Annotated in this window: 37 protein-coding genes and 1 pseudogene (1 of these 38 only partly in view); 11 read left to right on the top strand and 27 right to left on the bottom strand. The window is 69.8% G+C overall.

The genetic code is table 11. The features are described from left to right. The first annotated feature begins 191 nt into the window (after positions 1-191). Positions 192-1,622, top strand: a pseudogene (locus ACIOHC_RS36925) (PKD domain-containing protein). Between the two features lie 101 nt (positions 1,623-1,723). Further along, positions 1,724-2,452, top strand: coding sequence for a TIM barrel protein (locus ACIOHC_RS36920; protein ID WP_351082606.1), 729 nt, complete (start codon positions 1,724-1,726; stop codon positions 2,450-2,452). Between the two features lie 69 nt (positions 2,453-2,521). Here ACIOHC_RS36920 and ACIOHC_RS36915 read toward each other — a convergent pair whose 3' ends face one another. Genes ACIOHC_RS36915 through ACIOHC_RS36900 form a run of 4 tightly spaced genes read right to left on the bottom strand, consistent with a single transcriptional unit; the run spans position 2,522 to position 5,506 of the window. Continuing rightward, positions 2,522-2,716: a hypothetical protein gene (locus ACIOHC_RS36915; protein WP_351082608.1), complete on the bottom strand. Its 195-nt coding sequence runs from the start codon at positions 2,714-2,716 to the stop codon at positions 2,522-2,524. Between the two features lie 50 nt (positions 2,717-2,766). Then, positions 2,767-3,588, bottom strand: a complete 822-nt coding sequence (locus tag ACIOHC_RS36910; RefSeq protein ID WP_365690681.1) for an ABC transporter ATP-binding protein — start codon at positions 3,586-3,588, stop codon at positions 2,767-2,769. Continuing rightward, entirely contained in the window at positions 3,585-4,604 is a 1,020-nt protein-coding gene (locus tag ACIOHC_RS36905; protein ID WP_401845950.1) for an ABC transporter substrate-binding protein, read from the bottom strand. The genes ACIOHC_RS36910 and ACIOHC_RS36905 overlap by 4 nt, the downstream gene beginning before the upstream one ends. 38 nt (positions 4,605-4,642) lie before the next feature. Continuing rightward, entirely contained in the window at positions 4,643-5,506 is an 864-nt protein-coding gene (locus ACIOHC_RS36900) for an ABC transporter permease (RefSeq protein WP_351082613.1), read from the bottom strand. A gap of 246 nt (positions 5,507-5,752) precedes the next feature. Here ACIOHC_RS36900 and ACIOHC_RS36895 point away from each other — a divergent pair, with 246 nt between their 5' ends. Continuing rightward, positions 5,753-6,775 carry a LacI family DNA-binding transcriptional regulator gene (locus ACIOHC_RS36895; protein ID WP_351082615.1) on the top strand — a complete coding sequence of 341 codons (1,023 nt, stop codon included), beginning with the start codon at positions 5,753-5,755 and terminating at the stop codon, positions 6,773-6,775. 222 nt (positions 6,776-6,997) lie between these two features. On the opposite strand, the gene ACIOHC_RS36890 is transcribed toward ACIOHC_RS36895, so the two are convergent. From ACIOHC_RS36890 to ACIOHC_RS36870, 5 genes are all read right to left on the bottom strand, one after another. Next, entirely contained in the window at positions 6,998-9,214 is a 2,217-nt protein-coding gene (locus ACIOHC_RS36890) for a right-handed parallel beta-helix repeat-containing protein (protein ID WP_401845947.1), read from the bottom strand. After that, complete coding sequence (locus ACIOHC_RS36885; protein WP_401845945.1) at positions 9,211-10,677, bottom strand: M1 family metallopeptidase; 1,467 nt, start codon at positions 10,675-10,677, stop codon at positions 9,211-9,213. Before ACIOHC_RS36885 ends, ACIOHC_RS36890 begins: the two co-directional genes overlap by 4 nt. Continuing rightward, positions 10,674-12,347: an extracellular solute-binding protein gene (locus ACIOHC_RS36880; RefSeq protein ID WP_401845942.1), complete on the bottom strand. Its 1,674-nt coding sequence runs from the start codon at positions 12,345-12,347 to the stop codon at positions 10,674-10,676. The genes ACIOHC_RS36885 and ACIOHC_RS36880 overlap by 4 nt, the downstream gene beginning before the upstream one ends. A 51-nt stretch (positions 12,348-12,398) precedes the next feature. After that, positions 12,399-13,259, bottom strand: coding sequence for a carbohydrate ABC transporter permease (locus ACIOHC_RS36875; protein WP_351079888.1), 861 nt, complete (start codon positions 13,257-13,259; stop codon positions 12,399-12,401). A gap of 82 nt (positions 13,260-13,341) precedes the next feature. Then, positions 13,342-14,355, bottom strand: coding sequence for an ABC transporter permease subunit (locus ACIOHC_RS36870; RefSeq protein WP_365690686.1), 1,014 nt, complete (start codon positions 14,353-14,355; stop codon positions 13,342-13,344). Between the two features lie 339 nt (positions 14,356-14,694). Here ACIOHC_RS36870 and ACIOHC_RS36865 point away from each other — a divergent pair, with 339 nt between their 5' ends. From ACIOHC_RS36865 to ACIOHC_RS36845, 5 genes are all read left to right on the top strand, one after another. Continuing rightward, on the top strand, positions 14,695-15,681 hold the full coding sequence (locus tag ACIOHC_RS36865; protein ID WP_351079758.1) for a hydroxyacid dehydrogenase: 987 nt from the start codon (positions 14,695-14,697) through the stop codon (positions 15,679-15,681). A gap of 62 nt (positions 15,682-15,743) precedes the next feature. Then, the gene (locus ACIOHC_RS36860; RefSeq protein WP_351079761.1) at positions 15,744-16,838 is read left to right on the top strand and encodes a LacI family DNA-binding transcriptional regulator; all 1,095 of its coding nucleotides are present in this window, start codon (positions 15,744-15,746) and stop codon (positions 16,836-16,838) included. 157 nt (positions 16,839-16,995) lie between these two features. Continuing rightward, positions 16,996-18,390, top strand: coding sequence for a M60 family metallopeptidase (locus ACIOHC_RS36855; RefSeq protein ID WP_351079763.1), 1,395 nt, complete (start codon positions 16,996-16,998; stop codon positions 18,388-18,390). A 22-nt stretch (positions 18,391-18,412) separates the two neighbouring features. Further along, positions 18,413-20,845, top strand: a complete 2,433-nt coding sequence (locus tag ACIOHC_RS36850; RefSeq protein WP_351079765.1) for a polysaccharide lyase 8 family protein — start codon at positions 18,413-18,415, stop codon at positions 20,843-20,845. A 39-nt stretch (positions 20,846-20,884) separates the two neighbouring features. Beyond that, positions 20,885-22,795 (top strand): DUF2264 domain-containing protein, encoded by a 1,911-nt coding sequence (locus tag ACIOHC_RS36845; protein ID WP_351079767.1) that lies wholly within the window; start codon positions 20,885-20,887, stop codon positions 22,793-22,795. A gap of 355 nt (positions 22,796-23,150) precedes the next feature. On the opposite strand, the gene ACIOHC_RS36840 is transcribed toward ACIOHC_RS36845, so the two are convergent. The 17 genes from ACIOHC_RS36840 to ACIOHC_RS36760 form a co-directional block, all read right to left on the bottom strand. Further along, entirely contained in the window at positions 23,151-23,738 is a 588-nt protein-coding gene (locus ACIOHC_RS36840) for a GAF domain-containing protein (protein WP_351079769.1), read from the bottom strand. Then, complete coding sequence (locus ACIOHC_RS36835; protein ID WP_351079771.1) at positions 23,735-24,391, bottom strand: ATP/GTP-binding protein; 657 nt, start codon at positions 24,389-24,391, stop codon at positions 23,735-23,737. The genes ACIOHC_RS36840 and ACIOHC_RS36835 overlap by 4 nt, the downstream gene beginning before the upstream one ends. Continuing rightward, a complete protein-coding gene (locus ACIOHC_RS36830) occupies positions 24,369-24,740 on the bottom strand; it encodes a DUF742 domain-containing protein (RefSeq protein ID WP_389638349.1) in 372 nt (123 codons plus the stop codon). The genes ACIOHC_RS36835 and ACIOHC_RS36830 overlap by 23 nt, the downstream gene beginning before the upstream one ends. A 2-nt stretch (positions 24,741-24,742) precedes the next feature. Beyond that, the gene (locus ACIOHC_RS36825) at positions 24,743-25,177 is read right to left on the bottom strand and encodes a roadblock/LC7 domain-containing protein (RefSeq protein WP_351079775.1); all 435 of its coding nucleotides are present in this window, start codon (positions 25,175-25,177) and stop codon (positions 24,743-24,745) included. Positions 25,178-25,184: 7 nt separating this feature from the next. Next, the gene (locus ACIOHC_RS36820; protein WP_351079777.1) at positions 25,185-27,122 is read right to left on the bottom strand and encodes an ATP-binding protein; all 1,938 of its coding nucleotides are present in this window, start codon (positions 27,120-27,122) and stop codon (positions 25,185-25,187) included. A gap of 481 nt (positions 27,123-27,603) precedes the next feature. Next, complete coding sequence (locus ACIOHC_RS36815; RefSeq protein WP_389638352.1) at positions 27,604-28,170, bottom strand: DUF6529 family protein; 567 nt, start codon at positions 28,168-28,170, stop codon at positions 27,604-27,606. Positions 28,171-28,843: 673 nt separating this feature from the next. Next, positions 28,844-30,064 (bottom strand): acyl-CoA dehydrogenase family protein, encoded by a 1,221-nt coding sequence (locus tag ACIOHC_RS36810; RefSeq protein WP_351079779.1) that lies wholly within the window; start codon positions 30,062-30,064, stop codon positions 28,844-28,846. Next, positions 30,061-30,474, bottom strand: a complete 414-nt coding sequence (locus tag ACIOHC_RS36805) for a hypothetical protein (RefSeq protein WP_351079781.1) — start codon at positions 30,472-30,474, stop codon at positions 30,061-30,063. Before ACIOHC_RS36805 ends, ACIOHC_RS36810 begins: the two co-directional genes overlap by 4 nt. Further along, on the bottom strand, positions 30,471-30,890 hold the full coding sequence (locus ACIOHC_RS36800; RefSeq protein ID WP_351079783.1) for a hypothetical protein: 420 nt from the start codon (positions 30,888-30,890) through the stop codon (positions 30,471-30,473). Before ACIOHC_RS36800 ends, ACIOHC_RS36805 begins: the two co-directional genes overlap by 4 nt. Beyond that, positions 30,887-32,509 carry a hypothetical protein gene (locus tag ACIOHC_RS36795; RefSeq protein ID WP_351079785.1) on the bottom strand — a complete coding sequence of 541 codons (1,623 nt, stop codon included), beginning with the start codon at positions 32,507-32,509 and terminating at the stop codon, positions 30,887-30,889. Before ACIOHC_RS36795 ends, ACIOHC_RS36800 begins: the two co-directional genes overlap by 4 nt. After that, positions 32,497-32,862 carry a hypothetical protein gene (locus tag ACIOHC_RS36790; RefSeq protein ID WP_365690703.1) on the bottom strand — a complete coding sequence of 122 codons (366 nt, stop codon included), beginning with the start codon at positions 32,860-32,862 and terminating at the stop codon, positions 32,497-32,499. Before ACIOHC_RS36790 ends, ACIOHC_RS36795 begins: the two co-directional genes overlap by 13 nt. Further along, positions 32,859-34,319 (bottom strand): hypothetical protein, encoded by a 1,461-nt coding sequence (locus tag ACIOHC_RS36785; RefSeq protein ID WP_365690704.1) that lies wholly within the window; start codon positions 34,317-34,319, stop codon positions 32,859-32,861. Before ACIOHC_RS36785 ends, ACIOHC_RS36790 begins: the two co-directional genes overlap by 4 nt. 549 nt (positions 34,320-34,868) lie before the next feature. After that, the gene (locus ACIOHC_RS36780) at positions 34,869-35,327 is read right to left on the bottom strand and encodes a hypothetical protein (RefSeq protein ID WP_351079791.1); all 459 of its coding nucleotides are present in this window, start codon (positions 35,325-35,327) and stop codon (positions 34,869-34,871) included. Next, the gene (locus ACIOHC_RS36775; RefSeq protein ID WP_351079793.1) at positions 35,324-36,274 is read right to left on the bottom strand and encodes a metallophosphoesterase; all 951 of its coding nucleotides are present in this window, start codon (positions 36,272-36,274) and stop codon (positions 35,324-35,326) included. The genes ACIOHC_RS36780 and ACIOHC_RS36775 overlap by 4 nt, the downstream gene beginning before the upstream one ends. After that, positions 36,271-36,789, bottom strand: a complete 519-nt coding sequence (locus tag ACIOHC_RS36770; RefSeq protein ID WP_365690706.1) for a cupredoxin family copper-binding protein — start codon at positions 36,787-36,789, stop codon at positions 36,271-36,273. The genes ACIOHC_RS36775 and ACIOHC_RS36770 overlap by 4 nt, the downstream gene beginning before the upstream one ends. A gap of 441 nt (positions 36,790-37,230) precedes the next feature. Beyond that, positions 37,231-37,713: a hypothetical protein gene (locus ACIOHC_RS36765; RefSeq protein ID WP_351079797.1), complete on the bottom strand. Its 483-nt coding sequence runs from the start codon at positions 37,711-37,713 to the stop codon at positions 37,231-37,233. Then, positions 37,710-37,859, bottom strand: coding sequence for a hypothetical protein (locus tag ACIOHC_RS36760; protein ID WP_401845931.1), 150 nt, complete (start codon positions 37,857-37,859; stop codon positions 37,710-37,712). The genes ACIOHC_RS36765 and ACIOHC_RS36760 overlap by 4 nt, the downstream gene beginning before the upstream one ends. Positions 37,860-38,003: 144 nt before the next feature. On the opposite strand from ACIOHC_RS36760, the gene ACIOHC_RS36755 reads away from it, so the two are divergent. Together ACIOHC_RS36755 and ACIOHC_RS36750 are read left to right on the top strand one after the other, a co-directional pair. Next, positions 38,004-38,606, top strand: coding sequence for a sigma-70 family RNA polymerase sigma factor (locus ACIOHC_RS36755; protein WP_351079799.1), 603 nt, complete (start codon positions 38,004-38,006; stop codon positions 38,604-38,606). A 25-nt stretch (positions 38,607-38,631) separates the two neighbouring features. Beyond that, positions 38,632-39,396: a zf-HC2 domain-containing protein gene (locus ACIOHC_RS36750; RefSeq protein WP_351079801.1), complete on the top strand. Its 765-nt coding sequence runs from the start codon at positions 38,632-38,634 to the stop codon at positions 39,394-39,396. A 1,289-nt stretch (positions 39,397-40,685) separates the two neighbouring features. On the opposite strand, the gene ACIOHC_RS36745 is transcribed toward ACIOHC_RS36750, so the two are convergent. Further along, positions 40,686-41,114, bottom strand: coding sequence for an ATP-binding protein (locus ACIOHC_RS36745; protein WP_351079803.1), 429 nt, complete (start codon positions 41,112-41,114; stop codon positions 40,686-40,688). Positions 41,115-41,724: 610 nt separating this feature from the next. Between ACIOHC_RS36745 and ACIOHC_RS36740 the strand changes: the two genes are divergently transcribed. Then, positions 41,725-41,872, top strand: partial view of a hypothetical protein gene (locus ACIOHC_RS36740; protein WP_351079805.1) — the 5' portion only. Its footprint extends 17 nt past the window's final position; the window shows 148 of its 165 coding nt (coding positions 1-148); it begins with the start codon at positions 41,725-41,727; the stop codon falls past the right edge of the window.

Raw genomic sequence — 41,872 nt, 5'->3', positions numbered from 1 at the left:
CCACCCCCCAGGCCATCCGTTCGACAGGGGGACACAGTCATACCGGGCCCGGAGGCCGGCGGTCCCGTTGCAGGACCGCGAAAAAGATAACGGGGCGGCTGGGTCGGTCTGCACGCCGCGTCAGCCAGCGAGCGCGCGACTGGGGCTGGTACGAGGGCCTGGTCGGCGCCGTCTTCGACCGGCACCCGGCCGTGCAGACCGGCCGGATCAAGGTCCTCGACCACGCGCACCCCTCCACGAAGGGCCTTCCGGACCTCTGGGAGCGTACGAAGGAGTGGTACGACTGGCGCACCGATCCGACCTCCAAGGTCCACACCCTCGCGCAGATCAAGCCCGCGCCACTTACGGTCGACTTCTCCAGCGCCGGTTCCGGACTGCCCGACGGCCGGCCGGTCCCGTACGCCTGGGACTTCGACGGGAACGGCACCACCGACTCGACGGACGCGCACCCCTCGTACACCTATCGCACGAAGGGACTGGTCACCGCGCGGCTCACGGTCACCGGACCCGGCGGTCTCACGGCGCAGACCGTGCAGGACATCACCGTCGGCAACACCCGCCCGGAGGTGGCCATCAAACAGCCCCCGAACGGCGGGGGGTTCAGCTTCGGCGACACCATCCCCTTCACCGTCGGGGTCAAGGACAAGGAGGACGGGAAGGATGGGCCGATCGACTGTTCACGGGTGGTCGTGCAGTCGCAGCTCGGCCATGACACCCATCTGCATCCGCTCGACAACTACACCGGCTGCACAGGGGAAATCGTCACGGATGCCGGGGACAGCCACGGTCCGGGGCAGAACCTGTACTACGGAATCACCGCTCAGTACGAGGACAAGGGCGCCCCCGGCGCACCCGCGCTGACCGGTTCCACCTCGCTCGCCCTGCGTACCGCATTCCGCGAGGCCGAGCACTTCACGGCGACCGGCGGTACGCACGGCGGTGCGGTGATCGGGAGCAGGGCCGACGCCTCCGGCGGGAAACGGCTGACCGAGATCGAGGACGGCGACTGGATCAGCTTCGATCCGGTGAACCTGAAGAACATCGACTCGGTGACCGTCGGTGCGGCCTCCGGCGGGATCGGCGGGAGTGTCGAATTCCGGTCCGGTTCGCCGACAGGTCCCCTGCTCGGACGGGTGACCGTCCCCCACACCGGTGACTGGGGCAAGGTCGTCTCACCGACGACGGCACTGACGGATCCCGGCGACAGCGCGACGCTGTACGCGGTGTTCAGCAACCCGGAGTGGAGCAGCGACAAGGCCGACCTGTTCGCTGTCGACTGGCTGCACTTCAACGGCCCCGGTGTCGAGAAGCGACCGGGGACGAACGTCACGGTGAAGGCGGCTCCGACGACGGGTGCCGCCCCGCTCCCCGTGACGCTGAGCAGCGCGGTCCAACCGGTGGCCGGGCGCACGGTCTCCTCGTACCACTGGGACTTCGGCGACAACACCTAGGCGACGGGCACGGAGGGTGCGACGGCCACGCACATCTACGACCGCAAGGGTGCGTACACCGCGCATCTGACGGTCACCGACGACAAGGGCGACACCACCACCGGTTCCGTACGCACCGACGTGAGTCGAGAGGGGAGAACCGCATGGACCGCACATGACGCACCTTTCTGAGCACGGCTGTGGGTGTTGCCGCAGCCACAGCGCTCGGCACCACCCCCGCGTCCGCCGTCGAGGCCGGGCGACGCAGGCGCATCCCGCCGTCGGGAATCGGCATGCACCTGTACACCATGCGTACACCATTGGCGACGGACTTCCGGGGCCCCCTGGAGCGGCTGGCGGAGATCGGCTACGCCACGGTCGGGGTGAGCGGCCGGCACGGCCACGGCGCGGCCGACATCCGGCGGATGCTCGACGAGGCCCGGCTGCGGGCCGTCCTCGAACATGTCGCCTACGACATCGTGAAGGGGGCCGGACTCCCCCAGGCCCTGGAGGACATCCACACCCTGGGCGGCAAATGGATCGTCGTCCCCAGCCTGCCGGGTTCGCTGCACAGTCCGGCCGGATACCGTGAAGTGGCCAGGGAGTTCAACCGGGCGGGGCTCGCCGCGCGCGAATCCGGGCTGAAGCTGCTCTACCACAATCACGGGACGGACCATCAGGTGGTCGACGGCGTCAGCCTGTACGACGTCCTGCTCACCGAGACCGACCCGGACCTGGTCGGTTTCGAGCTGGATCTGTACTGGGCAGCCGACGGGGGCGCCTCGGCGCCCGGGGAACTCTTCGTACGCCACCCTCGGCGCTTCCCGGCGCTCCATGTGAAGGACATGGCACCCAACGGGGACTTCGCCGACGTCGGTTCGGGGGTGCTGGACTTTCCGGCGATGTTCGACACGGCGCGGCAAAGCGGTGTGAAGCAGTGGCTGGTGGAGCACGACGCGCCGACTGATCCGTTCGCCTCGGCGCTCGCGAGCTACACCTGCCTGTCCCGGTTGCGGTACTGAGCGGACCGGACCGACACATGGAGCGGCGGCGCCGGACCGCGCGCGACGTGGTCCGGGGCCGCTCCGGTCTCAGCGGGAGGCCGGCAGTCCCCGGTACCGGTCGGGCGTCGAATCCAGCGTGTGGGCAAGGAGGTCGGGGACATGACGGTACGCCTTCGCGATGGCCGGGGAGTCGACGGTCTGCGCCTTCGTGTGCTGGCAGCACATCTCGGCGTACTCCGCCATGAAGACCTCGTCGAGCAGAGCGGCCGTTCCGTCCGCCACCGCCCCGGACGGGCCCGGTCCTTGGGCCCGTCCGGCTGCCGATGACACCGTCAGTCGTGCGCGGAAGCCGCACCCAGCAGGTCGCGGATGTGGGCAGCCGCGTCCCGGAACTCCGGGCGGCCCAGCGTCTCGCCGTACTCCCGTTCCGCGTCCAGCCCCACCTCGATGATCTCGGAGATCGTGCCGGGGCGCGGGCTCATCACCACCACGCGGTCGGCCAGATAGACGGCCTCCGAGATGGAGTGGGTGACCAGCAGGACGGTGGTGCGGGTCTGACGCCAGATGCGGTTCAGCTCCATGTTCATCTGCTCGCGGGTGAGCGCGTCCAGCGCGCCGAACGGCTCGTCCATCAAGAGCACCGGGGGTTCGTGCAGCAGCGCGCGGCACAACGCCACACGCTGCTGCATTCCACCCGACAGCTCATGCGGATACGCGTCCTCGAAACCGGCCAGGCCCGTCATCCGGATCAGCTCGTCGGTCCGGCCGCGCGCCTGCGCCGGAGGCATCTTCCGGATCTCGGCCTGGAGCAGGATGTTGCGGCGCGCCGAGCGCCACTCCAGGAGGGCGGCGCGCTGGAACACGTAACCGATGTCGTGCCGCACCCCGTCGACCTGCTCGCCGCCGAGCCGGACCTCCCCCGAGGACGGCTTCAGCAGTCCGGCGACCAGCTTGAGCAGGGTCGACTTGCCGCATCCGGACGGTCCGACGATCGCGACGAACTCACCGGGCGCCACATCGAGCGAGACCTCGCGCAACGCGGTGACATCGCGCTTCCTGCTGCGGAACCGGACCGCCACATCGGACAGTCCGACCGCCACCGCGGCAGGAACCGATGCCTTGGTCCGCGTCGTGTACTGCTTCGGCATCGTCATCCCTTCAGCGCCGTCTTCTCGTCCCAGTACTCCGCGACGGCCTTCGGCTTGCTGACCATGCCGGCCTCGGCGAAGACGTCGATGGTCTGCTGCCAGTCGGCCTCGTTGTTCACTCCGGGCGCCTTCCCCTCGGTGGACGGGGTGTGCAGCAGTGTGAGCGTCGTCTTGAACTGCTCGGCCAGGACCGTGGCCGGCGGCAGTTGCTCCGAGGCCCCGTCCATCGCCGAGACCGCGGGCCCGGGGGCCTTCTCGGCGGCCGCCCACGACTCGCTGACCGCCTGCACCATGCGTTCGGCGAGATCGGACTTCGTGGTGAGGATCTTCTGTCCGGCGAGCAGACCGTTGGAGTAGAAGTTCAGGCCGTTCTCGGAGAAGCGCAGATACGAGACCTTCTTCTTGGCCTTCTCCTGCATGGTGGGGCCCTGGTCGCTGGCATAGCCGAGGAGCCCGTCGGTCTTCCCGGAGATCACCGCGGCGATCTTGCCCGCCGGATCGGTGTTCTGGACCTTGACGTCCGACGCGTCGAGGTCGTTCTTCTTCAGGAAGATCGGGAAGGTCTTGGAGAGCGCGTCACCGGCGGTCCCCGCAATGGTCTTTCCCTTGAGGTCCGCAGGCGACCCGATGCCCTCGGCGTCGAAGGACTGCACCGACGCCGGGGTGGTCTGGAGGAAGACCCCGAGGCTCTTGACCTGGACGCCCTGGTCGACACCCGCGAGCAGTGCCGGGGTGTCGGCCCAGCCGAAGTCGGTCTGACCGGCGGCGGTCGCCTGCACCGTCTTCTGCGAGCCCTGGCCCGCCTGGATGCTCAGATCGATGCCGTGCTTCTCGAAGATCTTCTGCTGCTTGCCGTAGTAGAACGGCGCGTGTTCGCCGTACGGATACCAGTTGAGCGTCAGCGTGACCTTGTCCAGCTTCTTGCCCGAGTCGCTCGTGGTGGTCGACGCGTCGTTGCCGCCGCAGGCCGTGGCCACCAGGACGAGGGGTACGACACCGATCAGGAGTCTGCGCGCATGCATGAGCTGGCCCTTCTCGCGACGAAGTCGGTAGGACGGAGTCAGTACGTGGTGGTGGCGGAGGTGTCCCGGCGGCTGGCGTGCCACGGGAGCAGCAGCACTTCGGCGATCTCCACGGCGACGAAGAGCACGACGCCGATGAGTGACATCACGAGCAGTCCGGCGAAGAGCATCGGGGTGTCGAGGTTGCCGTTGGCCTGGAGGATCACATAGCCCAGGCCCTCGTTGGCGCCGACGAACTCGCCGACGACCGCACCGGTGACCGCCAGGGTGACCGCGACCTTGAGCCCGGAGAAGAGATGCGGGAGCGAGGCCGGGAAGCGGATCTTGAGGAAGGTCTGCCAGGGCCTGGCGCCCATCGTCGCCGACAGCTGGAGCATCTCCGGGTCGACCGCCTTGAGGCCGGTCACCATGGAGATCACGACGGGGAAGAAGGCGATGAGCACGGCGATGAGGATCTTCGGTTCGATGCCGAAGCCGAGCCAGACGACGAACAGCGGCGCGATCGCGATCTTCGGTACGACCTGGGCGAACAGCAGAATGGGATAGAGCGTGCGCTCGACGGTCGAGGAGTACACCATGACGACCGCCGCCAGTACACCGACGGCCACGGCGATCAGGAAGCCGAGCAGCGTTTCGTATGTGGTCACCCAGGTGTGCTGCCAGAGATAACCGGCCTTGCCGGTGAGGACATCGAGGGTCGCCCCGGGTGACGGTACGAGATACGGCTTCACCAGCTCCGCCGCCGAGATCACCCACCAGATGGCGAAACAGGCCAGCAGCAGGGCGACGGGCCGCCAGCTCTGCTCGGCCGCCCGCGCGAACCGCGCCCCCGCCGAGGGACCGGCCCGTCGGACAACTCCTTCCGCTTCAGGGGGACTTTTGGTCAACGCGCTCTGGCTCACTATGAACTCCCGCCGCTTCGGGTGCAGTTGTGGAGAGCTGTGCGATCCTGCGATGACGAGAAGGCGCTTTCAGAAAGCGCTTTCTGATAAGGTTTTCGCCACGCTAATGACTGCCTGCACGCACGGTCAATAGGTCGTCGACAAGTTTCGTGGCCTTCCACCACCGCGCCCTTGGGGGTCGAGTTGAGTGAACGGGGAACAGCGCATCGCCCGGAGCCGCGCGGCGGCCTTCCCGCAGCGACGCACGTGACGCTCGATGCCGTGGCCCGGGAGGCAGGTGTCTCCTCCGCCACCGCTTCGCGCGCTCTCAACGGCACGACCCGGGTCCGGGACGACCTGCGCGAACGGGTACGGGCGGCTGCGGACAGGCTCGGCTACATACCCAACGCGCACGCGCAGGCCCTCGCCGGTTCGGCCAACAACCGTACGGTGGGCCTCATCTGCCATGACGTCAGTGATCCGTACTTCGCCGCCGTGTCGAGTGGTGTGATGCGGGCCGCGGCCGAGCAGGACCTGCTGGTGATGCTGGCCTCCACCTTCCGGGAACCCGCCCGGGAGATCGCCTATGTCTCGATGCTGCGGGCCCAGCGCGCCCGCGCGATCCTGCTCATCGGCTCCGGGTTCCAGGACCGGGCGTGGGAGCGCGCCCTGGATGCCGAACTGGAGCCGTACGTACGGGGCGGCGGCCGGGTGGCCGTCGTCAGCCGGCACCGCAGCCTGCGCGTGGACACCGTGCAGCCGGAGAACCGGGCGGGGGCGGCCGCGCTCGCCCGGAGACTGGTCTCGCTCGGGCACCGGAGATTCGCGGTGCTCACCGGTCCGCCTGCGCTGACCACGGTCTCGGACCGGTTGACCGGCTTCCGGGAAGGCCTCGCGGAGGCGGGGATCGGGCTCGACCGGGTCGTGGAGGGCGCGTTCACCCGTGATGGCGGGTACGCGGCGGCCCGCGCACTGCTGGTCGGCGACGGGCCGCGGCCGACCTGTGTGTTCGCGGTCACCGATGTGATGGCGGTCGGTGCGCTCGCCGCGCTGCGGGAAGTGGGGCTGCGGGTACCGGAGGATGTCTCGCTCGCCGGCTTCGACGACATTCCGCTGGTGCGGGAGCTGTCACCGGCACTCACCACGGTGGCGCTGCCACTGACCGCGATGGGCGAGGACGTGATCGCGCTGGCGCTGCGGGAGCAGTCCGCGCGACGGCGGGCCCGGGTGGTACGGGTCGCGGGAGAGGTGGTGGTGCGGGAGAGCACGGGAACGCCGCCGGTCGGGTGACCGGCGGCGCCCGGGTGCCTGAGGGCTGTCCCGCAATCCGTGGTGGATCAGCGCGCGGCGTCGGATGCGGTGCATCGCAAGGCGAAGGAACATCCGCATTCTGGATGTATGCGGATGTTCCGGCAACGCGACGAGGTGCCGTGGCTGTCGTCGCGCGCCCGCCAGGAATTACGGGCGGCCCTTGGGTGTCCGTCGTGGTGTCCGGCGACGGAGAGCCGACCGTTACGGGTGGACGAGCACCTGGGAGAGTGCCACGCGGCCCGTGCCGGAGGTCACGATCCGAACCGTGCGGGTCCGGCTGTCCAGATTCAGCACGGTCGGGCGCAGTGCCTTCCCGCTGACCTGGACGTTCCCGTCGTCCGTGACGACATCGAAGTCCGCTGTCGTGGATGAGGAGTTGTTCCAGATCTCGATCTGCCGGATGTGTCGTTCACGGCCCAGGTCGACCTGCCACCAGGCGCCCGCCTCCGACAGCGTGCGGGTGTCCGTGTTGGTGTCGGCGTCCAGGGCGAGCGCCGCCCCGGCGGTGCCCTCGGTGGAGGACTGGGTCGCGGTGCCGGTTCGGGCCAGGTCGGTCCTCAGCTGCTCGACCGTGCCGCCGTCGACACCCGCTCGCGCGGCGACGGCGAGGGCTTCGGCCGGGAGTCGGTCCAGACCGGTCAGGTTGTCCGTCATGACCGATCCCTCGCCGCCGAGAGCCGGCGCGGCCGTGTCGGTCCAGTTGCCCCGCGCGGTGTTCTGGATGCCGTAGTCCGCCCAGTTGGAGACCCACTTGTAGCCGATGCGGGTGATGACGTTCCGCTCGACGACGATGTGCGAGGACTGTTCGTCGAGGTAGATGCCGTTGCCGTCGCGCTCGGTGTTGCCGAAGGCGGAACGGTTGATGTAATTACCGGAGACGACCGTGCCCGGCTGGGCACCCTGGGTGTAGATCGCGCCGCCGTCGTGCTGTGCCTGTGCGACCTCCATGACGTCGGTGATCCGGTTGTCGGTCACCTTGTTGTCGCGCAGTACGGACTTCTGGGCCTCGGGCTGGTTCCAGCCCCAGCCGACCGAGATCCCGGAGTACGGGAGGTGGTCCAGGCTGTTGTGGTCGACGGTCAGCTGGGCCTCGTAACCGGCCCAGATCCCCACCGAGTCGGTGTACTCGACGCCGGTGCGGCTGATGGTGTTGTACGCGACGGTGTTCCGCTCCCCCGCGAGCGCCGCCCCGGGCATCGGCTCGGTGTCGCCCACGTACACCGCGCCGGAGGACAGGTCGGTGAAGGACGAGTGGGTCAGTGAGCTGTCCTTGGTGCCCGCTTCGAGGATCGCGCCCGCGCCGCCGAGACGGCTGAACCGGGCGTCGTCGATGCTGACGCGCCGGCCGCCGCGGACGGTGAGCGCGGCGGCCGGCTTGGTGTAGAAACGGCCCGCGTGGTCGACGGGGCCGGTGGCTCCGGTCAGGGTGAGACCGGCCTGCATGCCCGCGTAGCCCTCGTCGGTGTCCGGCTGGCGGTACGCCGCGTAGGCGAATCCGATTCCGCTGACGGTGAGGTCGTGGGCACCGTCGACGACGAGCAGCTGCTCGGTGTGCGGGGTGACGGCCTGCGCGCTGCGCATGTTCTCGCCCTTGCGCGGCAGGTATGTCACGGTGCGGTCCTGCGAGTTCCACACGAACTCGCCCGGTTCGTCGAGGAGTTCCGGGGCGTTCTCGAAGTAGGCGACGCCGCTGTAGCGGGTGGAGTCGACCGCGGTGGAGTCCCAGGCCGGTCCGGTGCGGTTGGTGCCGCTCGCCGAATTCGTCCAGCACGGCTGGGCGAAGGTCATGACATCGCCGCTGACGTCCGTGATCCGGCAGTGGTAGTTGCGCCAGCGGACCCGGATGACGGCCTCGGCGTCGGTGGGGTGCCGCCACCCCGCGATGCCGGTGGCGGTCGCGCCGGTCATGCCGGTCCCGGTGGCGTCACAGGTGCTCGCCGCGCAGGCCGCGCCCCGGGCGCGGGTCGCGCGCCGGCCGTCGATGAAGAGCTGGCGGGGAGTGACGCCCGCCGGGACGTCGGCGGTCCAGGTGCCGTCGGCGTTCTGCCGCCAGCCGGTGATGTCCTGTCCGCCGGAGAGGACAGGGCGGGCACCCGGCGCCGCGGTCCAGGTGACGGTGTGTCCGTCCTTCCCGGAGTCGGCGACGCCGAGCTTCAGGGGGGCGTCGCGCTTGTACGTACCGTTCTTCAGGAGCACGCGGACATCGCGCCCGGTCTCGGTCCGGGCCTCGTCCCGGGCGCCTTCGGGGGTGCAGGGGCGGGCGGCCGTACAGGAGCTGCCGTGTCCGTCCGGGGCCGCGTAGAGAGTGCGGACCCCGGGTGCGGCCAGGGCGGCCGGGGCGGAGAGGAGTGCGGCCAGGACGGCAGCGGTGGCGGCAGCGGCGGTTGTCCGTACGACGTTCAGAGGGCGGCGGTTCACGCGGAGGCCTTCCAGTCGGGGTGGCCGGGCATGGGCGGGTTCACGGCTCCGAAGAGCCAGTCGCGCAGGAACGGGTCGAGGGAGGATTCGCCGGTGACGTCGACGGTGTGCCGGATGAAGGCTTCGCTGGTGCAGGTGGAGTCCTTGAAGCGCTTCACCCACTCCCGCATGACCTTGTCGAACTTCCGCTGCCCGATCCTGAGGGCGAGGGCGTACAGGACGAGAGCGCCGCCGTCGTAGATGTTGGTGCCGCCGAGCGCCTTGGGCAGTCCGGGCGGGCCGTCGGCGGCGCGGACCGCGTCGAGCTTCTCGTACGTCGCCTTCATCTTGTCCTCGAAGACCGACCAGCCGTGCTCCTCGCCGTACAGACCGGCGTAGTACACGGCGGGGCCCTCGTTGAGCCAGGCCTGCTGCCAGTCGTTCGGGGTGACGGAGTCGCCGAACCACTGGTGGACCAGTTCGTGGACCATGGTGGTCTCGTAGCCCGGCTGACCGTTGGCGTTGAACTTGAACCAGTTGGTGGAGAACAGGGAAAGGGTCTGGTTCTCCAGGGCGTCGGTGTAGCCGTCGTAGATGTGGACGCCGTAGACGGAGAACGGGTAGCGGCCGAACCTCGCCTCCAGCCAGGCCAGATGGTCCGCGGTACGGGCCACGGCCGGACCGTACTTCTCCTCCTGCCCCTGCGGGACGATGTGCCGCAGCGGCAGGCCTCGGTGGCTGGTGCCGTACAGATAGGTGCCCTTGACGACGGCGATGCCGATGAGTTCGGTCGCCATGCGCTCGCGCAGGGCGAAGTGCCAGACGGTGGAGCCGTCGGCCCGCGGGGTCTTGTGGAGCAACTCGCCGTTGGCGGTGGCGACATAACCCTGCGGTGCGCTGATGTGGAAGGTCCACGTCGCCTTGTCGGACGGGGTGTCGTTGCAGGGCAGGAAGGTGTCGGCCCGGGAGGACTGGGCGGCGGAGGCGAAGCCGCCGTCAGAGCCGAACTTCCAGCCGGACAGACCGAGTCGGGGTGCTTTGCCGTTGCCCCGGTAGTGCACCTCGACGGCGAAGGCCTGCCCGTCGTGGAGCGGGCGGGCGGGGGTGACGGTGAGCTCCTGACCGCTCTGGCCGGGCGACAGCACCCAGGTCGCGGGGCGGCCGGCGACGGTGACGGAGTCGATGGTGTGACCGTCGGTGTCCAGGTTGAACGCGGAGAGATCCTGGGTGGCCTTGGCGTTGATCTTCACGGTCGCGGTGAAGTCGTAGGTCACCGGAGTGAAGTCGAAGGTCAGGTCGTAGTGCACGACCTGGTAGCCACCGTTGCCCAGGGTCGGGAAGAGCGGGTCTCCGACGCCGTCGGAGCCCGGCTTCGGGTCGAAACCGTGCGATCGCGCGGAGGCGGGCGAGCCGAGGGCCGGTACGGCGACGGCTGCGGCCACCGCCGCGCCGCCGAGTCCGAGGGCCGAGCGTCGCGTCGTCACTTCTTCCCCTTCTGGAAGGCGTCCTCGAACTCACCGCGGGCCTGCTCGCCGCCCTTGGCCAGGTAGTCCTTGACGAGCTGGTCGTAGGCGGACATGGGCTTGCGGCCGGCGATGATGTCCTTCAGCGCGTCCTGCTTCAGCGTGTAGAGGCTGCCGGAGCCCTTGGAGTCCCAGGTGGGCGAGGAGTACCGGAGCGTCGGGTCCTGCTCCATGATCGGGATCATCCTGGTGAAGGCGTCGTGGACGTGGCGGACGCCTTGCTCCGAGTCCGCGCTGAAGATGGCGGGGACGGCCGAGGCCATGAACTTCCAGGGCACGGTGACATCCTGGGTGCCCTGCTTGGTGAGGGCCGGGTTGCCCTTGGCGTCACGGGTGAAGTCCTTGCCCTCGACGCCGTAGTTGATGAGTGTGTACTCCTCGCTCCCGAACGGCGAAGCGGCGAAGTCGGCCAGCGCGAGGACCTGCTTCACCCGGTCTCCGGACGCCTTCTTGATGTGCGTGTTCTGGAGCTCGATGTTGTCCATCCACGCGATGGCGTCCTTGCCGAACGGGACGAACGGGCGGGGGTCGTACTTCTTGTCGATCGCCTCCATGGCGGCGATGTACCCGACACCAGGCGCCAGGTAGGTGGGCATGCCGTCGTAGACGTAGGCGCCCTTGCCGTTCTTGAACATGTCCGTGTACTGGGCCTTCTGCGCCCCGGACATCTGGAGGGTGCCCGGGTAGAAACAGCCGGCCTTGTACAGCTCACGCGCGGTCTCCACGGCCTGGCGGTACTCCGGGGTCTCCAGGTCGGTGGTGAACTTGCCGGTCTTCTCGTCCAGTCGCCAGAAGTAGGGCGCGCCCGCCGACATGGCCAGTACGTTGGTGACACCCGCGATGATCGCGTACTGGTCCTTCTTGGGCCGGGTCAGTTCCTTGCAGAGCTCGACGAACCTGTCGAGGCCGGTGATCTGGTCCAGGCTCGTGACGCCGGCCTCTTCGAACAGGTCGTGGCGGTAGAAGCCGGCGCCGCCGGTGCCGGTACGGGCGATCGGGATGCCGTACAGCTTTCCGCCGAAGATGGCGGCCTGCCAGGCGCCCTTCGGGATCGCGGCCAGGTTCGGGTAGTCCTTGACCTTGTCCCCGGCGAGATACGGGGTCAGATCCGCGCACTTCGCCTGGAGGAAGGCGGCCTTGTTGTCGACGCCTCCGATCTCGGGGTACATGAAGAGGTCGGGCAGGCTGTCGCTGGCGAGCATGGTGGAGAACTTGGTGCCGTAGTCGTCGGCGGGGACGGCGGTGATGTTCACCTGGGCGCCGAGGAGCTTCTCGATCTCCTGCCAGGCGACGTTCTTGCCGCGCGCGGGCGGCGGCGGGGAGAAGGTCTCCATCGTCGCGCTGATCGGCTCGGCGCCCTTGAGCGGCGTGCCCTTCGTGGCCCGCAACGGCTTGGCCGGGTAGCTGAAGAAACCTTGCGGAACGCCGGCGGCGGTGCCCGCGAGGTCGGGCTTCAGACCGATGTTGCGGACCGCGGTGTTGGGCAGCAGCGAGGCGCTCTTGGCCTCCGCCTTCGCGGTCGTGCCGCCGTCGCCGCAGGCGGCGAGCAGCGGGGCGGCGGCCAGTGAGAGGCCGACGCCCGCACCCATGCGGAACAGTGCTCTGCGGTTGATGGGGGTGGAGCTCGACACCTGAATCTCCTTGGGAGAGGGGACAGAAGGAGTGGGGGGCGGTGGCTGCGCTCAGCCCTTGACGGCGCCGGTGAGGACGCCCTTGGTGAAGTAGCGCTGGAGGAACGGGTAGACGCAGAGGATCGGTACGACGGCGATCACCAGGACAGCCATCTGTACGGCCTGCTGCGGGGCGAGGACCTCGCCGGCCGAGGCGGCGTTCAGGCTCTGGCCCTGCAGGACGTAGGTGCGCAGCACCATCGGCAGCGGCCATTTGTCGGAGTCGTTGAGGTACAGGAGCGCGTTGAAGAAGGCGTTCCAGTACGTCACCGCGTAGAAGAGGCTGATGACGGCGAGGACGGCCTTGGACAGCGGCAGGACGATCCGCACCAGGATGCGGAAGTCCCCGGCGCCGTCGACCTTCGCGGCGTCGTACAGCTCCTCCGGCAGGTTCATGAAGAAGGACCGCAGGACGACCAGGTTGAAGGCGCTCACCAGGGTGGGCATGACGAGGGCCGCGTAGGTGTCGTACAGGCCGAGGCCCTTGACCAGCAGGAAGTTCGGGATGATGCCCGCGTTGAAGAGCATCGTGAACAGGGCCGTCATCAGGATGAAGCGGGAGCCCGTGACGTCGCGGCGGGACAGTCCGTACGCCATGCCCACGGTGACGAGCAGGCTCGCGAGGGTGCCGAGGACGGTGATGCCGACGGAGACGATCAGCGCGCGGGTGACGACTCCGCCGGTGAAGATGGTGCGGTAGGCGTCCAGGGTGGGGTGGTCCGGCCACAGGACGAGACCGGAGCTCTTGATGATGTCGGTCTGCGAGGCGAAGCTCGTGCCGATGACGCCGACCAGCGGGTAGGCGACGGCGAGGACGACCACGACGACGGCGACCGCCTTGGCGATCTGCCCGATGCGGGTGGGCCGTTCCATCCACGGCGGTCGGCCGTCGGACGCGCGAACGGTGGCGGGCCGGGGCGTCGGTGCGGTGGATTTCGTCGTGGCGCGCGTCTTCTCAGCGGTCAGCACCGCGGTACACCCCTTCGTGGCCGAGTCGGTGGGCGAATTTGTTGGCGCCCAGGACGAGTGCGGTGCCGATGACCGCCTTGACGAGTCCGACGGCGGCGGCGACGCCCCAGTCGTTGTCCTTGATTCCGTGGTAGTAGACGTAGGTGTCCAGGACCTCACCGGCGTCCGGGCCGACCGCGTCGCGCTGGAGCAGGATCTGCTCGAAGCCGACGGACAGGATCTGTCCCAGGTTGAGGATCAGCAGCAGGATGAGTACGGGGGCGATGCCGGGCAGGGTCACGTGCCACAGGCGGCGCCGCGGCCCCGCGCCGTCGATCGCGGCCGCCTCGTACTGCTGTTTGTCGATGTTCAGCAGCGCGGCGAGGACGATGATCGTGCCCCAGCCGGCGTCCTTCCAGGCCACCTGGAGGGTCAGCAGCCACGGGAAGGCGTCGGGGTCGCTCATCATGTCGTAGCGCGGCAGCCCCAGTCCGCCGAGTACGTCGGGCAGGAGTCCGGCGCCACCCAGGATCTGCTGGAAGATCGAGACGATGATGACCCAGCCGATGAAGTGCGGCAGGTAGACGACGCTCTGCACGAAGCGCCTGACACGGTCGCTGGCGATGCTGTTGAGCAGCAGGGCCAGGGCGATCGGGATCGGGAAGAAGAACACCAGCTGGACGAGGGCGATCTCCAGGGTGTTGAACGTCGCGGACCAGAAGGCCGGCTCACCGAACGCCGCGGAGAAGTTGGCGAACCCCACCCAGACGCTGTGCATGTACCCGAGGTACGGCTGATAGTCCTGGAACGCGACCACGTAGCCGAGCAGCGGCACGTAGTGGAAGACGACGAAGTACAGCAGGCCGGGCAGGGTGAGCAGCAGCATCACCCGATCCCGCTTGATCCGCTGCCAGAGCGTCAGCCGGTGCTGTGCGACGACGGCCTGGGCAGCGGGCGGGGAGGAAGTTTCGGCCTTCTGTCGCCGTTTCTCCCGCGGCAACGGGGGTGCTGTTTCAGCCATGGTGCGTCCTGTTCGGCTGGGTGGCGCATGGTGAGCCTTCTGGGGCCGCAAGTTAGTAAGCGGTTAACCCAAGCGTCAAGAGATCCGGCCGAAAGTCGTCGAGACGCGATGACCCAGTCGGTGATTCCCACCCAGCGGATCAGCAAAAATACTTCTGAACTGGACAGTTGGGATGGCCGCGAGCTTGACGGTCGACCATCGCGCTCCTTAGCGTGCCGGTCATCCCATAGAACGCGATTACTATCCGGAGGCAGGGTGCGAACCACCGAAGAGGCACCGGCTCATTCCGGTGGCGATGCCGCGGCACCGCGCCCACGACGGCCGCGCACCGTCCTGGTCATGAGCCCCGGACTGCTCGACGACGTCTTTCCGCCACCGGTACGGGCACGTCTGGAAGAGACCGCCGACCTGCTCCATCCGTCTGCCGTCAGCGAGTTCGACTCCCCGGAGGCCTCGGCGGCGCTGGGCGGCGCCGAGGTCCTGCTCACCGGCTGGGGCTGCCCGCCCGTCGACGCCGCCCTGCTGGACCGGGCGCCCGCGCTGCGTGCCGTGATCCATGCCGCCGGCACGGTGAAAACGTTTCTGTCCCCGGCCGCGTTCGACCGCGGGATCGTCGTCTCCTCGGCCGCCGCCGCGAATGCCGTACCCGTCGCCGAGTTCACCCTGGCGGCGATCATCATGGGCGCCAAGCGCGTCTTTCCGCTGGCCGGGCTCTTCCGAACCCGGCGCACCCACCGCACCGGCGCCGACCTCGACCGCCAGCACTGGCTCGGCACGCACGGCCTGACCATCGGCGTGGTCGGGGCGTCCCGGATCGGCCGCAGGGTCATCGAACTGCTCCGGGTCCTCGACGCGGAGGTCCTGCTGTACGACCCGTACGTCGGCGGGACCGAGGCGGAGCGGCTCGGTGTCACCGCGACCGATCTGGACACATTGATGGCGACCAGCGACGTGGTCACCGTCCATGCCCCCGACACCCCCGAGACCCGCGGCATCATCGACGCCGGGCGGATCGGCCTGATGCGGCCCGGCACCCTGCTCGTCAATACGGCGCGCGGCCCTCTGGTGGACACCGAGGCGCTGACCGGCCACCTGGTGAGCGGGCGTCTGGACGCGGTCCTCGATGTGACGTCGCCCGAGCCACTGCCGGACGGCCACCCCCTGTGGGACCTGCCCAATGTCTTTCTCACCCCGCACCTGGCGGGCGCCCAGGGCAACGAGGTGGGGCGCCTCGGGGCACTCGCCGTCGACGAGCTGGCACGGTACGCGGAAGGCATTCCTTTCGACCACCCGGTGCACCGGGCCGACCTGGGGAGGATCGCATGAACTCATTCCCGGCGCAGGCTCTAGGCTCGGCGTCACACAACAGTCACCAGGGGGTGAGCCGGATGCGCCGGCAGAGCACAGCCGCGGACGGACAACGGCGCGCGACGGTCACCGATGTCGCGCGGCGAGCGGGCGTCTCGACGGCCACGGTCTCCCGCGTACTCAACCGCAACTACCCGGTCGCCGAGGCGACTCGGGAGCGTGTCGAGACCGCGATGCGCGAACTCGGCTATGTCGTCAACGCCCACGCGCGTGCGCTGGCCGGCGTCTCCAACCGCACCGTCGGCATCATCGTCAACGAGGTCATCGACCCGTTCTACGCGTACATCGCCCGCGGAGTGGAACGGGAGGCGGCGCTCGGCGGACGACTCTGTCTGGTCTGCTGCACCCAGGGCGACCCGCAGCGCGAGCTGGCCTTCATCGATCTGATGCACGAGCGCAGGGCGGACGCCGTGGTCGTGGTCGGCGGCTCCCTCGCGGACCGCGGCTACACCACCGAGCTGGCCCGCAGGGCGCGCGAGCTGGACGCGGGCGGATCGAAGCTCGTACTGTGCGGCAGGCCTCCGCTGGGCGAGCAGGCACCGACCGTCGCGGTCGAGTACGACAACGAGGGCGGCGCCTTCGCCATCACCGACCATCTGCTGATGCAGGGGCACGAGCGGATCCTCTACCTCGGCGGACCGCCCAAACTCTCCACCACCCGCGACCGGCTGGCCGGGCATCAGCGGGCCCTGGAACTGCGCGGTGTCGCCATGGACCCCGAGCTCGTCCAGCCCGGCGCCTTCAGCCGTAGCTTCGGGTACCGACGGATGGCGGAACTGCTGCGGGACGGGCCGGACTTCACCGCGGTCTTCGCCGCCAACGACATGGTGGCGGCGGGCGCGGCGCAGGCCCTGGAGGAAGCCGGGATCCGGGTACCGAAGGACGTGTCCCTGGTGGGGTACGACGACATTCCGGTGGCTCAGGAGCTGAGGCCGCGACTGACCACCGTCCATGTGCCGCTGGAGGAGATGGGACGCCAGGCGGTACGGCTCGCCGTCACCGGCGGGGACGAGGACGACTGGCGCGAGCCGACCTCGGGCGCGCTGCGGCTCGGGACCCACATCGTGGTACGCGATTCCGTTGGGCAGCGGCCGGGCCGGTCCACCCGCATGTGACCGCTTACTTCCCGCCTGTCCACAGTTGGCCATAGAAAATCACAGTAACTTCGTGACTCCCCTTGCGGCTCGATAGCAACCGCTTACATGCTGGCGCCGAGCAGCACCCGTTCCGCACGCTTCCGCCCCTCACTCGTTTCTGCAGGGAGAGTTCCGCATGCGCACAATCACTGACTCCGTCGGTTCCGCCACCGCCCCTTCCTCCGCCCCCTCCCTCGTCGGGCGGCGTTCCGTTCTCGCCGCCGCGGCCGGAGCCGGCGCGGCGATCGCCCTGGGCGCGGGCACGGCCCGAGCCGCGACGGCCGACGCCTCCTCCGGTCCGGGCGCGGGCCGTCCGGTCCGGCTGACGCCGACCGCGCGGCCGGCCGCCGAGGCCGAGCGTCTGCGGCTCGGGCAGGCCCTGCGCGGCTCGGAGTTCCAGCCCACCGGCCTGTACGTCCCGGCCGGCACCCCGCTCTCCCTCACCGTCCAGCCGTACGACGGTCTGCTGCCCACCCTGTGGATCGGTGCCTGGGACTACTACGGCGAGATCACCGAGCCCCGGAGCTACCCGCTGACCGCGGGTGCCAATACCGTGACGGACCCGCACGGCGGCCCGGTCTACCTCACCCTGACGGGCAGCGGCGAGCGCGCCGGGGTGCTGGTCCGCTCCGGTGCCGTCACCATGCCGGTCTTCACGCTGGGACGCACCACCGAGGCCGACTACCAGCGGCAGTTGGACACACTCACCACATCGCCGTACGTCGAGCTCCACGCCCCGCACACGATCATGACACTCACCCGCGAGGGCGCACTGCTCCACCGGGGCGAGGACCATGCCGCCCTGCTCGGACTGGTCGAGACGATCATCGACTCGCATGCCCGGATCAGCGGTCTCGACGGTTCGAAGCCGGTGCACCGCCGCAAGGCGGGACCGTACCACTTCACCGAGGTCAGCAAGGTGCCGACCGGTGTCGGCGCCTACGCCACCCACGGCTACAACGGCTTCCCGCGGGCCTATCTCGACCGGGCCACGACGGTGGAGGGACTGCGCACCCGCGGCTGGGGCCTCTACCACGAACTCGGCCACCTGCACCAGCAGTTCGCCTACAAGCCCGGCGGTCTGACCGAGGTCACGGTCAACATCTACTCGCTGGCCGCGCAGCGCACCCTGAAGCAGCCGTCCAACCTCCTCACGGTCGATGCCACGACGGGACTCACCTACTTCCAGTCCGCACAGCGCAAGTTCGGCACGGACGGCCTGAGTTACGAGAAGTCGTTCGGCGCCTACGAAAAGCTCGTCCCGCTGCGCCAGCTGGAACTGGCCTTCGGCGACGACTTCTGGCCCCAACTACACAAGCTGGTGCGCGAGGAGAACCCGCAGTCCCAGTACACGGAGAACGACAAGCGCTACCGGGCCCTCGCCACGTACTCCAGCCGCGTCGCCGGCCACGACCTCACCGACTTCTTCGTGAACACCTGGGCGTTCCCGATCGACGCCACCGGAAGGGCCGAACTGGCCGCCCTGAACCTGCCGAAGCCCTCCGTCGACCCGTCCACACTGACCGACTGACCGAGGCGGATAAGGAACCACCGTGAACCTCAGCAGAAGGACCCTTCTCGCGGCGGGCACCGCCACGGCCGTCACGGCCGGGACGACGCTCATGGCGTCGGCGGGCGCCGCACACGCGCGGCCCGTCGCGGCCGCGTCCGACGGAACAACGGCGGCAGCGGACTTCGGCACCCTCCTCCAGCGGGCCGAGACACTGCTCACCGGCGGCGGGTTCGACCCGTCCGACACCGATTTCACAGCGTCGCTCGCGGCCCTGGACAGCACGGCCGAGGGGCTCTGGAACACGCTCGACCGCAGTGCCGGACGGACCGCCCTCTGGTCCGACCTCGCCCCGGTCACCGACCCGGGAAACTTCGGTCAGAGCTACACCCGGCTGCGCACCGTCGCCACCGCCTGGGCCACCGAGGGCACCTCCCTCGCCGGGAGCGCGGAGGTGGCGGACGCCCTCGTCGCCGCACTGCGCTTCACCCACGACACCGCGTACAACCCGGCCAAGCGCGAGACCGGCAACTGGTGGTTCTGGGAGATCGGCGCCCCACGTGCCCTGATGGACTGCTCCGTCCTCCTCCGCGAGAGGCTTCCCGCAGCCGATCTGAAGGACTATCTCGCGGTCGTCGACCGCTTCTGCCCGGACGCGGACCGCCGTACCAACTCCCCCACTCTCGCCGAGACCGGCGCCAACCGCACCGACAAGGCCGTCATCGTGGCGCTGCGCGGGCTGCTGGGGCAGGACGCCGGCAAGCTCGAATCCGCCCGTGACGCGCTCTCCGACGTGCGCGACTCGGGGCGCAACAGCCTCTTCCGTTACACGAGTTCGGGTGACGGGTTCTACGAGGACGGCTCGTTCGTCCAGCACGACGTGGTCGCCTACACCGGTTCGTACGGCATCGTGCTGCTCAACGGCACCGCCTATCTGCTGGCGCTCCTCGCGGGCTCCGAGTGGGCGGTCGCCGACCCGGACGTGTCGGTGATGTACGAGGCGGTGGAGCGTACCTTCGCCCCGGTGGTCTTCGACGGACTGATGATGGACTCGGTGCGCGGCCGGGCGATCTCCCGGGAACGCGCCGGTGACCACCGCGACGGTGCGACGGCCCTCTCCGCGATCCTGCTCCTCGCGTCCGGCGCCCCCGCCCCGTACGCGGGCCGCTGGCGGGCACTGGTCAAGGGCTGGCTGACCCGCAACCGCACGACGCCCTTCACGGCCCTGGCGTCGCTGCCCCAACTCGCCCTGGCAAAGGCCGTGCTGAACGACCATACGGTAAAGGCCGAGTCGCGCACGACGGGTCACTTCGTCTTCGCCGACATGGACCGCGTCGTGCACCGCCGTCCCGGCTGGGCCTGCGCGCTGTCGCTGTCGTCGAGGCGGATCTCGGCGTACGAGGCGGGCAACGGCGAGAATCTGCATGGCTGGTACACCGGCGACGGTATGACGTATCTGTACGACGGAGACGACCTGGGGCAGTTCAACGACGGCTTCTGGCCCACCGTCGACCCGTACCGGCTCCCCGGCACCACGGTCGACACCCGGCAGCGGTCCGATCTCGGCACGGGCGCCGGTACGTCCACCCACCGTCCGGCGAACGCCGTCGCGGGCGGGGCCGTGCTGGACGGCCGGTACGGGGCCGCCGCGATGGAGGTGATCGGCGCCCAGGGGACCACCCTGAGGACCAAGAAGTCCTGGTTCCTGCTGGACAACGCGGTGATCGCGCTCGGCACGGGCATCACCGCGAGCGACGGCCGGACGGTGGAGACGATCGTCGAGAACCGCAATCTCGGCACGGACGGACGGCACGGGCTGCTGGTCGACGGCGTCCGGCAGCCCGTCGACCAGGGCTGGACCCAGGACTTCGAGCGAGCCCGGTGGGCGCATGTCGACGGCGTCGGCGGCTATGTCTTCCCCGAGGGGACCGCCCTGCGCGCCCTGCGCGAGCAGCGCACCGGCACCTGGCGGGCCATCAACACCGGAGCGGACACGGGCGGCAGCACCGATCCCGTCACCCGGCGCTACCTCACGCTCTGGGTCGACCACGGTCTCTCCCCCACCGACGCCCGGTACGCCTATGTGCTGCTGCCCGGCGCGTCGGCGGCGGCGACCTCGGTCTGGTCGCACTCCCGACCGGTCCGGACAGTCGCCAACGATGCCACCGCGCAGGCCGTGGAGGTGCGCCGGGCGGGACTGACCGCCGTGAACTTCTGGGGCGCCGGAACCGCGGCCGGGATCACGGCCTCCGGTCCCGCATCGGTGCTCGTGCAGCGCCGCGGCGGGCACGTCTCGGTCGCGGTCGCCGACCCGGGCCGGACGCTCACCACACTCTCGGTCGAGCTGCCGTTCCACGTGCGGTCGGTGGTGGACGCCGATGACACGGTGAGCCTCGTCCCGGGCCGCAGGCCCGTACTCACCGTCGCCGTCGGCGGCTCGCGCGGCCACACCCACCGAGCCGAACTCATCCAGTAGTCCACCCCTTCGCCCCCCCTTCCGAGGAGCAGCACCACCATGTCCGTCGCACCGCATCTGCAACTGCCGCCGCCCGACCGGATCCTGTCCTCCCGTACCGGCTGGACCAGGGCCCACTGGGAAAAAACGGCCGACCGGATGCTGGACGCGCTGGTGCCCTTCGCGACCCCCGGCTTCGCGCAGTACCGGCTGCCCGGCCGCAACAGCTGGTCGGGGATCGTCTCGGACGGTCTCGAAGGATACGCCCGGTCGTTCCTGCTCGCCGCCTGCCGGATCGCAGGCGCGGGCGGGGCGGTCGACCCCGCACTGATCGAGCGGTACACGGCGGGACTGGCCGCGGGCACGGACCCCCGGAGCGGTGAGTCCTGGCCGCGGCTGACGGACTGTTCGCAGCAGATGGTGGAGGCGGCCTCGGTGGCGGTCGCGCTGCACGAGACCCGGCCGTGGATCTGGGACCGGCTGGACGCCCGGGCGCAGGAGCGGGTCGTCGACTGGTTCTCCGGGTTCGTGGGCGGCCGCACCTGGGACAACAACTGGCGGCTCTTCCAGGTGGTGTCCGAGCAGTTCCTCGCCTCGGTCGGCGCCCCGTACAGCCGCTCGGACATCGAGAGCGATCTGGACAGGATCGAGGACTGGTACGTCGGTGACGGCTGGTACACCGACGGGGACGGCCGCAATTTCGACTACTACATCGGCTGGGCCATGCATCTGTACCCGCTGTTGTGGTCGCGGATCGCGGGCCCCGACGACGGCGGCCGGAGCGAGGTCTACCGGCAGCGGCTCAGCCGCTTCCTGGAGGACTACCCGCACTTCTTCGGATCGGACGGCGCACCGGTCCACCAGGGCCGGTCACTGACGTACCGCTTCGCCGCGCTCGCACCGGTGTGGATGGGGGCACTCGCCGACTGCACCCCGCTGGCGCCGGGGCTCACACGCCGACTGGCCTCGGGCACGATGCGGCACTTCGCGGAACGCGGTGTGCCGGACGAGCGGGGGCTGCTGCCGCTCGGCTGGTACGACACCTTCCTGCCGAGCACCCAGCCGTACTCCGGCCCCGCCTCGCCGTACTGGGCGAGCAAGGGCTTCCTCGGACTGCTGCTCCCGGCGGACCATCCGGTGTGGACGGCCCGCGAACTCCCCCTGCCCATCGAGGAGTCCGATCAGTACACCGCGCTGCCCGCCCCCGGCTGGCTGCTGCACGGTACCCGCGACGACGGCATCGTGCGGCTGATCAACCACGGGAGCGACCACAATCCTCCGTACGACGAGGCGGACGATCCGTCCGAGGGCACCCACGATCCTCACTACGCGAAGCTCGCCTACTCGACGGCGACGGCACCCGAAGCCGCCCCGCACGCCGTGGCGCGCTCCATCGACGGCCATCTGGCGCTCGTGGCCCCGGACGGCACCCCGTCGTCCCGCCGCCGCATCCATCCGCTGCGCTGCGAGGACCGCGTCGCCGCCTCCTGGTACGCGGCCCGGCTGCCCGGTGACGACCAGCCGTACCGGATCTCGACGACGAGTGTGCTGCACGGCCCGTGGGAGATCCGGGTGCACCGGGTCGAGGCGCCCGAGGGAGCGGTGGTGCGGGAGGGCGGTCACGCGGTCGCTCATGAGGAGAACCCGTTCGCCGTGTCCGGTCCCGACTGGGCGCTCGCCCGTACGGCCGACGGCCTGAGCAGCGCCCTGGTCGCGCTGTACGGCTGGGACGGCGGCACCGAGGGAGCCGGTGTGGCGCGTGACGTCCAGTCCAACGCGTACGGCCCGCGTTCCGCGATCCCGTATCTGCGCAGCCGGCCGCATCCGGGCGGGCGGAGCATCCATGTGTCGCTGGTCGCCCTCTCCCGGGACACTGTGCATCCGGAGGCGCTGCGCGATTCGGTGCGGGTGCGGGTGGGTGCGGACTCGGTGGTGCTGACGTTCCTGGACGGGAGGACGGTCGAGGTCTGATGCGCGGCGGCAGGTCGAGGGCCGAGGCCGGTCGGGCCCTGGGGAACGGTCGAGAACCGGGGCCGGTCGGGGGCAGGCCGTGGTCGATGCCACACCGGCTCCGGTGCTCCGTCGGGGCCGATGTCACGCCGTCCCCGAACGCCCCTCGCGGCCGGCGTCGGCTGGTGCTGTGGCCGGAAAGGTTTGCCGGGAAGCTCGCGGCGTCCGGTGCGGTGCGTCGCAGGGCGGAGGATCGCCCTCGTGCCGGACGCACTCGGGTGATGCGACAACGCGGCGAGGTGCCGTGCCGGGCGTCGCGAGCCGGTGAACCTTCCCGGTCACAGCACCAGCGCACCGGGCAGCCCCGGCCCGCGCCTCAGATACCGAGGCTGTTGCCCTCTCGCTGATCGATGTGCCCGACAAGTTCCTGCGCCAGGGACTTGATCGTGTCCAGTCCTGCCCTTCCCCACCGCCGGGGCACGGTGTCGACCGCGCAGACGGCGCCCAGCGCGACGCCCGTGCGGTCGATGAGGGGCGCGCCGAGGTAGGAGCGGATACCTATTCCGTCGACCACCGGATTCCCGGCGAACCTCGGGTAGTCGCAGACGTCCTCCAGGACGAGCGCCTTGCGCCGTGCGACGACATGCGGGCAGTAGCCGCGGTCCAGGGCCACGTACCGGGCCCCGCGGCCACTGGCCGCGGCCGTGGCACCCAGGCCGGAACCCTTGTCCGCGCCGGCCGGGGTGTGCAGTCCGGCGAAGAACTGCCGGTTCCCGTCGATGAAGTTGACCATCGAGAAGGGCACTTCGGTCACTTCGGCCACCCGGTCGGCGAAGGCGTCGAAGTTATCGAAGGAGGCGTCGGCACGTTCCCCGAGGCCGAGGGTCCGAAGCCGCCGCGTACGGACGAGGGCGTCGCGGTCGACAGGCGTGAGCAGCAGCCGGTCGGCGACGTGTCGGATCACCGGTGGGCTCCGAAGGCGGACATCGAGGCCGGTGCGGAGGTGGCGTTGATCAGGTGCTGGACCAGCGTGACCAGTGCCCCCGTGCCGGAGCTGGCGATCCGGGCGTCGCAGAGCACGACGGGCACGTCCGCCCCCAGATCGAGTGCGGCCCGCACCTCCTCGGGCGCGTAGCGGAAGGCGCCGTCGAACTCGTTCACCGCGACGATGAATCCGATGCCGCGCCGCTCGAAGAAGTCGACGGCGGCGAAGCACTCCGCGAGCCTGCGGGTGTCCGCGATCACCACCGCTCCGAGCGCGCCCTGGGAGAGTTCGTCCCACATGAACCAGAAGCGTTCCTGGCCGGGGGTACCGAACAGATAGAGGACATGCCGCTCGTCGAGCGTGATGCGGCCGAAGTCCATCGCCACGGTGGTGGAGGTCTTCGACTCGATGCCGTCGAGACTGTCGGTCGCCGCGCTGACCTGGGTCAGCAGTTCCTCCGTGCTCAGTGGCGCGATCTCACTGACCGCGCCGACGAACGTCGTCTTGCCGACGCCGAACCCGCCTGCCACCAGCACCTTGAGCGCGACGGGAAAGCCTTCGCAGCCGCTCGGTCCGTCGCTTCCGCGGGAGTCGTAGGTGCTGCCGGAGTCATAGCTGTCGTCGTAAGCCATCGAGCACTGCCTCCAGCAGGGATCGGTCGGTGGGCATGTCATGGAAGGCGGGCGGATGCGCGGTCACCGCCCCGCAGTCCACCAGGTCGGATACGAGCACCTTGGTCACTACCGCGGGCAGCCGTAGATGGGCGGCGATCTCGGCCACGGAAGTGGGATCGCAGCACAGTCCCAGCGCCACGGAGTGCTCGGGCCCCAGATGCGTCTGCGGCTCGGTCCCCGTGGCCATCACCAGGGAGAGCAGGTCGAGCACGGCCGTCGGACGGGTGCGGCCGTTGCTCACGGTGTACGGGCGGATGAGCCGGCCTGCCGCGTCGTCGACCAACGGCCCGTCCGGTGCGACCGACACCCTCAAAGCCCCGTGGGACTCGAGGCCCCGGCCGCTTGTCTCGCCGGAGTCATCAGGTAGGGCCGGACGCTCTTGACCAGCATGGTCATCTCATAGCCGAGCACCGCCGGGTCGGCCTCGCGGCCCGCCAGTACGGCGAGGCAGGTGCCCGACCCGGCGGTGGAGACGAACAGCAGCGTCGAATCGAGCTCCACCACCACCTGGCGTACGTCGCCGCTGTCGCCGAAGCGCGCGCCGGCGCTGCGGCCGAGTGAGTACAGGCCCGCGGCCAGCGCCGCCATGTGATCGGCGCTGTCGGCGTCCATGCCGTGGAGGGACTTCACCAGCCCGTCGGCGGAGAGCAGGACGGCGCTGCGTGTGTACGGTACGCGCTGGACCAGTCCGCTCAGCAGCCAGTCGAGGTCCGGGACCTGACCGGACGACATATCGGTCGACATGGTGCATCTACTCCTTGGAGGTGTTCGCTTCGAGAGGGTCGGTGGCCGGGACCGCGCCGGGCTCCGGAACGGGGGCCCGGTGGTACGGGGCGACGGTCGCCGTCCGTCCGCGGACCGGCAGCGGGACCTGGGACCGCCAGGCCTGCGAAGGTGCCGATTCGTGGTGCGTGTCCGGGGCCGGATCGATGTCCGTCTCGGACTCGGTGCGGGCCTCGGCCAGTTCGATGCCCCGCCGGAAGGCCGCCATGAGACCGGGGTCGTGCAGGACCTGTTCGCCCTCGGCGCGTGCGGCCGGTGCCTCTCTGAGCTGTGGAACCAGATGCTCCTGATGGGCGCGCCTGGGGAGTTGCGGCCGCCCCATGGTGCCGCGTACGACGCCGGCCTCGGAGGGGAGTGGCGCGGGTGCGTCGTCCGTGCGCCGGATTACGGTTCGGGCCTCGGCCGGGGTGGGACGGTCGAGGCGCTCGGCGCGCAGGGGGAGCGGCGGGGCTTCGGCCTGATGCCGCGCCTGCCGGGGTGGCTGGTGCAGGCGCAGCGGATGGCCGGGGACGTAGGACTGCCGGTCGGTTCCGGCCTGTGGACCGGGTGCCGGGCCGGGGTTCAGGCTCGGGTCCGGCCTGCGGTGGCTGCCGGGGCCGTCCTCGGCGGGCGGGCGGTGCACGGGGCCCGGCGGCGGGACCAAGGTCGCGTCGCTCCCGGCCGGGGCGTCCGCGTCCGCGCCCAGCAGGCACTGCGGGAGGACGAGTACGGCCTGTGTGCCTCCGTAGATGTTGCTCTGCAGCCGGACCGCGATGCCGTGCCGCCGGGCGAGCGACGCGACGACGAACAGGCCGATCCGGCCGTCCTGCAGCAGACGGGCCACACTGACCTGGTCGGGGTCGGCCAGCAGGGCGTTCATCCGCTTCTGCTCGTCGCCGGGCATGCCGAGGCCCCGGTCCTCGACCTCGAGCGCCAGCCCGGCGGTGACCTGCTGGGCACGCAGCAGCACTTGGGTGTGCGGGGCGGAGAACACGGTGGCGTTCTCCACCAGTTCGGCCAGCAGATGGATCACATCGGCCACGGCGTGACCGCGTAGGGTGCCGTCGATCGGGGGTACGAGTTTGACCCGTGGGTACTGCTCGACCTCGGCGATCGCCGAGCGCAGGACCTCGGTCACGGTGACCGGGTTGCTCCACTGTCGTCGGGAGACGGCGCCTCCGAGCACGGCGAGGTTCTCGGCGTGCCGGCGGATGCGCGTGGCGAGGTGGTCGACCTGGAAGAGGCCCTTGAGCAGATCGGGGTCCTCGACCTCGTGCTCCAGCTGGTCGAGCACCTGGATCTCACGATGCACCAGTGACTGCAGACGGCGGGCGAGGTTGACGAAGACCTCGACCTTCTGTTCCTCGCCGGTGTGATCGGGGAGCCGGGACGCCTGCACGACAGCGGCCACGGCGGCCTCCTGCTGGCGGCCGAGTTCCTGCGCGAGCAGCTCGAAGGCGTCGCTGCCGGGAGCGGCGGGCCGCGCGGGCCGTCGTGCGGGCACGGGCCGGCCGTTGCGGAGCTGTTCCACCACCCGCTGCAGTTCGACCTGACCCTGTGCGCTGGCCCGGCGGAGCGCCAGACAGCGGCCGAAGACGGTGGCCGCGACGCGGTCGGCGGCCAGGTACGCGGACAGCACGGCGGCAAGAGCCAGCGCGCTTGCGACGCCCAGGGCGGTCCACAGCTCCGCGGTCGGCCGGACGCCGGTGGAGCGGACGGTGAAGACGACCGCTGCGGCACCGCTCAGCACGGCGGCGACGGTCGGCAGCACCGCTGTGCGCAGGAGCTGGGGGCGTATACGCGCCTCGGGGGATGGCTGGGCGGCGCGCGGCCTGGCCGTGGCCGAATGGGAACGGGCACCGGGTCGGCCGTGCCGTCCGCCCTCTCGGCGTTCCGGTCGCGCTTCGGGTGCGCGAAGTTGAGACATCAGCGTCCTCGGTACGTGGGGCACCAGGAATCGGCGTTCATGTGGTGGCACCTACGGTGGTCGGTCAGGCTCGGTTCATCGGTCGGGCAGGCTCGGCAGTGATGAGCCCACCGTTGATCACCGGGCACACACGGTAGTCGTCAATCACGTATGCGCGACGGGCAGTTGTCGAACTTGCCCGCCATCCGTCCCGCTCTGGTATGAGCTGTCGCACGGTCGACCGATTACGTCGCATTGGCACCTGGTCGACGGACACCCGAACGGCCCAGGACGTGTCTTCGAACCGGCGTCGTTCGGCGGACGGCAGTTCGAAGACATGGTCCAGGACGCCCAGTTCCTGAGCACAGGGAACGGCCGGGCCCGTCCGGTCATGTGCCGGACGGGCCCGGCCGTCTGTCGTTCCGCTGTTGTCGCTCACCGCGATGTTGTCGGTCCGGCCGGGGCCGCCGTCGGCCGTCGGGAGAGACGTCTCGTGCTCTGCTCACAGGCCGGGGGCCTGGAAGCCGTTCAGGTACCAGAAGGCGGCGGCGTACCAGATCAGGGCGATCGCGGTGACGAGGGCGCCTCCGGCCAGAGGGAGTGCCCAGCCGGGCCAGTGACGGTGACGGACCACGATGACCTTGGCGACGAAGGCCCCGTAGAGGAAGCAGCCGGTGAGCGAGTGCAGCGCCAGGCGGGGATCGGTCAGCTGGACGCCGTAGGTGGTGATGCAGTGCTGAGCGATGGGGAGGGAGAGGAGGAAGGCGATCAGACCGATGAGGCGGTGCGTCGTGTGGACCCGGTGCGGTGCGGTACGCAGTGCGGGCAGGCGGCCGTACATCCAGAGGGCGAGAAGCAGCTGGATCAGCGCCAGGCCCAGCAGTGCGGAGCCGAGTTGGGCTTTGAGCAGTCTGGCGTCGTCGCCGCGCTGCCCGAAGAGGCTGTTCTCGTAGGCGGGGGTGTGTACCCGGCCGTACCAGTAGAGGCCGACCGCGACCGCCACGGGCAGAAGCATCCACAGGACGCCGTAGCGCCGTCGGTGGTTGGCAGGGCGAGCGAGACCGTCCACGTGATCAGCCGCCCCCGCTCTCGGTTTTGCCACCCTGAAGCTGGACGGTACTCCACGTGGTGCCGAGCGCGGCGCGGGGAGTGCCGGTGGTGCGGATTGACGGCCCGGAAGCAAGGCGAGGATCGGTGCGGGCGGATGCGACCGCCGCCGGTGCGGGCTGCGGGCTCACGCCGACCGTCGTCCTTCTGCCACCGGGGCAACCGATGCGCACCGTGACACGCATGGCGTCAGCGGCGACCGAGGCGGTCGCGAGGCGAGGGTTTCTCAACAGGTTCTCCAGGCATTACGGGCCGATCTCGCCAGTACGTCCGAAGCGTCCCGTCCGGGTCCAGTCGGCGCGCCAGCAGGTACGCGGATCAAGGAGAGCGGTTGGACCGGACGGCCGATGAGAGCGACATGCCGACCCGGGTGAAGGACGGACCGCGTTCGTAGAGCCATGGGCGCCCGGGTCTTCGGACCGCCTACGGCACCGGCCGGGACGACGAGGGCGGGCGGACATCGCCGAAGTGCGGCCCTTCGCAGGTGCACGACGGCGATCGGAGCGTGCTGTGCGGGCTGGGGCCCGCAGCGGCCGTCGCGAGCCATACGTGCCTCGCGCACCGAGTCGGCCTCAGGCGCGACGGCTGCGCCCCCCGCGATGACGTGTTCCCATACCTGGCCTGAGGGTTCGGAGTCATGGTCTGTGGAACGACGGCTCGTGCTGCTCACCCAGTACGGCCTGCCCGATGGTCGCCAGAACGTCGTCGTCGTTGTCGTGGAGCTCATAGAAGGTCAGGTCGCGCAGGATCCGCTCCACGGGGCTCGGGCGGATCAAACTGCGGGCACCGCACGCGCGGATGACGTGGTGCACCGTCTCTTCCGCCACATGCTCGATCACATGCCAGGCCCTGCTGCCGGCGATCCGTGCCTCCTCGACCCTGCCTTCGTCCCACAGACCGGCGACGTGGCGCAACCAGAGGCGGGCGGTGTCGATGTTGACCGCCATGCTGCCCACCCGCTGCTGCACATGGGGATCACCGCCCTTGCCCTGCCGCAGCAGATACGCGAGCCCGTATTCGTTCGCGGCCAGAGCGCCACCGAGGAAGCTGGCAGCGTAGTGCGGTATGAAAGCGGTCTGCCAGTGCCCTGCGAAGTAGCCGCCGGGGCGGCCGATGAGATGCTCGCGCGGTACGAAGGTGTCGTGGAACCGCACCACATGGCTGACCGTCGCGCGCATGCCGATCGGGTCCCACCACGAACTGTCCACCGTCACAGTCGGATCGGACAGGTCGCAGGCGAGCAGCAGGAGTTCTCCTTGAGGCTCTCGGCTGCGCCGGGCTCCGCCGGGGCCGGCCGGATCGACGAGCAGGATCGCCCACTGGGCTCCGGTGGCGCTGGTGGCGAACGCCTTGCTGCCACGAAGGGTCCAGCCGCTGGGGACGGGTGTCAGCATGGTGCCGAAGCCACCGCTCTCGCCCGGCTTGGGGGCCTGGGGTTCGCCGCTCCAGGCGGCCCATTTCTCTCCGTGTTCGACCACGCCGGTGAACCAGTGTCGCTTCTGCTCCGGGCCGGCCAGGGCGTCGATGAGGACGAGCGCGTTGGCGTGCCCCTCCCAGCAGCGGGCCAGTGACAGATCGGCCTTGGCCAGCGTGGTGGTCATCTCCCACAGGGGCAGGGTGTTGCGCTGCTGGGGGCCGTAGCCCAGGCCGCCGTGCTCCCGCGGCACGGGGGCGGCCAGGAACCCGCCGGAGAACAGATCGTCGAAGTCCTCGGCGGGGAAGACGGCCCTGCGGTCGTATTCCTCGGCGCGGGGGGCGAAGTTGTCCGCGGCCAGCTTCGCCACGGCGTCGAGGACGACCCGGTCGCCCCTGGCCACCGGATCGCGGGCCGGACCGTGGCCCAGGTCGTCGGTCATGGGAGGACGGCCCCTTCCGAACGGTAGAAGTGGGCGCGGTACATCACGTTCGGTATCCGCGGATCGACGGCATGGACGGCATGGACATCGATGGTCAGCAGGCCGCGGTTGAGGTAGCCGCAGAGGATGACCTGGCGGGAACCGAGCGGACCTTCGGCGAGGAAGGCCACGGCCTCGAAGGCGTCCATGTCGTCGGCCAGCGGGACGGCGGGCAGGGTGGCGCCGGTGACGGGCGATGCCGGCGGTACCGGCGTCTCTTGTGACGGGTCCGCGTCGCCGCGCTCGGTGATCCGCAGCATGAGCCGGCTGCCGTCGACCGCGGCATCGACCAGCTGGATACCGGTGGCGGTGGTGTCGAAGTTGACCCAGCCACCGGCCAGCGGCGCCGCGTCGACCGTCCGTGCCGTCATGTCCGCACCACCGCCCTGTGGAAGAACGAGCGGGCCCAGTGGTCGGCCCCCTCGCTGCCATCGCTGAGGATGCTGCTCGTGGTGGCCACGAGGATGCCTGTCTTGTGGTAGGCGCACAGGACAGTGCGCAGACAGCCGAAGTCGTAGATCGCCGAGAACGACCAGGCGGCCGATGGGGTTCCTGGCGCGGTGTACACGACCGCCGGCACCTCACCCCAGTCGCGCGGCTGCGGGCCGCCGGTGCCGAAAGCCCTGACGAACAGGCCCTTCTCGTGCCACGTCACGTTCAGCCGGAGGGCGCCCTTCGAACTGCCCTGGTCGGTGTTGACCCAGTCGCCCAGCAGAGCCGAGACGTCGGGGGCGACCGGCGGCCGCGGTGCGGTCGGTCCGTCGGAGGAGGCCGAACGGGTCGTCATGGTGCCTCTCCGCTCGTGGGTTGCATCGGGGACTGTGCCGGGGGCGCATCCTCCGGCTCGATGAGGTCGTGGACGTCGACGCGCTCGACCTGGCCGGAGCAGAGGGAGCGCAGTGGCAGCGCATCGGGGAGCGGATGGCCTGTCAACAGGTGGAATTGTGCGCTCACTTCGGCGAGCAGGACGTCCCTGCCGTCGATGCCGATCAGTCCGCGGGCGCGGGCGGCGTTCATGAGCGCGGTCGGAGGGTCGCGGTAGACCATTTCCACTATCGCCGCGTCCGGGTCGACGGCGGAAACCGGAAACGGTTGCCTTTCCGCCAGGGGCGTGGCATGGACGAGCACAGCGTGTCCTGCCGGGGAGAACCGGGAGAGCGGTACGTAGGGAGCCCCGAGGCGCGAGGAGGCTTCCCGGCCGCGCGCGTGCCTCCGGTTGACCAGGGTCACCCGGGCTCCGGCCTGGAGCAGGGCCAGCGCGACGGCCTGCCCGGTGCTGCCGCAACCGATGACGGCGGCCTTGCGGCCGCTGGGATCGATCCCGGCTCGGGCAAGGATGTGCAGGGCGGCGGCGATGTCGGTGGTGCCCGCCCGCCAGCGCCCGGCGTCGTGCCACAGAACGTTGGCCGCGCCGCACCGCAGCGCCTGCGGGCCGACGATGTCGGCTGCTTCGACCGCGCTCTGCTTGTGGGGAGCGGTGACGGTCAGCCCGAGCAGCGGCAGCCGGGCCAGCGCCCCGAAGTCGTTGGCGCAGTGCCAGAAGCGGGGGAACGCGTCCACTTGGAAGGGCAGGTAGAGCGCGGGCAGCCGCAGCTCCCGCAGCGCCGCATTGTGCAGCCGGGGTGACAGCGAGCGTCCCGGGGCATGGCCGGCGATGCCGAACAGGGCGCTGAGCGGTGGCAGAGCGGGCAGTCCGTAGTCGGTCACGAGTTGGCCCACGCTCGGCATTCCGTCTGCCCCCGGGGCACCGGCCCGGCCGAAGGCGAGGGGCGCGCCCAGCCACGGTGCCAGCACCCGGGTCCAGGCGCCGACGGGGCCGGACGCGAACGCCGTCACGTCGGAGCGCCCGAGCCCGGTGAGCAGCAGCGGCGAGGCGGACCCGTACTGGGCTCCCGGCTGCGGCACGAGGAGGTACAGCAGCGCGGGTGTGGTGGCCATCGCGGCGAACCGCTCCCGCAGTTCCGCGGATGCCTCCAGCACGCCGGCCCCGCGGTCGGCGCTCCGCTCGGGGCGTGCGGGTTCCGGCTGGTGCCAGGACACGCGTCGCTGCCTGGCGGGGATGCCCGCCAGCAGTTCCGGGACCAGATCGTCCACGGCCTCCAGATCGACCACGTCATAGTGGTCCGCCGCGCGGAGGAGGCGGGTGCGGCGTTCGACCGGGCCGGCAGCCGAACGACCGCCGTGGCGCGGGGAGCGCAGACTGTAGGTCACCGGCCCGGTGAAGTGTCGGCGCAGTCGGTGCGGATCGGGGTCGCCGACGAGGTCGGCACGCACCTCCAGCGCGTCGGCCACCCCCGCGAGGCCGCGCAGGCGGGGCGTGGTGAGATCCTCAGGTCGGGCGACCACCGCGACGATGTGAGCCCGCCGCGTGACGGGGGCATCGCACCCGCGCGTCAGCCGCTCCATCGGACGTACTCCTTCATAGGGGCCCGCGGCAGGACGAACCGAGTGACAGCCGGGGTGCACACGAGGGGACCGTCGGAGTCGATGCCCAGCCGCAGGCGCAGGACATCCGCGCAGCCGGCGGTTGGCGGCCCGTGGAAGCGCAGGTTGTCGCGGAAGCGGGCCCGTGCGGCGGCGGTGTCCGCGGCGGATTCCCCCCTGGCCGGCAGCGTTCCCGACCTGGTGGCGAGGGCGCGGCGTCCGACGCCGTCGTCCGGCGACGGCGTCCGGTTGGCGTGATCAGGCGTGGGCCGATCACGCCAACCGGACGCCTCGCACGGGGCGTCCACCAACGCCTCCGGGATGCTGCCGATCACCGCGACCACCTGCCGCATCCGGGTGTTGCGGCTCGACGGTACGCAGCGAGGTGGTCGGAGCGGAGGAGTTCGCCCAGGCGGACGCGGACGGACCGCTGGATGTGCCGCGCGCACCGGCTGTACACCTCCGGGGACTGCCCTTCCGGATTGGGGATGTCACCGCGCGGATCCAGACACAGGGTGCGGCCCTCGGCCTCGGGTGCCATGGCGATCACCCCGTGGCGATGGGCCCGGGTCATGCAGTAGATGACGGAGCTGTCCCGGCAGAGGTCTGGGGTGACCGGGCGTGCTCGGTGAGGCCCGGGATTCCCCCGGCCCCGCAGTCGGCCCAGTCCGAGCTCGGCGAGCGCGGACCGGGCGTCGGGAGCCATCGGGTCCCCAGGCCGCGTCGTCGCAACACCCGCGCTGGAGAACCGGAAGGCGTCCGCGACTCCCGCCTCCGCGGCCTGGGCCCACGCGATGACCTCGGCCATGGGCGAACGCGAGGTGTTCCCGCCGCAGACGAACAGCACGCGGCACACCGCCCCGGTGGCGCGTGCCCGCCACCAGGTGACGGCCGACGGGTAGGACAGCGCCGCCGCCGCGCCGACGCCGAAGACGAGCGCGAGGAGCTGGGCGTTCCCCGGAGCTTGGAGCCCGGCCATCCACGCCAGCGAGAAGGAGGCGACCAGACCGGACATCAGGCTGGCGAACGCCCATGCCGGCACGCCCCAGGTGTACTCGCGCCGGTCGAGGTAGATCAGCGAAGCGAAGACGAACAGCACCTCGTACGCCACGCCTATGCCCGCCGCCGCCAACGCGACCGGGGTGCCGAGGAATGTGGTGAAGCCCGCACGCAACTGCGCTTGCCCGGCCAGTGCCCCTGCCGCCAGCAGCAGAGCCAGCCAAACCGGAGCGGCGACATGCTCCTCCATGAAGAAGCGGCGGTCTGTTGCGAGAACCCCCGACTTGGCCACCCGGCTCATGATTTCGAACCGGCCCATGTAGCCGACGAGATAGATCAGGACGCTCAGCACGGCAGCCAGCGTGAGGTGGTAGCTGTTCACATCACCGAGTGCCACTGAAACCGCGATCAGGCTGAGGCACAACCCCACCCAGGAAGATGCCGTCACCCGTCGTTTGCGCGCCTTGTCGACCAGCGGGGAGACAACCAGAACTCCCCCGCGCATCAACAACAGCATGAAGAGGATCGAGACGCCGGAAAAGGTGTAGTTCATCGTGGTGGTGCCGATAATGAGCGAAGCGAAGAAGCCGGATGCCAACGTTTCCCGACCTGCCAGTGGAATCCGACGCCCCCCGATCCCACCCCGCCGCATATGCCGCCACCAACCCGACAGGGCTACGAACACAGGCATCACCACGAGCTGTCCGAGGACGGCTGCGGGCAGCAGCTCGAAGCCGCTGACCGGCTTCCCCGACAGCGGAGTCACTCCGCTGGCCAGCGCCTTCACCAGCATGGCGTACGGAACATACGATATGAAGTAACCAAAGGTGAGCCATCCCATGCGCAGGCCCCGTTTCTGATCGAATATTCGGGACATTCCTACAGGTGGAGTGGCGAAGTGCGGCAGGTGGCACCAAGCCTTGAGGGGTGCCCTGGGGTCGACGTGTCCGCCCGTCGCTCGAAAGCAAAACCCCGATAACCGCTCTGGTTTCAGATCGACACACACGGTCGAATCGTGCATCGGTCCGGCTGGTGACCACCTATTGTGTCGGCGTCGCGAACCGTTACACGGCTCAGTTCAATGCAATCATGTCGACCCACTGCGCGCATCCCGTGGCCCGCGCAAGAAAATTCGAACCCAGTAATCAGCCAGGTACGCTCTTTAGAAAGGTGCGCTCTTTAGAAGACTTTTACCGTTCGCGCGGTCACGCGGCCGGCTCATGAAGCGCACGCTTTCCCCTCCACGCTCCCCCTTCGACGGCCGGTCTGCCACTTGTCGGCCGGCGGGTGGGCCGCCGCGCCGACCGGCGTCAGATGCGTGGCAGGCGCGTCGGTGTCTGGTTCATCTGTCCGGTGTCGTGGTGCGGTGGTCAAGTCGCACTCGGCTGGTCGCGTCATGGTGCGGCCGGGTGCGCCGGTGTCGCCGGACCTCGAACACCTGCCAGGCCACGACCGTCAGCAGGGTGAGCGTCTCGGCGATGAGGCTGAGCAGCGCCTGCGGGGCGGGCTGCAGACCGCGTTCGGTGAACCCGAACAACCCGATGGTGCGGGATGTGGCGAACCCGGCGAGCGCGCCGATGGCGACAGCGGCGGCGGCGATTCGGAGCAGCAGGGGTGCCGCCAGCAGGAGAAGTGCGGCCACTGCGAAGGCGGCGCTGGCCTGCAGCAGGAACAACGGGCCGATGACGTGGATGAAGCGGTATCCGTCGATGTAGAGCTGGGCGTGGATGTATCCGCTTGCCGCGAGCGTGGCGGCGAGCACCAAGCGCAGTGCGAGGGCGGGCAGGCTCCAGGTGTTCATGTGAGTTTCTCGTCCTTGACCGCCAGTGCGTGGCTGCCCTGCCGGTAGTTGACGGTGCGGATGCCGAGTGCGTCCTTGAGGCGTCCGGCGGGCAGCACCTGCGGAATGGGGCCGGGGCCCTGGCCGGGTTTGGGAAACGGGTAGCAGGTGGGGGCGGCCGAGTGGAAGGTGATGTTGCCCTCGGTCTTGGTGAACAGCTGATGGACGTGCCCGTTGAGGCACGTGACTGAGGAGAAACGGCGCAGCATCGACAGCACCTGCACCGCATCGTTGGTGCCCCAGCCCCACTTCGGGTACATCGCGAACAACGGGATGTGGCTGAAGACGACGATCGGGGTGTCCGACGACAGGCCGGCGATGTCCTTGCGGACGAAGTCGATCTGATCGCTGCCCAGGTGGCCGAGTTGCTCAAGGTGCAGAGTGTTGACCAGCGCGATGAAGTGCACACCATGGGTGTCGAAGCTGTACCAGCCGTCGCCGAGGGTGTTTTTGGCGAAGGCCTGTCGGTATGCGCGTCCGTTGTCTCCGATCGAGTCGTGCTCGCCCGGCACGGTGAAGATCCGGTCCGTGCGCAGCTGCGACAGCATCTGCTTGACCTGGTCGAACTGGGCGGGGGTTGAAAGGTGCGTCAGGTCGCCGCTGTGCATGACGAAGTCGGGCCGGAACCCGAGGGAGTTGACCTGGGTGAGCGCTGCGCTGAACGTTCCGGCGACATCCATGTTGGCCGGGCCATGGAAACCGATGTGGCTGTCGGAGACCTGCACGAACCGCAGGTCTGCGCTGCCCGCCGGGGTGGGGTCCGACGAACCGGGGATATGGCTGATCACCTCTCCCCCGGTGACTGTCAGGATGACGGCGCCACCGAACCATGCGGAGTGCCGCATGAGCTGACGGCGGGTCATACCGTGCTCGCCGTCGCCGTCGGAGCCGCGTGTGGGTTCGGTCATGGGGTCACCTCCACGGTGGCGGTCATGAACGGGTGGATGCTGCAGTAATAGGCGTAGGTGCCGGGTTTGGTGAAGGTGTAGCTGTAGGTGGCGTTGGTGGCCAGGCCTGCCGACTTCAGCGGCCCGCCCGATCCTTGTTTGCTGGTGACGGTGTGAGTGTCGGGGTCGGTGTTGGTCCAGGTCACCTTCGTGCCCGCCTTGACCGTCAGTTTGGCCGGGGAGAACGCAAAGTTCTTGATCGTCACCGCGTTGGCGGAGGCCGGAGCGGACGATTGGCCGGCGGTGGGCGAAGTCGAGGGCGTGCTTGGTGGTGGGGTGACCACACCGCCCGTTCCGGAGGCACCGGGCGTTCCAGGCAGGGTCTGGCCAGTGCCGGGACTCAGTGCGCCCGATGGTTTGGTTTGTGATGATCCGCCGCACGCACTGAGCAGTCCCAGCGCTCCGGCAACGGCGACAGCGGCCAGGCATGTGCGCGACCGCCGGACCAGCACAGAGAAGTTCGCATTCATGGCCATCGTTCCTTTTACGCATTCCCCGCCGCACGGGCGGGTGTGATCCAAGACCGATCCGCGATCGGCCTGTTTCAGGCAGATGGGCGACCGGGTCACATCCCCGAGGGAGGTATTTGAAGGGGCGTGACCCGGTGGGTCACTTTAGGTGGGCGGGCAGTGGATTCCATTCAGCAAATCGAATGCCACAGCGAAGTCTTCGTTGTTTCACCGTGACGGCGGGTAGCAGTACGCCTGGAGTCGGGAGAGTTTCCGCGATGTCTGTAATGGACCGCAGGCAAAGACGTACAGACACTGCACTTAGACCCGACCGTGGACCTGCTGCCTCAGCCGACGCCCGCACCGGTGGCTTCATGCGCGCCGGAGGCGCGATCGGCCAGTTCGGTGGAAGAACGGTCAGGGCCCTCGGCCCCGACGGGCGAGGAGCCCTTCGTCGAGATCCACGGGTCATTGGGGGGCCACGGGACGACGGACCGTCGCAGCTGCCTGCCAGGCTGCGAGGATCAGCAAGGTACCGGTCTCCAGCAGGACGCTGAGCAGGGCTTGGGGGGCAGGCTGCAGACCGCGTTCGGTGAACCCGAACACACCGATCGTGCGGGAGGCCGTGAACCCGGCGAGAGCACCGAGCGCGACGCCGGCAGCCGCAACCCTGAGCAGCGCCGGTGCCGCGAACAGCACCAGGGCGGCGACCGCGAAGGCGGCACTCGCCTGCAGCAGGAACAGGTCGCCGACGACGTGGATGAAGCGATATCCGTCCAGGTAGAGCTGGGCATGGATGTACCCGCTCCCGGCAAGTGCGGCAGCGATGGCCAGGCGTATCGCGAAGGCCGGACGCCTCGCGGGGGCGATTCTTGTCATGGCGTGGTCGCGAGCTGACTGATCGAGGACGGCGCCCGGCGCCTCGCCGTGCTCGTCCGGGTACTGGTTCATGGGGTCACCTCTACGGTCGGGGTCATGAAGGGATGGATGGAGCAGAAGCAGGCATCGGCGCCGGCTCTGGTGAACGTGTAACGGAAGGTGGCGCCGAGGCCGCGCGGCGGGGAGGCCCCGAGGGGCGGCGGAACCATCTCGGTCATCTCGGCTCACTCCTGCGGAATGGAGGAAAGGATCCTGAGGATCAGTGTTTGTCGGGTTCCACGGGCGCCGAGGGTCGTACGGTTCGGCTTGCAAGCACCTTTTGTGAGATTTGCAAGATTTGCCGAATATGCAATGATCGCGCTATGCCGTGGAGCCTTCCGAAGCGCGGTTCGAGGAGTGAACCGGACCGCTCCGGGAACCGTGTCTCTGATACGGGGACCATTTCCCGCGCGGACGAGGAACTGCTCCGCACGCTGTACGCCGAGCATGCCGGGCCGCTGTTCCACTTCGTCCTGCGACTGACCTCAGGGGACTGGCAATGGGCCGAGGATGTCGTGCAGGAGACACTGCTGCGGGCCTGGCAGCACCCTGCGGCGTTCGATCCCGAACGCGGTCCGGCGCGGGCGTGGCTGTGTACGGTTGCCCGGCATCTGGTCGTCGACGCCCATCGGGCCCGCCGGGCCAGGCCGACCGAGGTCGGTGGCGAGGCGCTGGAGCGGGTCGCGGAGCGGACGCCCGGGGAAGACGAGATCGAGCAGGCGCTGCAGAGCTGGGCGGTGGCCGACGCCATCCGGACCCTGTCCCCGGACCACCGGGCCGTGCTGCTGGAGACGTACTACAGGGGCCGGACGATGGTCGAGGCCGCGAAGGCGCTCGACATTCCGGTAGGCACCGCGAAGTCGCGGACGTACTACGCCTTGAAGGCTCTGCGGCTGGCGCTGCAGGAACGGGGCATCGAGCCGTGACACCGGCGCGGAGGAGGTGCGGAACATGAATGCCGACCGTGACGCCATCCGGTTCTCCCTCGGCGGGTACGTGCTGGGCACGCTGTCCCCGGAGGAGATGGAGCAGGTACGCGTCCACCTTGCGGAATGCGACGAGTGCCGGGCCGAGCACGCCGAACTGGCGGGGTTGACCGCGCTGCTCGCCAAGGTCAGCGAGGCCGAGGTGGAGGCTGCGCCCGCAGCAAGCGAGGAACTGGCCGACCGGCTCGTGCGGCGGGCCGCCGCAACCGCGCAGCCGCAGCCTGCGACCGCTGCCGTACCGCAGCGAAGTCGGCTCGACCGGTTGCTCCAGCAGGCCGCGTCCCGACGTCGCACCGTCTGGCGGAGGCAACTGGCTGCGGTCGCAGCGGCCATGACGCTCATCGCGGCGGCAGCGTCGGGCGGCACGTGGCTGGCCACCGTCGCGGCCACGAGCAGCCAGGTGGCACAGCCCGCCGCGACGACACCGGCCCCGTCCCGCACCTTGTCCGCAAGCGACCCCGCCACCGGCGTGTCCGCCTCGGTGAAGGTCTCGCCCGCTGCCTGGGGCAGCGCCCTGCAGGTCTCGGCCAAGGGAGCGCCCCCCGGGATGACGTGCAGGCTGCAAGCGGTCGGGGTCACGGGCGACGCGGCGACCGCCGCCACCTGGCAGGCGGGCAAGTATCCGGGCGGCGCCATGATTTCCGGGACGGTACCCATGTCCCCGGGAACGATCAGTCACTTCGACATCTACGCCGGAAACGGCCAGAAGCTCCTCACCATCCCCGCGTGAGGCCTCGACCGGCGCCGACACCACGTGGCCGACGTTGATGGCCCGCGTCAGCGCACGTCGCCACCGAGCCCCGCGCGGAAGGCGATGTTGTGCGGCTTCGGCGCGTTCGGCGCCCCGCTCCGAGCCCGGCGGCTACCTGGATGACATGGCCTCTGACGGTGCCCTCGGTCACGTGCGACGCGGCGGCGATGTCGGTGTTGTGCCCCTGGGTGAGAAGCCGCAGCACGTGGGACCGGTGTTTGTTCAACGACGCGACACGTGCCGTGTCGGGCGGGTTCGTCCCGGAGGACGGCGCGCGGACGACGACGTCGATGGCCTGGCTCGTGACGGCGGAGGCGAAGACAAACCGGCCTCCGGCCGAGGCGTGCAGGGCCGTGGAGGCTGCTCCGGGGGCGCGTCCTTGGCGGGGAACCCTTCAGCGCCCGTGTCGAGTGCCTGCTGGTCGTACGGTCGCACCCGAAGGCGGCGAGCAATGAGCACCGAGGGAGGAGGCCGGCCGGCTCGCGCAGGTCGCACCCCGGCCGCCGCCGCGATGGGGAGACCGTCGTGATCATCCGGGTTCCGCTCGGCGACGACACCGACGGGCTGCGCGGCACTGGCGTGGATCACGGACTCCACCCGGAGCATCACGGTATGTGCCCAGGTAGCGGGCGGGCGGACCGCCGAGACCACACCCGACGTCGCCCCGGTCGACACCCGGATGCACGGCATGGGCGGTCTGGCGCCACCGGGGCGCTGGCACTGCCCCGCCGCGCGTGATCACCTGACGACGTTCCACGACGATGCGCAGGTCACCCAGGCGCTACGGGATTCCGCTCAAGATGACCCCCACCCGGACGACCTGCTGCGGGCCGTCCGCGACGCTCGCAGCGACTGCGCCGCGCTCGGGCCGGCGGTCGCCCGGCCACTGCTCGACGCACGCGGGTCGCGCCCGCGCGTCAGCCCCGAGGAACAGTGCAGGCCGGACGAGCCGATCCCACGCGAAAGCGACGTGCCGCGGCTGCTCGCCCTCTGCCTCACCAACGCGCGGCGACCGGTTCCACCGCGACCAGCCGTGTCCGAGCCGCCCGCATCGCCTGACGGCCGGAATCGAATCAGCGGGGAGGCCGTCGCTGGGGGCGCATCGCATCGAACATTTCGCCTTCGAGTCCCCGATGGCAGCAACGTCTGGGCCGCATGGCCAGGGGTCTGTGGAGAGCATCCGCTGGATCACGGTCGTGACCTGCGGATCGTCGCGGTGGTATGGGAGCGACACGCCGACGTAGTAACCGAAGCCTCACTGGGTTCGGTCATGCCGAGCACTGAAGGCAAGCGTGGACCTGGCGGCCGTCCAGAGCTTGATGAACCTCGGTCGATTGTGCGAGGCACTCGACGATACCGTTGCCGCGGCCGTGTTCGTCCGGGGCGACGTCTTGGTGGGGGCGTTCCGTGGCGGTTCCGGAGTCGACGACCACGATGTGCAGCGTGTGGTGGTCGACGGCCAGCTGCACCGTCATGTACTCGTGGCCGTACCGGGCGGCATTGGCGGCGAGTTCGTCGACGATGAGGACGGCAGAGTCCCGCTCGTTCTGGGGGATGCTCCAGTTCTCCAGCAGGTCCGCCGCGAAGTGACGGGCGGCGGAGACATGTGCTTCCTGCGCCGGCAGAGTGAGCAGCGCCTCGCGGCGGCAGCCTCGTGGGGGCAGCGGACTCGTGATGGTCGAGTTGGTCGCAGACATGGGCTTCTGCTCTTCTTTGGAGGCGCGAGGGCGGAAGGGTGAACCTGGGGGCGGAACACGGGGCGAGGGGAGCGGCGAAGAGTGCGGGTCGCGGCTGCGACGTCGCCGCCGGAGGCTGATGGCCGTGGTCCGCCGGGCACTTCGGCATGTGGCGTGGAGACGAGCGTCGCAGACGCCGCGACCGCCTGTCGGGAGCAGCTGGGTCATGTCAGCTCACTCCTTGCGGGTGGGGAGGGATGGGGAGCAGATCTCGTGAATACCAGCGTTTGTCTACTTTCACGGGTGGAAGGTGCCTCACGGTTCGGCACGCTCACGTCTTTTGGTCGATTTCGGCATGGGTGCGGTGAGGAGCCGCTGTTGTGTCGGTCGAGGAGGCTGCGGATCGTACGGCGGTCCCGATCGGGTGGTCGTGTGACGGCCGGCGCACGGAGTAAGGGCTTCTTGGGAGCTCGAGGTTGTTGACCGTTCGAGGTTCCAGGAGGCCCTGGTCGCAGCCCTCCGTGCCGGTACGGGTGGGTCCGACTCGGCCGCCCGATCGCGTGACTGCCTCGCGCAGGGGACGCGGGCAACCGTCCGTATCGGCAACGCCGGTATCCGTCGGACCTGACCGATGCGGAGCTGGCTGAAGCGCCGCCACCGGCCGGAGGGAGCGCCCGACCGCAGCCTCGGCTCGGCTCGGCCCACCGAGGTCGAATCGGCCGTCGCCCGGTCGGTGAAGGTGGTGGGCCAGGGCGCCACGGCTATCCACACGGACGGCG

It is taken from the genome of Streptomyces sp. NPDC088252 (assembly GCF_044740965.1).
GTDB lineage: Bacteria > Actinomycetota > Actinomycetes > Streptomycetales > Streptomycetaceae > Streptomyces.
This window is presented reverse-complemented; position numbering and strand designations above follow the sequence as displayed.

What these genes read in the sequence shown, in the direction of transcription:
- ACIOHC_RS36920 (WP_351082606.1), top strand. Translation starts at nt 1,724, where the DNA reads ATGCACCTGTACACCATGCGTACACCATTGGCGACGGACTTCCGGGGC.
- ACIOHC_RS36910 (WP_365690681.1), bottom strand. Translation starts at nt 3,588, where the DNA reads ATGACGATGCCGAAGCAGTACACGACGCGGACCAAGGCATCGGTTCCT.
- ACIOHC_RS36905 (WP_401845950.1), bottom strand. Translation starts at nt 4,604, where the DNA reads ATGCATGCGCGCAGACTCCTGATCGGTGTCGTACCCCTCGTCCTGGTG.
- ACIOHC_RS36875 (WP_351079888.1), bottom strand. Translation starts at nt 13,259, where the DNA reads ATGGAACGGCCCACCCGCATCGGGCAGATCGCCAAGGCGGTCGCCGTC.
- ACIOHC_RS36870 (WP_365690686.1), bottom strand. Translation starts at nt 14,355, where the DNA reads ATGGCTGAAACAGCACCCCCGTTGCCGCGGGAGAAACGGCGACAGAAG.
- ACIOHC_RS36865 (WP_351079758.1), top strand. Translation starts at nt 14,695, where the DNA reads ATGAGCCCCGGACTGCTCGACGACGTCTTTCCGCCACCGGTACGGGCA.
- ACIOHC_RS36860 (WP_351079761.1), top strand. Translation starts at nt 15,744, where the DNA reads ATGCGCCGGCAGAGCACAGCCGCGGACGGACAACGGCGCGCGACGGTC.
- ACIOHC_RS36855 (WP_351079763.1), top strand. Translation starts at nt 16,996, where the DNA reads ATGCGCACAATCACTGACTCCGTCGGTTCCGCCACCGCCCCTTCCTCC.
- ACIOHC_RS36845 (WP_351079767.1), top strand. Translation starts at nt 20,885, where the DNA reads ATGTCCGTCGCACCGCATCTGCAACTGCCGCCGCCCGACCGGATCCTG.
- ACIOHC_RS36835 (WP_351079771.1), bottom strand. Translation starts at nt 24,391, where the DNA reads ATGGCTTACGACGACAGCTATGACTCCGGCAGCACCTACGACTCCCGC.
- ACIOHC_RS36825 (WP_351079775.1), bottom strand. Translation starts at nt 25,177, where the DNA reads ATGTCGACCGATATGTCGTCCGGTCAGGTCCCGGACCTCGACTGGCTG.
- ACIOHC_RS36820 (WP_351079777.1), bottom strand. Translation starts at nt 27,122, where the DNA reads ATGTCTCAACTTCGCGCACCCGAAGCGCGACCGGAACGCCGAGAGGGC.
- ACIOHC_RS36810 (WP_351079779.1), bottom strand. Translation starts at nt 30,064, where the DNA reads ATGACCGACGACCTGGGCCACGGTCCGGCCCGCGATCCGGTGGCCAGG.
- ACIOHC_RS36805 (WP_351079781.1), bottom strand. Translation starts at nt 30,474, where the DNA reads ATGACGGCACGGACGGTCGACGCGGCGCCGCTGGCCGGTGGCTGGGTC.
- ACIOHC_RS36800 (WP_351079783.1), bottom strand. Translation starts at nt 30,890, where the DNA reads ATGACGACCCGTTCGGCCTCCTCCGACGGACCGACCGCACCGCGGCCG.
- ACIOHC_RS36795 (WP_351079785.1), bottom strand. Translation starts at nt 32,509, where the DNA reads ATGGAGCGGCTGACGCGCGGGTGCGATGCCCCCGTCACGCGGCGGGCT.
- ACIOHC_RS36785 (WP_365690704.1), bottom strand. Translation starts at nt 34,319, where the DNA reads ATGCTGGTGAAGGCGCTGGCCAGCGGAGTGACTCCGCTGTCGGGGAAG.
- ACIOHC_RS36780 (WP_351079791.1), bottom strand. Translation starts at nt 35,327, where the DNA reads ATGAACACCTGGAGCCTGCCCGCCCTCGCACTGCGCTTGGTGCTCGCC.
- ACIOHC_RS36775 (WP_351079793.1), bottom strand. Translation starts at nt 36,274, where the DNA reads ATGACCGAACCCACACGCGGCTCCGACGGCGACGGCGAGCACGGTATG.
- ACIOHC_RS36770 (WP_365690706.1), bottom strand. Translation starts at nt 36,789, where the DNA reads ATGGCCATGAATGCGAACTTCTCTGTGCTGGTCCGGCGGTCGCGCACA.
- ACIOHC_RS36765 (WP_351079797.1), bottom strand. Translation starts at nt 37,713, where the DNA reads ATGAACCAGTACCCGGACGAGCACGGCGAGGCGCCGGGCGCCGTCCTC.
- ACIOHC_RS36760 (WP_401845931.1), bottom strand. Translation starts at nt 37,859, where the DNA reads ATGACCGAGATGGTTCCGCCGCCCCTCGGGGCCTCCCCGCCGCGCGGC.
- ACIOHC_RS36755 (WP_351079799.1), top strand. Translation starts at nt 38,004, where the DNA reads ATGCCGTGGAGCCTTCCGAAGCGCGGTTCGAGGAGTGAACCGGACCGC.
- ACIOHC_RS36750 (WP_351079801.1), top strand. Translation starts at nt 38,632, where the DNA reads ATGAATGCCGACCGTGACGCCATCCGGTTCTCCCTCGGCGGGTACGTG.
- ACIOHC_RS36745 (WP_351079803.1), bottom strand. Translation starts at nt 41,114, where the DNA reads ATGTCTGCGACCAACTCGACCATCACGAGTCCGCTGCCCCCACGAGGC.